The following is a 56246-nucleotide window of genomic DNA, read 5'->3' on the forward strand; positions in this document are numbered from 1 at the left end:
ACGGCGGCCAGTTGCTCCTCCGGGTCCGGATGGGCGCCGTCCACCACGTGCAGGATCAGGTCGGCGTCGCCGACCTCCTCCATCGTGGAGCGGAACGCCTCGACCAGGTGGTGCGGCAGGTGCCGGACGAAGCCGACGGTGTCCGCCAGGGTGTACAGCCGCCCGCTCGGCGTCTCGGCCCGGCGCACGGTCGGGTCCAGGGTGGCGAACAGCGCGTTCTCCACCAGGACGCCCGCGCCCGTGAGCCGGTTGAGCAGGGAGGACTTCCCGGCGTTGGTGTAGCCCGCGATCGCCACCGACGGCACCTTGTTGCGGCGGCGCTCCCGGCGCTTGATGTCGCGGCCGGTCTTCATCTCCGCGATCTCCCGGCGCATCTTGGCCATCTTCTCGCGGATGCGCCGCCGGTCCGTCTCGATCTTGGTCTCACCGGGGCCGCGGGTGGCGAGCCCGCCGCCCTTGCCGCCGCCCATCTGCCGGGAGAGCGACTGGCCCCAGCCGCGCAGCCGCGGCAGCATGTACTGCATCTGCGCGAGCGAGACCTGCGCCTTGCCCTCACGGGACTTGGCGTGCTGGGCGAAGATGTCGAGGATCAGGGCCGTCCGGTCGATGACCTTGACCTTGACCACGTCCTCCAGGTGGATGAGCTGGCCGGGGCTCAGCTCACCGTCGCAGACGACGGTGTCGGCGCCCGTCTCATGGACGACGTCACGCAGCTCGTTGGCCTTGCCGGAGCCGATGTAGGTGGCCGCGTCGGGCTTGTCGCGGCGCTGGATCACGCCGTCGAGCACCAGGGCTCCTGCGGTCTCGGCGAGGGCGGCCAGCTCCGCGAGGGAGTTCTCGGCCTCGCGCGCGGTGCCCGTGGTCCAGACGCCGACGAGGACGACCCGCTCCAGCCGGAGCTGGCGGTACTCGACCTCGGTGACGTCCTCCAGCTCCGTGGAGAGGCCCGCCACCCGGCGCAGCGCCGCGCGCTCGGAGCGGTCGAACTGCTCGCCGTCCCACCGCGGGTCGATCTCGTGGCTCCCGGCGACGTCCTCTTCCATCAGGGCATCGGCCCGCAGGCCGTCGGGGTGGTCACGCGCGAGACGCTTGGTGTCCTGGGAAGGGGAAGAAGAGGAGGTCATTTGATCCTTACGTAGCTGGGAACGGGTCGTGTCCGGCTCGCGCGGACGCGCGGGGCCGTACCGGTACAACGCGCGGGGCGCCGGGGAGATTCCCGCGGGCCCGTGCCGCGCCGTCGCGACGATGGTCGCACGGTACGGGCCGTCTCGTCACCGTCTTATTTCCCCCCGTCGTCGGCGGCGCCCGCGGGCCTCCAGTCGGGGTGGCCGGGCATGGGCGGGGTCCTGTCGCCGTGGAGCCAGTCGTGGAGGAAGCCCTCCAGGTCGCGTCCGGCGGTGGCGGAGGCGAGGCGGACGAAGTCGGCGGTGGTGGCCGTGGAGTCCCGGTGCCGTGCCGTCCAGGCCCGTTCGAGCCGCTCGAAGGCCGGGGCGCCGATCTCCTGGCGCAGCGCGTAGAGGACCAGGGCGGCGCCGTCGTAGACGTTGCCGCGGAAGATGCCGATCTTGCTGCCGGACCGGGGCGGCTTGGGCGCGGCCGGGGGCCCGCCGGTGGCGCGCCAGCCGTCGGAGGCGCCGTAGGCGGCCCTCATCCGGGTCTCCAGGGGACGGCCGGCCGTCTCCTCCGCGTACAGGGCCTCGTACCAGGTGGCGTGGCCCTCGCTGAGCCAGAGGTCGGACCAGGAGCGGGGGCTGACGCTGTCGCCGAACCACTGGTGGGAGAGTTCGTGCACCATCAGCGACTCGACGTACCACTGGGGGTAGGCGGGCTCGGTGAACAGCTCCCGCTCGAAGAGGGAGAGCGTCTGCGTCTCCAGCTCGAAGCCGGTGGTGGCGTCGGCCATCAGGAGGCCGTAGGTCTCGAAGGGGAAGCGGCCCGCCTTCTGCTCCATCCAGGCGATCTGCCCGGGGGTCCTGGCCAGCCACGGCTCCAGTGCCTCGCGGTGCTCGGTGGGGACGACGTCGCGGAGGGGCAGTCCGTGCGGTCCGGTGCGGCGCACCACCGTGGAGCGGCCGATGGACACCTGGGCGAGTTCGGTGGCCATGGGGTGCCGGGTCCGGTAGGTCCAGGTGGTCGTGGCGCCGTGGCGGCGCACCCCGGCGGGCAGTCCGTTGGCGACGGCGGTGAGGCCGTCGGGAGCGGTGATCCGGATGGTGAAGCGGGCCTTGTCGGAGGGGTGGTCGTTGCAGGGGAAGACCAGGTGGGCCACGTCGGCCTGGTTGGCCATGGCGAGGCCGTCGGCGGTGCGCACCCAGCCGCCGGGGCGGTCCTCGGAGGAGACGGGGTCGCTGGTGTGCCGCACGGTGATCCGGGTCCGGCGGCCCGCGTCGAGCGGTTCCCGGGGGGTGACGACGAGGTCCTCGCCCGCGGTGGCGAAGGCGGCGGGGACGCCGTCGACCTCGACGGAGTCGACGGTCCCGTGGGCGAAGTCCAGGTTGAGGCGGTCCAGGCGCTCGGTGACGCGGGCGTCGATGACGGTGACGGCGCCGAGCGGCCGGCCGTTGTCCCCGGAGTAGGTGAAGGACAGGTCGTAGTCGGTCACGTCGTAGCCGGGGTTGCCCAGGTGCGGGTAGAGGCGGTCGCCGATGCCGAGCGGGACCGGCGGGGCGCTCGCGGCGGCCAGGGCCGCGCAGACGGCGGGGACGAGCAGGGCGGCGGCCCGCGGGCGGCGGCGCCGGCGGGTGCGCGTGGCCGGGGGCTGGGGGGTGTGCGGCATCCCCTACGGCTATCAACGCCCGCCCGCGGCGCGGCGCCGACGCGCACCGGGCACACCCGAACGGGTGGCCTCCGGCACGGTTCGCTCCGGCGCGCGAGCGGGGGCGCGGACTCCCGGGCTCTCCGGGCTCTCCGGGCTCCCCGGCTCCCGGCTCCCGGCTCCCGGCTCCCGGCTCCCGGCTCCCGGCTCCCGGCGGGAGCACACCGCGGGCCGGACGCGTTCCTGGGTGCGCGGGGCGACCGCCCGCGCCGGATCAGGTCCCCCCAGGGAGGCCGGTCCCCGATCCCCGGTCCCGGTACGCCCCGGGGTCCGGACGCCGGACCGGGAGGGGGCCGGACGCCGTGAGGGTCAGGCGCCGGAGGTCTGGGCCCGGGCCACGTCGAAGACGCCCGCGACCTTGCGCATGGCGCGCATGAGGGCGGGCAGATGGGCCGCGTCGGGGAGCTGGACGGTGTAGGTGTGGCGGACGCGCTGGCGGTCCGGCGGCTCGACGGTCGCCGAGACGATCTCGGCGCCTTCCAGGGCCATGGCCTCGGTGAGATCGGCCAGGAGATGGGGGCGGACGAACGATTCGGCGAGCAGGGTGACCCGGCACCCGGTGGTCTCCCCCCAGCGCACGCCGATCTCCGCGCGCCCGGCGCCGGTCATCCGCGCCACCCCCGGACAGCCCACGCGGTGCACGGTGACGACGCCGCCGCGCACGGCGAACCCGGTGACCTCGTCGGGCGGTACGGGAGTACAGCATCCCGCCAGCCGTACGGTGGCGCCGGGCAGGTCGACCAGGACCTCGGGCGCGGAGCGCGGGTCGGCCGGGACGGGCGTCCGCTCCCGGACCGGCGCGGTGCCGCCGGGCGCGGCGGACGCCGGGGCGCCCGGCGGTCCGGCGGCCGCGGACGGGGCGGCGGCGCCCGTCGCCCCGGCGGCCTCGGAGCGGGCGGCGAGGCGGCGCTGGATGGCGATGCGGGCGGTGGGGGTGTGGGCGTGCTCCAGCCAGTCCGGGCCGGGCTCGGAGGCGGGGTCCTGGCCCATCAGCAGGTGCACGGTGTCCCCGTCGCGCAGCACCGTGCTCATGGTCGCGAGGCGGCCGTTGACCCGGGCGCCCATGCAGGCGCGGGCGTCCTCCCCGTACTGGGCGTAGGCCGCGTCCACGCAGGTGGCGCCCTCGGGCAGGCCGAGGGTGCCGCCGTCGGGGCGGAAGACGGTGATCTCGCGGTCCTGGGCGAGGTCCTCGCGCAGGGTGGACCAGAAGGTGTCGGGGTCGGGGGCGTCGCGCTGCCAGTCGATGAGGCGGGAGAGCCAGCCGGGCCGGGTGGGGTCGGCGCGCTCCCCCTCGCCGCCGGAGGGGTCGTCGGCGGAGGGGGCGTAGGGGTTGCCGAGGGCGACCACCCCGGCCTCCGCGACCTTGTGCATCTGGTGGGTCCGGATGAGGACCTCGACGACCTGGCCGTCCTGCGGCCGGGCCACGGCGGTGTGCAGCGACTGGTAGAGGTTGAACTTGGGGACGGCGATGAAGTCCTTGAACTCCGAGACGACGGGCGTCATGCAGGTGTGCAGTTCGCCGAGGACTCCGTAGCAGTCGGCGTCCTCCTGGACGAGGACGAGGAGGCGGCCGAAGTCGGCGCCGCCGAGCGGGCCGCGTTTGCGGGAGACGCGGTGCACGGAGACGAAGTGCCGCGGCCGGATGAGGACTTCGGCGGTGATCCCGGACTCGCGCAGCACCCTGCGCATCTCGTCGGCGGCCTCGGTGAGCGGGTCGTGCGGGCGCGCCGCGTTGCGGGCGACCAACTCGTGGGTGTGCTCGTACTCCTCGGGGTGCATCACCGCGAAGACGAGGTCCTCCAGCTCGGACTTGAGGGCCTGGACGCCGAGGCGCTCGGCCAGCGGGATGAGCACGTCCCGGGTGACCCTGGCGATCCGTTCCTGCTTCTCGCGGCGCATCACGCCGAGGGTGCGCATGTTGTGCAGCCGGTCGGCCAGTTTGATCGACATCACCCGGACGTCGTTGCCGGTGGCCAGGAGCATCTTGCGGAAGGTCTCGGGCTCGGCGGCGGCGCCGTAGTCGACCTTCTCCAGCTTGGTGACGCCGTCGACGAGGAAGCGGACCTCGGCGCCGAACTGCTCGCCGACCTGGTCGAGGGTCACCTCGGTGTCCTCGACGGTGTCGTGGAGCAGGGAGGCGGTCAACGTGGTGGTCTCTGCGCCGAGTTCGGCGAGGATCAGGGTCACGGCGAGCGGATGGGTGATGTAGGGCTCGCCGCTCTTGCGCATCTGGCCGCGGTGCGAGGACTCGGCGAGCAGATAGGCGCGGCGCAGCGGATCGAGGTCGGCGTCGGGGTGGTGGGCGCGGTGGGCGTCGGCGACGTGGCCGATGGCGTCGGGCAGCCGGCCGCGCGCGGGATTGCCGAGGAGGGCGGCGCGGCCGAGGCGGCGCAGGTCGAGTCGGGGGCGTGTGCGGCGGCGGGGCGGTGAGGGAGCGACGGCTCCGACGGGCGTCACGGGACCTGGGCTCGCGGGATTCACGGCCTCCGCGTTCATGGGCACCTCCGGCTGCACGGACCGGCGGACGGGGCATCCCGGGGCGGACACGGCTCAGGGGATGGTGTCGATCCCCCGTCCGGGCCGGTGCTTGATGCTATCGAGCCCATCACCTACCGCCGACCGCCTCTCGCCGAGCGTGAAACGGATCACCCATTCGAGCGAAGGACGGAAGGTTTACGTTTTGGTACGGAGTGCCCCGGTCCGTTCCGCGGTTCACCCGCGGGGGCCCCGGACCGCCGCGAGCCACTCGGCGTCCAGCTCGCCCTCGGCGACGATCACGGCGGCGCCGGTCATCTCGATCTCGCCGTCGGGCCGCTCGGTGATCACCAGGGTGCCGCCGGGCAGGTCCACGGTGTAGGTCGCGGGGACACCGGTGACGGCGGGGTCGGTGCCGTCCCGGCGGGCGGCGGCGACGGCCACGGCGCACGCGCCGGTGCCGCAGGAGCGGGTCTCGCCGGAGCCCCGCTCGTGCACCCGCACGGCGACGTGGCGCGGGCCCCGGTCGACCACGAACTCGACGTTGACCCCGTCGGGGTAGACGGCGGCGGGCTCGTACGGCGGCGGGGAGAGCAGGTCGCCCGCGTGGCCCAGGTCCGCGACGAAGGCCACGGCGTGCGGGTTGCCCATGTTCACGTTGCGCGCGGGCCAGCTCCGCCCGCCGACGCTCACGGTGACCCCGTCCGCCGGGATCACGGCGCGGCCCATGCCGACGGTGATGTCGCCGTCGTCCTTGGCGATGTGCACGCGCTTGACACCGCCACGCGTGGCGAGCGCGAGGTCGCCCTCGGTGACGTGGCCGGCGCGCTGGAGGTAGCGGGCGAAGACGCGGACGCCGTTGCCGCACATCTCGGCGACCGAGCCGTCGCTGTTGCGGTAGTCCATGAACCACTCGGCCTCGGCGGCCATGGCCCGCGCCTCGGGGTGCGCGGCGGACCGCACCACGTGCAGCACGCCGTCGCCGCCGATGCCCGCGCGGCGGTCGCACAGGGCCGCGACGACGGACGGGGGCAGGTCGACGGCGTTCTCGGGGTCGGGGAGGATCACGAAGTCGTTCTCGGTCCCGTGGCCCTTGAGGAAGGCGATCCGCGTGCTCATTCCTCGATCGTACGGGGTGGCGGCGGCATCGCGACACGATCTCCGGCCGCCGCCTCCCGGGGCCCGCCGGGAGGGCGCCGGGCGGTCAGCCGCGCAGGCGGGCCACCCGCCACACGGCGAGGGCGACGACGACGGCGACCGCGACGGCGTAGGCGAGCATGATCCGCCAGTCGGCCCGGCGGCCGCTGCCGCGCGGGGGCACCCCGGGCCACGTGTAACCGACCCGGCGGGCGGCCATCATGCCCCACCCGGCCGCGCACGAGCAGATCAGCAGCCCGAGCATCGCGATCACCGCGCCGCTGTCGCCGAAGTCGAAGGCGAGCGGGAAGGCGAACATCAGGGACCCGACCGCCCCGAGGGAGACGATGGGCGCGAGCTGCCAGATCCGCAGCCGCCGCTGGGGGCGCAGCTCGACCTCGACCTCGTCGCCGTACATGGCGCCGGGTTCGGGACCGTCGGCGGCCACACCGCCCGGCAGCCCGTGCAGTTCGTCGGGACCGTCGGGGCTCAGACGGTCCCCCTCCGGCTCCGCTCCGCCGTGGTCGGCGGCCTCGTGCCCGGTACTCCGTGCGGTGTCGCGAGGGCCGGCCTCCATCGCCACGCGCCCTCCCCACTAGGACTCACATTGATCGATCGAGCACGATGATGGCACGGCGCCGGAGGCCGCGATGACGGCCTGAGCGTCCCGATGCCATCACGTGATCAGGCTGTAACCGGTCGTTCGACCAACGACAGGGCGAGGCGCGGAAGTTCCGTGCGGTCCGCCACGGCGCCGCTCAGCCAGTGCACCCGCGGATCGCGGCGGAACCACGAATCCTGGCGGCGCGCGAAGCGCTTGGTGGCCCGGACGGTCTCGGCCCGCGCCTCCTCCTCGCCGCACACCCCGGCGAGGACGGCGAGCACCTGCTGGTAGCCGAGGGCGCGGGAGGCGGTCCGGCCCTCGCCGAGCCCCCGCTCCCGCAGCGCGCGCACCTCGTCGACCAGTCCGGCCTCCCACATCCGGTCGACCCGGCGGGCGATGCGCTCGTCCAGCTCGGGGCGGGCCACGTCGACGCCGATCTGGACGGTGTCGTAGACGGAGTCGTGGCCGGGGAGGTTGGCGGTGAAGGGCCTGCCGGTGATCTCGATGACCTCCAGGGCCCGCACGATCCGGCGGCCGTTGCCGGGCAGGATGGCCCGCGCTGCGCCGGGGTCGGCGGCGGCCAGGCGGGCGTGCAGCTCACCCGAGCCGCGCTGCGCCAGCTCCTCCTCCAGGCGCGCCCTGACCTCGGGGTCGGTGCCGGGGAACTCCAGGTTGTCGATGGCGCCGCGGACGTAGAGGCCGGAGCCGCCCACCAGGACGGGCCAGCGCCCGGCGGCGAGGAGCGCGTCGATCCGCTCCCGGGCCAGCCGCTGGTACTCGGCGACCGAGGCGGTGACGGTCACGTCCCAGACGTCCAGCAGGTGGTGCGGGACGCCGCCGCGCTCCTCGGGCGTCAGCTTGGCGGTGCCGATGTCCATCCCTCGGTAGAGCTGCATGGAGTCGGCGTTGACGACTTCACCGCCGAGCTCCTGGGCGAGGAAAACGCCCAGATCGGACTTTCCGGCCGCCGTGGGACCGACGACGGCGATGACACGGGGGGTGGGGGGTGCGCTGCTCACTCCCCCAGTCTCCCAAACCTCCCGGCCTGCCCCCGATCGAGTTACGTGACAGGGCGCCACCGGCCTCGTTGCCCGTTGCGAGGTTTCCGCTCCCGGATCGCCGGGCGGCGGCCCGGTCACGCGTACGGAGGCACCGGACGCCCCGGGAGACCGCCCGCACGAGTAACGTATGGAGTTGACATGGGCGTTTTTGCACGACTCTTTCGGAGGTCGAGCGCCACGGAGGAGGCGTCGGCCGCCGAGGCCGGGTCCGGCACCCCGGTCCCCGGACGCGCGGCGGAGGAGGGCGCGGCGGAGGCCGCCGGGACGACCGGCGCGGACACCGTCGGGATTCCCCGGCAGCAGTCCGCCGGGGAGGCCGTCGACCATGAGGCGGACAAGGGCGCTCGTACGTAACCGCGTGGCGAGGGAAGGTCAACCATGGGTCTGATGGACAACTTCAAGGCCAAACTGGGTCCGGCGAAGGAGAAGGTCTCGGATCTCGCGCAGCAGCACGGGGACAAGATCGACGCCGGCCTCGACAAGGTGGCGAAGACGGTCGACGAGAAGACCAAGGGCAAGTACAGCGACCGCATCCAGACGGGTACGGGCAAGGCCAAGGAGGCCGTGGACCGCCTCGCGCACAAGGAGGCCGACGGCAAGGAGGCCCAGGGCGGCACGGGGGCGAAGCCGGACTCCGGCACCCCCGGTGACAAGCCCGGGTCCACCCCGTCGTCCTGAACGGCACGGATCACCCGGTGACCGCCGCTCCGGCGGCGGCCCCGGCGGACGGCCCGGAACCCCTCGGTTCCGGGCCGTCCGGCGTTCCGCCCACGGGGCGGGAGGGCGGGCGCGGTGACGGCCCGGTGGGCGGGGCGGGTCCGGTGGGCGGGGTCCGCCCGGGGGCGCGCGGTGTCGCCGGGTGCCCGGTGACGGCGGCCGGCCGTCGGGCCGGTGACGGCCGGGTCCCGGGCCCGGTCGCCGCGTCGTCCCCGTCCGGCCGGGAGAGCGCGGCCGGAGCCGGGCCCGGGGCGCCGGGCGCGCGCCCCGGGTCGCCGGAGCCCGGCCCGCGCACCGGCCGTGCCCGGGTCCGGGTCCGGTGCGGCGGGAGCGCGCGGTGCGCCGCCGGGCGGACGGGAGAGTGGCCGGGTGGGTGACGGCGGGGGCTACGACCAGGTGGCCACGAAGTAGCCCACCCCGTACGGGGCGTCCTCGTACAGGACGGTGCCCGCGAGGTCACCGTCCTCGGCGGCCCCCGCGAGGACCTGCCAGGGCGCCCGCCCGGAGACCTTCAGCTCCCGGGCCGTCCCCGGGTCCAGCGCGGCGAGCGCGGGTCCGTCCGCCGCCCCCAGCGCCCGGCCCGCCGCCGCGTCGAAGGGCTCCGCCCGTTCGTCGAGGTACCCGGGGGCCTTGAGGGTGCGGCACGCGCTGCCGTCGCCCAGCACGAGCAGGGCGACGCGGTCCGCGCGTGCGGCGAGGTCGCGGCCCAGCCCGGCGCACCGCGCGGCCGTCAGCTCCTCCCCCACCGCGAGCCCCTCCACCGGGGCGTCGGTCCGGCCGGCGCGGCCCAGCAGCCAGGCGCCCACGGCGAGCCCGTACGGCAGCGGACCGCCCCGCGGGGTGCCCCGGTCGCGGCCGAGCCGTACGTCCAGGCCGACGCCGAAGCCGCGGAACGAGCCCCGGGCGCCCTCGGGATGGGTCACGGGCTCCGCGCCGTCCCCGGGGCCCACGACCACGAGCAGGCCGGGCCGGGCGGCGGCGAGCACGCCCAGGGCGTCCGCGCACGCGGTGCGCGCGTCCTCCAGCTCCGGTGCGGCACCCGCGGCGACCTCCGGGACGAGGAGCGGCGGACAGGGGCAGACTGCGGCGGCGACAAGCATGACCGGCAGCGTAGCCCCGTGCCCGGGGGGCGGGCGGCGCGCCCTCCGGCCGGCGGCCCGAACGCCGCCGGGGCCCGCCGCCCGCCACCGGAGCCCGCGGCCCACAGCGCTCCCCCGACGGACCCGGAGGACCCACGGCGCACGGAGCGCCCCGCGCGGCGAACGCCCGGCAGCGGCCGGGCGGGCGGGCGGCAGCGGGCCGGGCGAGCGGGCGGCAGCGGGCCGGGCGGGCGGCAGCGGGCCGGGCGAGCCGGCGGAGGGAGCCGAGCCAGGACCATCCAGGGGGGTGGCCGGCCGCCGGACGACGCCGGATCCGCCCGTGACACTTCTGCCGCCGTGCCGCACCATCCCGGAGAGGCGCTCGGGACGGTCCCCCGCGGGCTGCCGGAAGGCCGTCCCGCGGTCTACCGGCCGTCACCCGGGCCCAGCACAATCTCCCGTATGACGACCACCACGGGCGCGCCTCCGCCCACGCACGGCATTCCGGTCGCGCTCGCCCGGGGTGTCCTGACCGGTGGCGTGGCCGGGGCGTCGCTCGCCGCGCTCGTCGTGGGCGGGATCACGGAGAACGCGCCCCTGTTCGTCACGGGACTGGTACTGCCCGCGGCCCACGGGCTGCTGTCGTTCCTCGCCGGTGCGCCGAGGCGCGCCCGGGAGGCGGCGGTCGTGCCCCGCACGGCGCTCGCGGTGATCGAGAGCCGGGAGGCTGTCGGGGGCGGAACGAGCGAGGTTCCGGTGCGGTTCGGGCTCGCCGTCGTACCGGACGACGGGCCCGCGTACCGGGTGCAGATCACGCAGGACATCAACCTCATGGACCTGCCCGACCACCGGCCGCGCGGCGTCGTGGTGGTCCGGTACCCGCCGGACCGGCCGTGGCGGGCGCGGATCGTCGAGCGGCCGACGCCGGAGTGGCAGGACCGGGCGGCCTCGGCCCGCCTCGGCCCGGTGCCCGGAACGGCCGGAGTCGCCGCGCCCCCGGAGGGCCGTGCCCCCGGCTTCGTCGTACCCCTCGGCCTGCTGCTCGGTGCGGCCGCCGTGGTCCTGCTCTTCCGCGCGGACCTCTCCGGCCGGGACGGCGGGCCGAAGCCGCCCTCGGCCGCGCGGCCGTCCGTCTCCTCCACGTCGTCGACCACGGTGGTCTCGTCGGCGTCCGCGACCGTCGCCCTGGGGCCGGGGCGCTCGTTTCTCGACCGGGGCGAGCTGGGCCGGGCTCTGGATTCGCTCACCGAGGAGGGGGACACCCGCCGGGCGCTCACCGTCGTCGTGCAGGAGCGCCTGCTGTCGGTCGTCTTCTCGCCGACCGGCACGCGCACCCCGGGGTTCGACCCCCGCGCCTTGCCCCACGATCGCCTGTCCGCCCTGGTGAAGGAGGCCACCACCGCGCTCGGGGGCGGCTCCCCGCACACCTGGCGGATGACCGCCGACCGGCTCACCGGCTCCCTCGTCATCAGGGTCGTCGTGACCGGGGACGGGGGCACGGCGTCGCTGGAGGCGGACGGACGGGGCAGGGTGGCTCGGCACGCGTCCGCACACTGAGGCGCCCGGGGACGGGGACCACGTCTTCCGCGGGCGAGGGGGATGCTCGGCGCCGCCGAGGCGGTGGGCTGCCGAAGGGGCAGGAGGAGGGACGGATGGACCTGCACGGGTATCTGGTGCTGTGGTGCGGCGTGTTCGGCGCGGTGGCGCTGATCGGATACGGGAGGTCACTGGCCGGGGTGACCCGGGCCCAGCGGACGGTCCGGGTGACGGGGCGGATCGAGCGGGTCGGGGAGCCCCGGCACGGCAGCTCCCCGAAGGACGGGATAGCCGTGGTCGTCTCCTTCCGGGACCCTGCGACCGGGCAGGAGTTCACGGTCACCAACGACGGCGGGTGCGGCGAGAGGATCGGCGTGGCCTGGACGGGCCGGGAGGTCGGGATCCACTACCCGCGCGGCAGGCCCCACGCCTTCCGGTTCGCCGACCACCCCTCCGGGGGCGGGCGCGGACTCGGCCCGCCGACCTTCGCGCTCCTCCTCGTCTACGCCGGTGCGGTCACCGTCGCCGCGATCGACCGGGGCTGGCCGTGGGCGCTGCTCGGCCTCTGCGGGCCGTGGGCCCTCTCCGGCGTGTACCACCTGCCCGGGAACGTCCGCGACCGGAACCGCCGTATCGCCGCGCTGGACGGCATGGCCGCCGTACCGGGCCGTGTCGTCGCCGTGCTCAGGAGCGTCACCGTCGACGACGACGGTCACACCTCCACGCATCTGGTACCGGTCGTCGCCTTCACCACCCTCGACGGCAGGGACGTCACGGCCCACTGCGCGTCCGGACTGCCGGACCCCGCCGGATCGCGGGGCAGGGACGTCACGATCCACTACGCCCCCGACGACCCGGCGGTCCTCGTCCTGGACGTCGAGGCCGAACGCCGGTCCTGGAAGTGGGACATGGCCGTCAACGTCGTGGGGGTCCTGGTCGTGGCGGCGGCGGCCGCGGTGGGCATGGTCCTGCTGTGACGCGGGGGCCGGGCCGTCCTCCCGCCGTGGGGCCGAGGCCGTCCTGTCCGCGAGGGGCGCGCCTTCGGCGGTTTCCGTGACACCCGGACTCACGGCACCGGCCCTGCCCGGTCCCGCCCGAGGACTGCCCGGGCCGGGCTCGGCGACCGCCCGGCCCGGCCGCCGGCTCCCCCGCTGGAGTCGGCAGGTGAACCACCGGACGCTCGCGGCCCGCCCGCTTCACGGCGCACCCCGGGGGCGGGCCGGGCCGGGGCCGGGTGACGGGCGGACCGGGCGGACCGGTGGTACTCGTCCTCGAAGGAGGCGGTGGCGCGGACGGTGCCCTTCCGGCCGTCCGGCCGGGGGCACGCCGTGGTCCCCACCCCGCCCGGCGGCGGGTGGCGGCCGTTCCCGGCCCGTCGGACCGCGCGGCGGAGGCGGCCGGGGGCCGGGAGCCGGGAGCCGGAGGCAGCGTGGGGCGGCCCGGGTGGCGGGGGCAGCCCGGGGGCGGGTGACGGCCCGGGGGCGGCGGGTGGCCGCCCGTCGGTCAGTCGCAGCCGCAGCCGCCCGCCGCGGCCGGCTGGGGCGCGGGGGCCCCGATGCCCGGCAGCCCGAGCATCACGCCCTTGGGCCCGGCCTGCTCGGCGGCGTTGCGCTTGGCCCAGGCGTCGCCCGCGCGGGTGCGGCGCACCTCCAGGACGTCGCCCTCGGCCAGCAGGTGGTGCGGGGCGGCGTAGGTGATCGCGACGGTGACCACGTCACCGGGGCGGACCTCCTGGCCGGGCTTGGTGAAGTGCACCAGGCGGTTGTCGGGGGCGCGGCCGGACAGCCGGTGGGTGGCTCCGTCCTTTCGGCCCTCGCCCTCCGCGACCATCAGCTCGACGGTGCGGCCGACCTGCTTCCTGTTCTCCTCCCAGGAGATCTCCTCCTGGAGGGCGACCAGGCGCTCGTAGCGGTCCTGGACGACCGCCTTGGTGATCTGGCCGTCCATCCCGGCGGCCGGGGTCCCGGGCCGCTTGGAGTACTGGAAGGTGAAGGCCTGGGCGAAGCGGGCCTCGCGGACGACGTGCAGGGTCTGCTCGAAGTCCTCCTCGGTCTCGCCGGGGAAGCCCACGATGATGTCGGTGGTGATCGCCGCGTGCGGGATGGCGGCCCGCACCTTCTCGATGATCCCCAGGTAGCGGTCCTGCCGGTAAGAGCGGCGCATCGCCTTCAGCACCGGGTCCGAGCCGGACTGGAGCGGCATGTGGAGCTGCGGCATCACGTTGGGCGTCTCGGCCATCGCGGCGATCACGTCGTCGGTGAAGTCGCGGGGGTGCGGCGAGGTGAAGCGGACGCGCTCCAGGCCCTCGACGGCCCCGCAGGCGCGCAGCAGCTTGCCGAACGCCTCGCGGTCGCCCATGTCGGAGCCGTACGCGTTGACGTTCTGGCCGAGCAGGGTGATCTCCGAGACGCCCTCGGCGACCAGGGCCTCGACCTCGGCGAGGATGTCGCCGGGACGGCGGTCCTTCTCCTTGCCGCGCAGCGCCGGGACGATGCAGAAGGTACAGGTGTTGTTGCAGCCGACGGAGATGGAGACCCAGGCCGCGTAGGCGCTCTCGCGCCGGGTGGGCAGCGTGGACGGGAACGCCTCCAGGGACTCGGCGATCTCGACCTGCGCCTCCTCCCGCACGCGGGCGCGCTCCAGCAGCACCGGCAGCTTGCCGATGTTGTGCGTGCCGAAGACCACGTCCACCCAGGGCGCCCGCTTCACAATGGTGTCGCGGTCCTTCTGCGCCAGGCAGCCGCCTACCGCGATCTGCATGCCGGGGCGGCTCGCCTTCCGGGGGGCGAGGTGGCCGAGGTTGCCGTACAGCTTGTTGTCGGCGTTCTCGCGGACGGCACAGGTGTTGAAGACCACGACGTCGGCGTCGCCGTCCGAGCCCTCGGGGGCGCGGACGTAACCGGCGTCCTCCAGCAGTCCGGACAATCGCTCGGAGTCGTGGACGTTCATCTGGCACCCGTAGGTGCGTACTTCGTAGGTCCGGGGGGACGGGACGTCCACGGCAGGGCTCCGGTCGGTGCTGACGGTCATGCGGACAAGGGTAGGCCGTCGCGGTGACCCCGGCCGCCGCCAGGAGGGGCGGCGGCGCCCCGGGCCCCTCCGGTCCGGCCGCGCAGCCCCCGACCGCCCCCGGACCGCCGCCGGACCGCCGCCGTCGGGGCGCCCGTCCTCCGGCCGGGGCCGTCAGGGCTCGATCAGACCGGCCCGGATCGCGTACCGGGTGAGTTCCAGGCGGTCGCGGACGCCCAGCTTCTGCAGGAGGTTGGCGCGGTGCCGTTCCACCGTCTTGGCGCTGATGAAGAGCAGTTCGCCGATCTCCTTGCTGGTGTGGCCCTCTGCCACGAGCTTGAGGATCTCCTCCTCGCGCTCGGTGATCGGCCGCTCGGGCAGCGGGCCGCCGTCGCCCCGGTGCAGCCGCTCCAGATAGGAGCGGACGAGGGCGCGCTCGGCCCCGGGGTAGATGAACGGTTCGTCGCGGACGGCCGCCCGGCACGCCTCGACCAGATCCCGGTCCGCGACCGACTTGAGGACGTACCCGCAGGCCCCGGCCTTGAGCGCCTCGAAGAAGTACTGCTCGTTGTCGTACATGGTGAGGATCAGGATGCGCAGCTCGGGGAGGCGGCGGGAGAGTTCACGGGCCGCCTGGAGCCCGGTCATGCGGGGCATGGCGACGTCGAGCACGGCGAGGTCCACGGGGGTGGCCCGCGCCGCCGCGACGGCCTCGGCGCCGTCACCGGCCTCGGCCACGACCCTCAGATCGGGTTCGCCGTCCAGGATCAGCCGCACCCCCCGGCGTACGAGGGTGTGGTCGTCGGCGAGCAGGACGCGGATGGGGGGTGGTGCGGTCATCGGGGTCGTTCTCCGGTCGGTTCTCCGCCCGGGGGTACGCCCGGGGGCCCGAGCCCGGCACCGGCGGCGGCACCGGCGCCCGTGCGCGCTTCGCCGCCGACGGCCCCGGCTCCGGTACCGGCCGTCGCGGCGGCCGGGTCCGCCGGGACGGCCGCGGGGGCGGACTCCCCCGGGGTCCGGTCCGGCGCGGCAACCGGGGGCGCGGGCAGGCGCAGCAGGACGTCGGTGCCCCGGCCCGGGGCGGGCCGGAGGTGCAGCTCGGCGCCGATCAGCAGGGCCCGCTCCCGCATGCCCCGGATGCCGGTGCCCTCGGGGGCCCGGCCCGTACCGACGCCGTTGTCGCGGACGAGCAGCTCGACGCCGCCGCCGGGCAGCGCGCTCAGGCGCAGCTCCGCCCGGTCGGCCCCGGCGTGCCGGACGGTGTTGGTGAGGCCCTCCTGGGCGACCCGGTAGACCACCAGCTCCGCCTCGGAGCTGAGCGGGGGCAGATCGCCGTGGACGTGGTGGCCCACGGTGAGGCCGTGGTGGGTGAACTCGGCGGCCAGCGAGCGCAGGGCGCTGGCCAGCCCCAGTTCCTCCAGCACGCCGGGCCGCAGCCGCCGGGCGATGCGGCGGATCTCGTCCAGACCGGCCCGGGTGGCCTCCTGGGCGAGCGAGACCTCCTCGCGCAGGTCGTCCGGGACCCGGTCGGCCACCCGCTTGAGCTGGAGCAGGACGGCGGTCAGGGTCTGGCCGACCTCGTCGTGCAGCTCCCGGGCGATGCGGTGCCGCTCGCGCTCCTGGGCCTGGAGCGCCCGGCCCGGCCCGGCGGCGCGCTCGGCCTGGAGGCGGTCGAGCATCGTGTTGTAGGTGGCGATCAGCTCGGCGGCCTCCGCGGGCCCGGACACCTCGGGGCGGGCGCCGGGAACCAGCAGGTCGGCGGTGCTCATGGCGCCGCCGAGCCGGCGCAGCGGGACGAGCCCGAGGCGCAGGACGACGGCGTTGCCCACGAGCAGGGCGGTGAGGCCGACGAGCAGCGCCAGCGCCTCGTGCGCCATGGTCGGGGTGGACACGGTGACGGGGCCCATCAGCAGGGCGGTGGCGACGACGAGGCCGACGGCGTTGAGCGAGAAGATCCGCCAGAACAACGACACGGTCCTCTTCCCGCTCCTCCCGGATTCCGCCCACGACTCGGCCTCCGTCAGCCTTGTCGACCGCGGCCCGCTGCGTATATCCGTCACGACACCCATATCGCCACCGTACGTGCGGATGACAGCATGGCGACGCCGCGAACGCGCGCGTGCGCGCACCGGACGCGGTGGAAACCTGCTGAACGAACGAGGGGAAGACTCGTGTCCGCTCCACGCCTGAGGGCGACGCCACTACCGGGCATCGGGGTCCAGTACGACCTGGTGACCCGTGAGCATCGTCACGTGTCGGTGGTGGCGCACCGCGACGGCGCCCGCACGGTGAACGTGTACCAGGCCGACGATCCCGACTCCTGCGCCCACTCGCTGCGGCTGGCCGCGCCGGAGGCGGGCGCGCTGATCGACGCGCTGAAGCCGTCGCACCACAGCGCCAGCCTGCTCTACACCACGGACCTGGGGCTGGTGGCCGAGCGCATCGAGGTCGCGGCGCTCTCCCGGTGGAACGGGCGGCTGCTCGGCGACACCCGGATGCGCACCGAGACCGGCGCGTCGGTCGTGGCGGTGCTGCGCCGCGCGGAGGCCATCCCGTCACCGGCTCCCGACTTCCGTGTCATGGGTGGTGACACCTTGATCGTCATCGGCACCCGTGAGGGCGTCGACGCCGCCGCCGCGATACTCGAGCAGGAGTGAGCCGGTGCATTCCGCGGTTCTGCTGATCGAGTTCGGTTCCATCATCCTGGGGCTGGGGCTGCTCGGCCGGTTCGCCGGCCGCTACCAGCTCTCCCCCATCCCGCTGTACCTGCTGGCGGGCCTGGCCTTCGGCGAGGGCGGGCTGCTGCCGCTGGGCGCGAGCGAGGAGTTCGTCGCCACCGGCGCCGAGATCGGCGTCATCCTCCTGCTGCTGATGCTCGGCCTGGAGTACACGGCCGGTGACCTGGTCACCAACCTCAAGTCGCACTATCCCGCCGGTCTCGTCGACTGCGCCCTGAACGCCGTGCCGGGCGCGGTGGCGGCGCTGCTGCTGGGCTGGGGCCCGGTGGCCGCCGTGGTGCTGGCGGGCGTGACCTGGATCTCGTCGTCCGGGGTGATCGCGAAGGTGCTCGGCGATCTCGGCCGGGTCGGCAACCGCGAGACGCCGGTGATCCTCAGCGTGCTGGTCCTGGAGGACCTGGCGATGGCGGTGTACCTGCCGATCGTCACGGCGCTGGTGGCGGGCGCCGGTCTGATGACCGGCAGCATCACCCTGGCCGTGGCGCTGGGCGCCGCCGGTCTGGTGCTGTTCGTGGCCGTCCGCTACGGGCGGCTGATCTCGCGGTTCGTCTCCAGCGAGGACCCGGAGAAGCTGCTCCTGGTGGTGCTCGGGCTGACGATCCTCGTGGCGGGCGTCGCCCAGCAGCTCCAGGTGTCGGCGGCGGTCGGCGCGTTCCTGGTCGGCATCGCGCTGTCCGGGGAGGTCGCGGAGGGCGCGCACACGCTGCTGAGCCCGCTGCGGGACCTGTTCGCCGCCGTCTTCTTCGTCTTCTTCGGCCTGCACACCGACCCGGCCAGCATCCCGCCGGTGCTGCTGCCCGCGCTGGCGCTGGCACTGCTGACCGCGCTGACGAAGATCGCCACCGGTTACTGGGCGGCGCGGCGCGCGGGGATCTCCGTGAAGGGCCGCTGGCGGGCCGGCGGCGCGCTGGTGGCGCGCGGCGAGTTCTCCATCGTCATCGCGGGGCTCGCGGTGTCGGCCGGCATCGAGCCGTCGCTGGGCCCGCTGGCCACGGCGTACGTGCTGATCCTGGTGGTCCTGGGCCCGCTCACGGCCCGGTTCACCGAGCCGCTGGCGACCCGGTTCTGGCCGCGGCGCGGCAACCCGGACGGCCCCGGCGGGCCGGTCGGGGCGGCGGCGCGGCCGACGGGCGCGGAGGCGTCGGTGGGCGACTGAGCCCATGGCGCGGAGGACGCCGGGCGCGTGCGGCGGGGCCCTGCGCGTGCGTCCGGCGGAGTCCCCGCGGCCGGCTGCGCCCCATGGGCCTGCCGGAGCGGGGACCGTGCTCGCGCCGGGGTACTGGGGCTGCGGGGCCCGGGAGCGCTGAGGCTCCGGGCTTCCCGGGGGGGCCGTCCCGGCCACCGGCAGGTGCCCCCGGGGCCGGTCAGGCGTCCGGCGCGGGCGGGTTCCAGCCCTGGCCGCGCAGTACGGCGGCCACGTCGGGCGCGGTGTAGTGGTCGCCCTTGAGCACCTTGCCGTCGGCCCGGCGGGCCACGCGTCCGTCGGGCCCCAGCTTGGTCATGTTGGAGCGGTGCACCTCGGCGATCACTGCGTCGAGGTCGATGCCGTGGACGAGGGCGGTGCCGTAGGCGACGTAGACCACGTCGGCCAGTTCGTGCGCCAGCCGGTCCAGGGGGCCGCCGACGGCGACCTCCGCGACCTCGGCCGCCTCCTCGGCGAGCAGCCGTCCCCGCTGCGCGGCCAGGTCCGGGGGGACCTCGGCCGGGGTGGCGCGGGCGTCCAGGCCGAGGGCGAGGTGGAAGGCGCGGACGAGGTCGGCGGGTGAGGGGTTGCTCATGCCGACGACTGTAGCGAGCGGCGGTGACGGCCGGTTCCCGTACGGGATCCGGCCGTCCGGCCGTCAGGCTGCGAGGACGCGCGCGGCCGTGACCGCCGACGCGGTGCACGGGCGCGCGTGCGGGAGGCGGGCCCTGGTCCGGACGCGGGCCGGGGACGCGGGGTCGGGTCGGGTCGGGGTACGGGCCCGGAACACGGGCCCCGGCAGCCCACCCCGCCCCGACGGACCCGGAACACAGCCCCCGACGGCCCGCCCCCCCTTGGACAGACCCGGAACACGCCCCCGGCGACCCGCCCCGCCCGGACGGACCCGGGACGCGGCCGCCTGCGGCCCGGCCCTGTTCAGCCCGGGGCCGGGCTGGCAGGATCGCCCGCATGTCCCTCTCGTTCCCCCGGCCGCGCCTGCGCGCCGCGCTCCTGGGCACGGCCGTCGTCGTCGCCCTGGGGCTGCTGCTGGCGTGGCTGCTGCCGCTGGGCGAGAAGCCGCCGGGCGGGACGGTCACCTTCAGCACCGGCACCAGGGCGGGCGTCTACCAGAAGTACGGCGAGCTGCTCCGCGCCGAGCTGCGCAAGGACATGCCGGGCCTCGACGTGCGGCTGCTGACGAGCGCCGGATCGCAGGAGAACGTGGAGCGGGTGGCCTCCGGGAAGGCCGACTTCACCATCGCCGCCGCCGACGCGGTGGAGACGTACCGGCTCGACGGCGGGCCCGGGGCCGACCGGCTGCGCGGGGTCACCCGGCTCTACGACGACTACGTGCAGCTCGTGGTGCCGTCCGGCTCGGACATCCGCACCGTGGCCGACCTGCGGGGCAAGCGGGTGGCCATAGGGCTGCCGCACTCGGGGGTGCGGCTGATCGCGACCCGGGTGCTGCGGGCGTCGGGCATCGACCCGGACCGGGACATCACGGCCCGCGAGGACGGCATCGACACCGGTCCGGGCCGGCTGGGCACGGAGCTGGACGCGTTCTTCTGGTCGGGCGGGCTGCCGACGGACGGACTGAAGCGGATCGCCGAGACCGGCGCCTTCCGCTTCGTGCCGATCGGCGAGGACCTCGTCGCCAAGCTGCACGCGTACGGCGGCGCCACCCGCTACTACCGGGCGACCAACATGCCGGAGTCGGCCTACCCGGCCGTGCAGAACGGGGCCGTGGTGCCCACGATGGCCGTCTCCAACCTGCTGGTGACCCGCGAGGACGTCGACCCCCGGCTGACCGAGTGGCTGACCCGCACGGTGCTGGACAGCCGCGACGGCATCGGCGCCCACGTCCACTCGGCGCAACTGGTGGACCTGCGCACCGCGATCTACACCGACCCCCTGGACCTGCACGAGGGCGCCCGGCGCTACTACCGCTCGGTCAAGCCGTAGGGCCGCGGCCCGGCGCCGGGGGGGCCGTGCGCGGCACGGTGACCGTCACCTCCAGCCCGTGCGGGTCGCGGTGGCCGAAGCCGACGGTGCCGTCGCCCGCCGCGAGCAGGGCCCGGCAGATGGACAGGCCGAGGCCGGAGCCCTTGACGTTCTGGTGGTGGCCGCTGCGCCAGAAGCGGTCCCCGACCCGGGCCAGCTCCGCGTCGGTGAGCCCGGGACCGTCGTCGGTGACCCGGACGGTGGCGGCCCCGCCGGTGGAGGCGACCGCGACCCGCACCTCCCCGTCCGGCGGGGTGAACTTCACCGCGTTGTCGATCACGGCGTCCAGGGCGCTGGAGAGGGCGACCGGGTCGGCCCAGCCGGTGGTGGGCGGGCAGTCGCCGGTCAGCCGGACGCCCTGGGCCGCGGCGGTGGGGGCCCACGCGGCGACGCGTTCGGCGGCGAGGGCGCCGATGTCGGTGGTGCTCAGATCGGCCTCGGTGTGCTCGGCCAGCGCCAGGTCGAGCAGGTCCTCCAGGACGCGGGCCAGGCGTTTGCCCTCGGCCCGGACGGAGGCGATCTCCTCGTTGTCCTCGGGCAGTTCCAGGGCGAGCAGGTCGATCCGGAGCAGCAGTGCGGAGAGGGGGTTGCGCAGTTGGTGGGAGGCGTCCGCGACGAAGGCCCGCTGCTGTTCCAGGACGTCCTGGACGTGGTCGGCCATCTCGTTGAACGACCGGGCCAGGCGCCGGAGTTCGGGCGGCCCCCCGGAGGGCGCGACACGGGACCTGAGCCGCCCGGTGGCGATGTCGTGGGTGGTGGCGTCGAGCACCCGCACCGGCCGCAGCACCCAGCCGGTCAGCCGGAGCGCGGCGCCGACCGCGAGCAGCACGGCCGCGAACTCCCCGGCGCCGATGACCAGCCAGCCGTGCAGGGTGCGCGAGCGCATCGCGTCGGTGGGCGACTCGGTGACGACGACGGCGACGACGTCACCGTCGCGTATGACCGGTGAGGCGACCACGAGCCGCCCGTCCTGCCAGGGCCAGACCTGCTCCGGGTCGTGGCTGCGGCGGCTGAGCAGGGCCTCGTCGAAGGCGTCCCGGACCTCGCCGTCGGGCGGCAGGAACCAGGTGGTGGGGGCGTTGGCCATGGGGACCTGGTTGCGGTAGTAGACCCCGGCCCGGATGCCGTAGACCTCGTGGTAGCTGGTGAGTTCGGCGCGCAGGGTCTCCCGGCGCTCGTCCGTGGTGGTGCGGCGGGAGCCGCCCGAGGCGTCCTCGGTGACGAACTGGGCGAGGGCCGCGAAGCGCGCCGTGTCGTCGATCCGGTCGACGACGACCCGCTGCTGCCCGGCGCGGGCGACGCTGATGCCGAGCGGCACCCCGAGGGCGAGCAGCACGGCCGCCATCAGGACGATCAGCAGCGGGAGCAGACGGGTGCGCACCGGACCCCGCTAGGTGCCGGGTGCGACGAGGCGGTAGCCGACGCCGCGGACGGTCTCGATGAGCGACGGCATCCGCAGCTTGGAGCGCAGCGAGGCCACGTGCACCTCCAGGGTCCGCCCGGTCCCCTCCCAACTGGTGCGCCACACCTCGCTGATGATCTGCTCCCGGCGGAAGACGACCCCGGGGCGCTGCGCGAGCAGGGCGAGCAGGTCGAACTCCTTGCGGGTGAGCTGGACGACCGCCCCCTCCACGGTGACCTGCCGGGTCGGCAGCTCGACCCGGACGGCGCCGAGGCGCAGCACGGTCCCGACGGGGCCGGTGCTCTCCTCGTGGGCGGTGCGGCGGCTGACGGCGTGGATGCGGGCGAGCAGTTCCCCGGTGTCGTACGGCTTGACCACGTAGTCGTCGGCGCCGAGGTTCAGGCCGTGGATGCGGGAGCGCACGTCGGAGCGGGCGGTGACCATGATCACCGGGGTGGCGGTGCGCTTGCGGATGCCGCCGCAGACCTCGTAGCCGTCCTGGTCGGGCAGGCCGAGGTCGAGCAGGACGACGTCGAAGCGGTCGGCGTCCGGGACGAGGGCCCGCAGGGCCTCCTCGCCGTTGCGCGCGTGGGTGACGTCGAGGCCGTGCCGGGCCAGGACGGCGGACAGCGCGGCGGCGACGTGGTTGTCGTCCTCGACGAGCAGCACTCTCATCCGGGCCTCCTTCGGTTCACGGCCATGGGATCCGGTCGGTTCGGACGACGGGACGGGCGGGGCCGCGGGGCGGGCCGGCGCGCGGGTGCCCCGTGCAGTGATGCCGGAGCGGGGGGACGTCGTCAAGTGCTTCCTCCGCCGGGCCGCCCGACGTTACCCGGCCGATACGCTCCCGGTCACCCGCGCTACGACACGTGTCCGATTGCTATCGGATCGTGATGCTCAGATTCCCCTCAGATGTGAAGACGCGGCTCGTTGCCGGTCACTACTGTCCACCGGACACCGAGGAGGACGGAGCCCGAGAGCGATGACCGAAGTAGCGGCGGCCGAGGAGGACGCGGTCCCGACCGACCATCTGGTCGTCCTGAAGAGCGTCAACAAGCACTTCGGCGCGTTGCACGTGCTCCAGGACATCGATCTGACCATCACCCGCGGCGAGGTCGTCGTGGTCATCGGGCCCTCCGGGTCCGGGAAGTCCACGCTGTGCCGCACGATCAACCGGCTGGAGACCATCGACTCCGGGTCCATCGTGATCGACGGCCGGCCGCTGCCCCAGGAGGGCAGGGAGCTGGCCCGGCTGCGGGCCGACGTCGGCATGGTCTTCCAGTCCTTCAACCTCTTCGCGCACAAGACCGTGCTGGAGAACGTCACCCTGGGCCAGACCAAGGTCCGCCGGGTGGAGAGGGCCAGGGCCGAGGAGAGGGCCCGCGAGCTGCTGGACCGGGTCGGCGTGGGCGCGCAGGCCGACAAGTACCCCGCCCAGCTCTCCGGCGGGCAGCAGCAGCGCGTGGCCATCGCCCGGGCACTGGCCATGGGCCCGAAGGTGATGCTCTTCGACGAGCCGACCTCGGCACTCGACCCGGAGATGATCAACGAGGTGCTGGAGGTCATGCGGCAGCTCGCCCAGGACGGCATGACCATGGTCGTGGTCACGCACGAGATGGGGTTCGCCCGCTCTGCCGCCAACCGCGTGGTGTTCATGGCGGACGGCCGGATCGTCGAGGAGGCCGCGCCGGACCAGTTCTTCAGCGCGCCCCGCAGCGACCGCGCGAAGGACTTCCTGTCGAAGATCCTCCACCACTGACCGCCCGGCGCCCCTCCCGGCGCCGCCCTCCCCCCGGGGCCGCCCTCCCCCCGGGCACCGCCCCCCGTCGGCCCTCCCCGTCGCCGGTTCTCCGGCCGCCGGCCCGTACCGGCGCCGGCCGTCGTCCCCCGACCGTCCGACCGCCCGATCCCTCCCGATCGCCGTCAAAGGATGTTCCCCATGAAGCTCCTCAAGGTCACCGCCGCGTCGGCCACCGTCCTCGCCCTCGCCCTGTCCGTCACCGCCTGCGGCAGCGACGACAAGGACAGCGGCTCCTCCGGCGGCGGCAAGAAGATCACCATCGGCATCAAGTTCGACCAGCCGGGCCTCGGCCAGAAGACCCCCAACGGCTACGCGGGCTTCGACGTGGACGTCGCCACGTACGTCGCCGAGAAGCTCGGCTACTCCGCGGGCCAGATCGAGTGGCGCGAGTCCAAGAGCGCCGACCGCGAGACCATGCTCCAGCGCGGCGACGTCGACTTCATCACCGCCACCTACTCGATCACCCCCCAGCGCCAGGAGAAGGTCGACTTCGCGGGCCCCTACCTGCTGGCCCACCAGGACGTGCTGGTCCGCGCCGACGAGGACGGCATCAAGTCGCCGGAGGACCTCAACAGCGCCAAGCTCTGTTCCGTCACCGGCTCGACGTCCGCCCAGAACGTCAAGGACAAGCTGGCGCCCAAGGCCCAGCTCCAGCCCTACCCGACGTACTCGGCCTGCCTGCCCGGCCTCCAGAACGGCGCCGTCGACGCGCTGACCACCGACGACTCCATCCTCGCCGGGTACGCCTCGCAGGCCCAGTTCAAGGGCAAGTTCAAGCTCGGCGGCTTCAAGCTGACCAACGAGAACTACGGCATCGGCGTCAAGAAGGGCAGCGACCTCAAGGACCGGATCAACAAGGCCCTGGAGGAGATGGTCTCAGACGGCTCCTGGCAGAAGGCCGTGGACGCCAACCTCGGCCCGGCCGGCTACAAGAACGAGCCCGCGCCGAAGATCGGCGACATCAAGAGCTGAGACCGCGCCTGACAGGGTGTGCCGCCCCGCGGACGGGGCGGCGCACCGGGGCGGGCACCCCTACACCCGGAAGCGCGGGAGATCGTGTTCGACTTTCTTGAGGGTTACGACCTGTTGGGAGCCTTCTGGACGACAGTGCAGCTCGCTGTGCTCTCGGCCGTCGGCTCCCTGATCTGGGGCACCGTCCTGGCCGCCATGCGCGTCGGCCCGGTGCCGCTGATGCGCGGCTTCGGTACCGCGTACGTGAACGTCGTGCGGAACATTCCGCTGACCGTCATCATCCTGTTCACGTCCCTGGGCCTGAACCAGTCCCTGGGCATCAGCCTGGGCGCGACGGAGTTCGAGACGATCAACTTCCGGCTCGCCGTCCTGGGGCTGATCCTCTACACCTCGTCCTTCGTCTGCGAGGCGCTGCGCTCCGGCATCAACACGGTGCCGGTCGGCCAGGCGGAGGCGGCACGGGCCATCGGGCTCGGCTTCACCCAGGTGCTCCGCCTGGTGGTGCTGCCCCAGGCGTTCCGCTCGTCCGTCGTCCCCCTGGCGAACGTGCTGATCGCGCTGATCAAGAACACCACGGTGGCCGCCGCCATCGGGGTCGCCGAGGCCGCGCTGCTGATGAAGGAAATGATCGAGAACGAGGCCCAGTTGCTGCTGATCGCGGCGGTCATCGCCTTCGGCTTCGTGGTGCTGACCCTGCCGACCGGCCTGTTCCTCGGCTGGCTGGGCAAGAAGGTGGCGGTGAAGCGATGAGTTCCGTCCTCTACGACGCCCAGGGCCCCCGCGCCAAGCGGCGCAACGTGGTCCTCACGGTCGTCTTCCTGCTCGCCGCCGCCGCCGTCCTGTGGTGGGTCGTCACCACCCTGGACGAGAAGGGGCAGTTGGAGTGGGACCAGTGGAAGATGTTCCTCACCAGCACCGAGCCCTGGTCGACGTACCTCTGGCCCGGTCTGCGGAACACCCTGAAGGCCGCGGCGCTCGCCATGGTCATCGCCCTGCCGCTCGGCGCCGTGCTCGGCATGGCCCGGCTCTCGGACCACGCCTGGATCCGCGTCCCGGCCGCGGTCGTCGTCGAGTTCTTCCGGGCCATCCCGGTGCTCGTCCTGATGATCTTCGGCTTGGCGCTCTTCTCCGAGTACACCGGCGTCAGCACCGACGAGCGCCCGCTCTACGCGGTCGTCACGGGCCTGGTCCTCTACAACGCCGCCGTCCTCGCCGAGATCGTCCGGGCCGGAATCCTGTCCCTGCCCAAGGGCCAGGGCGAGGGCGCGATGGCGATCGGCATGCGCAAGAACCAGGTCATGCGGCTGATCCTGCTGCCGCAGGCGGTCACCGCGATGCTGCCCGCCATCGTCAGCCAGCTCGTCGTCATCGTGAAGGACACCGCGCTCGGCGGCGCCGTCCTCACCTTCCCCGAACTGCTCTCCTCGGCCAACACGATGAGCGCCTACTACGGCGCCAACATCATCGCCAGCTACACCGTCGTGGCGGTCCTCTTCATCGCGTTCAACTTCGCGCTCACCAGCTTCGCGGGCTGGCTGGAGCGGCGGCTGCGGCGGGGCAAGCGCTCCTCCGGGGCCGTGCTCCCGGCGGCCGACCCGGTCGGCGGGGCGAACGCCTGACCACCGGTCACCTCGTAGGACCATCGACGGAGGCGGCGGCCCGGTCACCGCCGCCTCCGTCACTTGACGCAAGCAGCGGCAATGGGTTGCATACGTTCTGTGATCGCGCACCCCGCTCCCCCACCCTGTTCACCTGCTCCGTCACGGACAGGGGGCGCAGCACCGTGGACCCGGTGATCATCGTCGGGGCGGGGCCCGTCGGGCTCACGCTCGCCCTGGCCCTGGCACGCCAGGAGGTGCCCTGCGTCGTCCTCGACGAGGGCCCCGGCAAGGACGAACCGCGGCCCGCGCGCACCGTCGTGCTGCGCGAGGAGACCACCGTTCTCCTCGAACGGCTCACCGGCACCTCCCTGTCGCGGCGGGGGCTGCACTGGGCCGGATGGCGGTCCTCCCGGCGCGGACAGGTGATCCGCGAGACCGTCTTCGACGACGACGCCCCCGGCCCCCTGCACCTCGCCCAGCACGAGCTGACCGGCGCGCTGCGCACCGCCCTGGCCGGCCATCCCCTCGTGCGGACCGCCGCCAACAGCCGCGTGGACGCCGTCGAGCAGGAGCCGGGGGGCGTCACGGTCCACACCCGCGGCCCGGAGGGCACCTGGTGGCGTGGCAGCCATCTGGTCGGCTGCGACGGGCCCCGCTCCACCGTGCGCAAGCTGCTGGACGTCCGCTTCCCCGGCCGCACCGCGGTGGAGCGCTACGCCGTGGCCGCCCTGCGCACCGAACTCCCCTGGCCCGGACAGGCGTTGCTGCACCGGCAGCCCCCCTGGCGCAGCTCGGGCCCCTCGGCCGGGGAGATCGTCGGCCGGCCGCTGCCGGACGGCGTCTGGCGGCTCGACTGGCTGCTGCCGCCCGGCAAGGACCTCGTCACCCCCGAACTGCTGGTCAACCGGATCCGCGAGACCCTCACCGGCTGGTCCGGCGGCTCCACCCCGGCCTACGACCTCCTCGACACCGGTGTCCACACCGTCCACCACCGGCTGGCCCGGCGCTGGCGGGCGGGCCGCGTCCTGCTCGCCGGGGACGCCGCGCACCTGCTCGGCGCACTGGGCACCCAGGGGCTGGAGGAGGGGCTGCGGGACGCCGACAACCTCGCCTGGAAACTGGCCCTCGCCTGGCACCACGGCCACCACGAGGCGCTCCTCGACAGCTACCAGCACGAACGCCGGGGCGCCGTCGCCGCCCGGCTGCGCAGCGCCGACCAGCACCTGCCGCAGGTGCGCGGCGGCGGGGGCCTGCGCTCCTACGTCCCCGGCGCCGGCCGGGGCCACGACGCGCTGCTCGCCGACGGCCACCTGGGCCGGGGCGGCCTCGGTGCCCTCGGCACCTACGGCGACTCCCCGCTCGCGCCGGGGGACCTCGACGGCACCACCGACGTCGACACCGCGCCGGGGTCCCCGGTCACCGACGTCCGGGTCACGGCGGAGGACGGCACCTTCGTGCGGCTGCGGGACCGGTTCGGGCGGGGTGCCCTGCTGGTCGTGCTGGTCGCGCCGGGCACGGGCGTGTGGGAGCGCAGGCACTGGATGACCGCCGGGGTCATGCCCCGGCTGGCGGCGGCGGTCACCGCGCTGCCCTGCCGCGCCGAACTGCTGGTCACCGAGAGCTATCCGGGCGCCGCCGCCCACACCGTCCTGCTCGTCCGTCCCGACGGCCATCTGGTGACGGCGCTCAACGGCGTGCGCCCGGCCGACCTGTACACGGCGGCCGAGACCGCGCTGGGCGGCACCCCGGCCACGGCCCCGGAGCCCGACGGTGGGACACGGCCGGAGCCCGTCCCGGAGACGCCCCCGGCCACGGACGGGCCGGCGGCGGACGGGGCCGCGGACGGCGGCACGGGGACGGAGTCGGAGACCGCCACGGGGACGCGGTGAGGCGGGCGCGGTGAGCGGTGCCCCGCCGGGAGTGGATGAGCGGAGGGCGACTCCCCCTCCGGAGACGGACGGGCGGGGTCCGGACTTCCTCCCGGGGGCGGTACGACTCGGGGGCGGGGCCGGGCCGTAGTCGCGGGCGAGTGCCGTAGGTACGGGCGAGCGCGCGACGCGGCAGGGGCAGGGGCAGGCCGGAGGCGCCGACAACGGGACGGTCCAGGGGCCGCCGTGATCTGCGATGCGGACGGCGCAGGCCGAGGGTTCTGTGCGGCACGGGGACGGGACGGGCCCGATGACGCGTGCTCAGGAGCAGACCGGAGGCGCTGACGGCGCGACGGTGCAAGGGTGCGCCGAGGCCGGCGATACGGACGGGGCAGGCCGAGAGCCAGTGCAGTCCCCGGGCGGAACGGGCCCTGACGCATGCTCAGGGGCAGACCGGAGGCGCTGACGGCGCGACGGTGCAGGGGTGCGCCGAGGGCGACGATACGGACGGGGCAGGCCGAGGGTTCTGTGCGGCACGGGGACGGAACGGGCCCGATGACGCGTGCCCAGGAGCAGACCGGAGGCACCGGCGGCGCGACGGTGCAAAGGTGCGCCGAGGCCGGAGGCGCCGACGGGCAGGCCGAGAGCCTGTGCAGCCCTGGGCGTGGCGGAACCCCGAGGGCGCATGCTCAGGAGCAGGCGGCGGGGCAGGGCGGGGGGACGGACGGGGCAGGGCGTCCGGACGCGCCGGGGCCAGGATCTGTGCGGTCCCGGGGCGGGGCCGGCCGGGTGGCGCTGCTCCGTGGGAGGCGGCGGGTGCGGCCCGGACGGCGCGAGCGAGGGGCCCGGGGTGATGCGGCCCAAGAGTGGTGCGGGCGGGCAGCGTGGGTCGGCGGGAACGGGCGACGAGGGCACGGCCCGGGAACGAGGGGCCCGGAGTACGCGCAGGCCGGGCGGGCCACGGCGTCGGGCCGGTGGACCCGTGCCGAGCGGCCCGGCGCACGGCGCGCGCACCGCCGGTCGACACCCCCGTCCGCATGACGACGGTGAATTGACCGGCCCGCACCGGCGTGGTGTACTCCGGACCGTGACCGACACCGATGTGCGCCTGTGGCGGAGGGTCCATATGGACCTCGTCCGCTACGCGGGCTGCGTGTGTCGCCCTTCCTGCTGACTTCGCCTCGTCTCCCTTCCGCGCGCCGCGTCATCACGCCCGCGCGCGTTCGCGAACTCCCAGGACGGTCACCGTGTCTGTCTCCACCACCGCGCCCTCCCCTGCCCACACGCCCCCACCCGGGGCCGGAGAGGCCCCCGCCCCCACCCCCGCCGACCTCCTCGGCTTCGCCGAGTCCGTCGCCGCCGACCCCGAGCTGATCGCCTCCCTGACCCTCGATCCCGAGGAGCGCACCTGGGTCCGGCTGCCCGGCCCCGACGGCAGTGAGGCCTGGCTGATCGGCTGGCCCCCCGGCACGGGCACCGGCTGGCACGACCACGCCGACTCCGTGGGCGCGTTCGTCACCGCGGCGGGCGAACTCACGGAGCACGCCCTCGCCGCCCGGCTGCCCACCGGCGGCTGGAAGACCCTGGAACTCGCCGACGGGGTCGACCGGATCCGCAGACTGCCGACCGGCCAGGGGCGTGCCTTCGGCCGCGACCACCTCCACGAGGTCCTGAACGTCTCGGCCGACCGCCACGCCGTCTCCGTGCACGTGTACCACCCGCCCCTGCCCCTGATCCGCCGCTACAGCCGCAGCGGCGACACACTGCGCCTGGAGCAGGTCGAACGCCCGGAGGACTGGCAGTGAGCGCTCCCGTCGGAATCGACGCCCTGCTGGAACGCGTCCGGAGCGGCTACGACCGCATCGGCCCGCGTGCCGCCCACGACGCCGCCGAGGCGGGCGACGCCCTGCTGGTCGACACCCGGTACGCCGCCCTGCGGGACCGGGACGGCCTGGTCCCGGGCGCCCTGGTGATCGAGCGCAACGAACTGGAGTGGCGGCTCGACCCGCGGGGCAGCCACCGCGTCCCCGAGGCCACGGGCCACGACCTGCGGATCGTCGTGCTGTGCGACGAGGGCTACGCCTCCACCCTCGCCGTCGACTCCCTCCACCGTCTGGGCCTGTACCGGGCCACCGATGTCATCGGCGGCTTCCAGGCCTGGCGGAACGAGGGCCTACCGGTACTGGCCCCGTAGGCGGGGTTGTCCCGGCGGTGTCGCGGTCCCGGGCGCGCCATCGCCGGTGCGCCCGGATGCCTCCCCGCGCCGGTGCGCCGCACGGCTCCCGGGGCACTGCAACCGCACCCGAACCCGGTTCCGATCCTTCGGCGGGCGGGCGGTGCTGCCGAGGCCCAGGCCGTCCCACCGGCCACCCGACCGTGAGATGAACGGACGACGGGCACCGCGCTCCGGCGGATCCCTGCGGTCGCCCCGGCCGTCCGGTCAGTACTCCCCGCTGTCGAGGAACTCCGTCTCCTCGCCCTCTTCCTCCAGCGCCTGGCGCACCACTCTCAGCGCCATCCCCTCGGGGTAGCCCTTGCGGGCCAGCATCCCGGCGAGGCGGCGCAGCCGCTTGTCTCGGTCGAGGCCGCGGGTGGCGCGCAGCTTCCGGTCGACGAGTTCGCGCGCCGTCTCCTCCTCCCGCTCGGCGTCCAGCCGGGAGACGGCCGCCTCGATGAGGGGCGCGTCGACGCCCTTGGTCCGCAGCTCGCGGGCGAGTGCGCGCCGCGCCAGCCCCCGGCCGTGGTGCCGGGACTCCACCCAGGCGTCCGCGAAGGCGCCGTCGTCGATCAGGCCGACCTCCTCGAACCGCGAGAGCACCTCCTCCGCCGCCTCGTCGGGGATCTCCCGTTTGCGCAGGGCGTCGGCGAGCTGCTTCCTGGTGCGCGGGGTCCCGGTCAGCAGGCGCAGGCAGATCGCCCGTGCCTGCTCGACCGGGTCCCGCGGAGGCTCCCCCTCCCCGGCCCTCGACGAGTCGGCGGTGCCTCCGTCCTCGGCGGCTCCCGCGGTGCGCCCGCGCCGCCGCCCGCGCGGGCCCCCCGCACCCCGCGTCCGGCCGCCCCGGCGGGTCCCGCCGTCGCCGTCCGGGGCCGCCCCGCCGCCATCGGGCGGACCGGCGCCGTACGGTGCGTCGGGGCCGGCGTCGGCGTACGCCCCGCCCACCGTCCCGCCGGCCTCCGGGTGGGCGTGATCGGCCCAGTCGGTTCGTCGCGTCACCGTCAGCTCTTGGCAGCCGCGGCCTTGGACTTGGTGGCCTTGGCCGTCGCGGGAGCGGGCACCGCGGGGGCGGCGTCGGCCGGGGCGGCGGCGTCGGTGCCCGGCTCGGCGGCGGCGTCCTTCTCCTCGGGACGTACGCCGACGCCCAGCTTGACCTTGATCTTCTTCTCGATCTCGTTGGCCAGGTCGGGGTTGTCCTTGAGGAAGTTGCGCGCGTTCTCCTTGCCCTGGCCGAGCTGGTCGCCCTCGTACGTGTACCAGGCGCCGGCCTTGCGGACGAAGCCGTGCTCCACGCCCATGTCGATCAGACCGCCCTCGCGGCTGATGCCATGGCCGTAGAGGATGTCGAACTCGGCCTGCTTGAAGGGCGGCGCGACCTTGTTCTTGACGACCTTGCAGCGGGTCCGGTTGCCGACCGCGTCGGTGCCGTCCTTCAGCGTCTCGATGCGGCGGATGTCGATGCGCACGGAGGCGTAGAACTTGAGCGCCCGGCCACCGGTCGTGGTCTCCGGGGAGCCGAACATCACACCGATCTTCTCGCGGAGCTGGTTGATGAAGATCGCGGTGGTCTTGGACTGGTTGAGGGCGCTGGTGATCTTCCGCAGGGCCTGGCTCATCAGCCGGGCCTGCAGACCGACGTGGCTGTCGCCCATCTCGCCCTCGATCTCCGCGCGCGGCACGAGCGCGGCGACGGAGTCGATGACGATGAGGTCGAGGGCGCCGGAGCGGACCAGCATGTCCACGATCTCGAGGGCCTGCTCGCCGTTGTCCGGCTGGGAGAGGATCAGGTTGTCGATGTCGACGCCGAGCTTCTTCGCGTACTCGGGGTCGAGGGCGTGCTCCGCGTCCACGAACGCGACCTGGCCGCCGGCCTTCTGGGCGTTCGCCACGGCGTGCAGCGTCAGGGTCGTCTTGCCCGAGGACTCGGGGCCGTAGATCTCCACCACACGGCCGCGCGGGAGGCCGCCGACGCCGAGGGCCACGTCGAGCGCCGTCGATCCGGTCGGGATGACCTCGATGGGCTCCATGGACCGCTCGCCCATGCGCATGACCGCGCCCTTGCCGAATTGCCGTTCAATCTGTGCGAGAGCGGCATCCAGCGCCTTCTCGCGGTCGGTTCCTGCCATGGGTTCCACCCGGTTTGCTTGATTCGATCGCTTCACGTCACAGACGCTAACGCCTGCCACTGACAACGCGTCCCGACGCGGGCCCGGCCTGTGGATAACTCGGCCGCCCCGCTGCCCGTACACGGACGAAAACGCCCGTCCCGGACCCTGCCGGAGCCTCCATGAGAATGGATGTTCGATTTTCATGTCAAGCGCGGCACGCGGCACCCCCGAGCCTACGCCGCGGCCGACCCGTGCCACCGGGCGCGGGCGTGCGCGTCGGCAACGGCCGGGCGCCCCGGGGCGCGACCCGGCCGCGGTTCCGCCCGCCGGGCTCCCGTACGCCCTCCGCCCGGGCCTCCGCCCCCGCCCCGCCCGGCCGGCGGCACCCGCCGTACGCCACCGCCCGCGTGCATTCCGCCTCCCGCCTTCCGTTGTCCGTCACGGTGCGTTCAGGCCGGCCGCCTAGGGTGCGCGTCTGGACGAGGGCCGCCGCCCGCGCCCGCCGCCCCAGCCCCAGCCCGCCCCCGAGATCCCGGACCGGCTCCGGCGACGGCTGGGGCTGCCGGACGCGGTGATGATCGGGCTGGGCTCGATGATCGGCGCCGGGATCTTCGTCTCCCTGGCACCGGCCGCGCGGGCGGCCGGCTCCGGGCTCCTGGCCGGGCTGGCGGTGGCCGCGGTCGTCGCGTACTGCAACGCCACCTCCTCGGCCCGTCCGGCCGCCCGCCACCCGGCCTCGGGCGGGACCTACGTCCACGGGCGGGAACGCCTCGGCGACTTCTGGGGCCACCTGGCCGGATGGTCGTTCGTCGTGGGCAAGACCGCCTCCTGCGCGGCGATGGCCCTGACCGTCGGCACCTACCTCTGGCCCGGGCGGTCGCACGCGGTCGCGGTGGCCGCCGTGATGGTCCTGACCGGGGTCGACTGCGCGGGCGTCCGGCGGTCCGCCCTGCTCAACCGCGCCATCGTGACCGCCGTCCTCGCGGTGCTCGCCGCCGTCGTGGCCGTCTGCCCGACCTCCGGCGCCGCGGACGCGGGCCGCGCGGGGACCGGACCGGACCCGACGGCGCGCGGCGTGCTCCAGGCGGCCGGACTGCTGTTCTTCGCGTTCGCCGGCTACGCCCGCGTCGCCACCCTGGGCGAGGAGGTGCGCGACCCGGCCCGCACCATCCCCCGGGCCGTCCCGATCGCCCTCGGCGCCACCCTCGCCGTCTACGCCCTCGTCGCCGTCTCCGCCCTGCTCGTCCTCGGACCGGCCGGACTCGCCTCCGCCGGGGCGCCGCTGACGGACGCTGTGCGGGCCGCCGGTGCCGACGCGCTCGTCCCCGTCGTCCGCGCCGGTGCCGCCGTCGCCGCCCTCGGCTCCCTGCTCGCCCTCGTCCTCGGCGTCTCCCGCACCGTGCTGGCCATGGCCCGCGACCACCATCTGCCCCACGCCCTGGCCGCCGTGCATCCGCGCTCCGAGGCCCCCCACCGGGCGGAGATCCTCGTCGGCGCGGTCGTCGCCGTCGTGGCCGCGGGCGCGGACGTGCGCGGGGCGATCGGCTTCTCCTCCTTCGGCGTCCTGGTCTACTACGCCGTCGCCAACGCCGCAGCCTGGACCCTGACCCCGGCCGAGGGCCGCCCGCCCCGGATCGTCCCCGCCACCGGCCTGGCCGGATGCCTCGTCCTGGCCTTCGCCCTCCCGCCGCGCTCCGTGATCACCGGGGCCGCCGTACTGGCCGTCGGCGCCGCCGCGTACGGGGCGCGCCGCCTGCTCCCCCGCCCCGGCCGGGGCCGGCGCCCCCGCTGAACGCCGCCGGCAGCGCGTACGGCGGTTCCGTGCGGGGCGCCGGGTCGGCCCCGCGACGGGCCCGCCGGGAGGGTCGGTCTGCTCCCGGCGGGGTACGGCGGGTGTCTCCAGCGGGACGACGACTCCCGGGGCCGCCGCGGACAGGCTCGTCACATGCAGACCCCGACCACCACGGTCCCGTCCGGCCGGTCCCCCGGGCCGCGCCGGCCCCCCGTTTCCCGCCGGTCCGCCGTCCCGCGCCTGTGCCTGGCGACCGGGCTCCTCCTGATCCTCTCCGGGCTCGCGCACCTGGTCGTGTTCGCCGTGGACGGCGGCTCCTGGTACGGACCGCTCTCCTGGCGGAAGCCGGTGACGTTCGGGCTGTCCTTCGGGGTGACCCTGATCGCCGTCACCCGGATCACGTCGTACCTGCGCCCGGCGGGCCGGGCGCGTGCCGTACCGCTGGCCGTGTTCGCGGTGGACTGCGTCGTCGAGACCGCCGGCATCACCCTCCAGACCTGGCGGGGGGTGCCCTCGCACCTGAACATGGAGACGCCCTTCGACACGGCGGTGTCGATGACGCTCGCGGTGGGCGGCGGAGTCCTGGTGGTGCTGCTCACCCTGTTCGCCCTGGAGGCGTTCCGCCGCCGGCCCGGCGGCCCGGCGGGCATGGACCTGGCGGTGCGCTCCGGGTTCGCCCTGCTGCTCGTCGGGCTGGCCTCCGGCGCCGCGATGATCGCCCGCGGCGTCGTGCTCACCCGTACCGGCCACCAGGAGGCCGCCTACCACTCCACCGCGCCGCTCAAGCCGCTGCACGGGGTGAGCCTGCACGCCGTCCTGGTACTGCCGCTGCTGGCTCGGGCACTGGCCCTCACCCCGTGGCCGGGGGCGGTGCGGCGGCGGATCGTGGCCGCGGCGGTGTGCTGCTACGGGGCGGCCGTGGCCGCCGCCGGGGCGTGGGCCGCCCTCGCCCGCTGAACGCCCCCGTGCCGGACGGCCCTCCTCAGGAGGAGCCGCCGTCCCGCGGCCCGCCGGTGTCCCCCGGCTCCCCGGCGCCCGGCGGACCGCCTCCCGGCCGCCCGCCCCACCGGCTCCACGCCCGCGCGAGCGCGCCCTGCGGCCCCCTGTCCCGGTGGCCCCGCTCCCCGTCCCGGTGGCCCTGGACACGCGGGTCGTCGGTGACGTCGTACCGCTTCACATAGGCCCCGAGGAACGCCTGGAGCGTGGCGACCGCCGGGATGGCGATCAGGGCGCCGACGGCGCCGAGGAGCGCGGTGCCCGCGATGACCGAGCCGAAGGCGACCGCCGGGTGGATGTCCACGGTCCTGGCGGTCAGCTTGGGCTGGAGCATGTAGTTCTCGAACTGCTGGTAGACCACCACGAAGACCAGCACCCAGAGCGCGTACCAGGGATCCACGGTGAACGCGATGAGCATGGGCAGGGCGCCCGCGAGATAGGTGCCGATGGTGGGGATGAACTGCGACACCAGGCCCACCCACACCGCCAGCGCGGGCGCGTAGGGCACCTCCAGGAACTGGAGCAGGACGTAGTGGGCCAGTCCGGAGATCAGCGCCATGAGCCCGCGCGAGTAGAGGTAACCGCCGGTCTTGTTGACGGCGATCTCCCAGGCGCGCAGCACCTCGGCCTGGCGGGCGGGCGGCAGGACGGAGCAGAGGGCGCGGCGCAGCCGGGGGCCGTCGGCGGCGAAGTAGAAGCCGAACAGCACGATCGTCAGCAGGTGGAACAGCCCGCCGAGGACCTGTGTGGAGACGTCCAGCACCCCGGTGGCGCTGTTCTGCACGTAGTCGCGCAGCCAGTCGGAGCGGAGCAGTCCCTCCTGGATGTCCACCCGCCGCAGCTCGGTGTGGAAGTGGCTGTTGATCCAGTTGATGACGGAGTCGAGGTACTCGGGGAAGTCCTCGACCATCTTGACGATCTGCCCGGCGAGCATGGAGCCGAGCAGCGTGACGAACCCGGCGGTGGCGACCAGCACGGCGAGGAAGACGGCGAAGGTCGCCACGCCCCGGCGCACGCCCCGCCCGGCCATCCAGCTCACCGCGGGCTCGATGGCCAGGGCGAGGAAGAACGCGATGAGGATGTTGATCAGCAGCCCGGTGAGCTGGTGGAAGGCCCAGCTGCCCAGTTGGAAGACGGCGATCAGCGTGAGGGCCAGCACCATGGCGCGGGGCAGCCAGCGCGGCATGCGGGCGCCCGGTCCGGCGCCGGCGCCCCCGGGCGGCGGGGCGGGCGGCGTCGTGCCGGGCGGAGCGGGTGGCCGGGGTCTCTGCCCGGTCTCGTCAGTGGATGCCACGCGCCCAAGTCTGACCCACGCCGCCGACGGCCCGGAGCCCGCCCCGGGAACCGCCCGGGGTCAGTGGTGTTCCGGCGGTACGTTCATGACGTCGCAGACCACCCGCCACACCTCCTTGGCGTCCCATCCGGCGTCGAGCGCCTCGCACACCGTGCGTCCGCCCAGCTCCGTCATCACATGGTCGCGCGCGAAGGTGTCGGCGTGGCCCGGACCGAAGTGATCCGCCATCCGCTCCCAGAAGACCGTCAACCGCATGCTCCCAGTATCCCGCCCCTGGGGGTGGGCCCGGCCCGGGACCGGGGTGCCGGGTCCGCCGCGGCCCTACGATCTGGCGCATGGCCGACACCGGAGCGTTCCCCCTCCCGCAGACTCCCCCGGCAGCCGGGGAGCCCCCGGCGCCCTCCCCGCTCGCGCGCGCGGAGCGCTTCGTCTGGCTCACCGCGCGCGTGCTGGAGCAGCGCCTGTTCGCGTACGTCTTCCGCGGCGGCGGCGCCGGTCCGGTGGAGAGCGCGCTCGACGCCTACCGCAACGAGGACGGCGGGTACGGACACGCCCTGGAGCCCGATCTGCGCGGCCCGGTCAGCCAGCCGCTGCACACGGCGCACGCCCTGCAGGTGCTGGACGCGGTCGGGCGGTGCGGCGGGCAGCGCGTGGAGCACATCTGCCGCCATCTGACCTCCGTCTCCACGGCGGACGGCGCCCTTCCGTCGGTCACGGCCGCGCTGCGCGGCTACCCGGCCGCCCCTTTCGTGCCGGTGCCGGACGACCCGCCCGGCGACCTCCTCGCCACCGGCCCGGTGGTCGGCCTGCTGTACCGCAACGAGGTGTGGCACGCCTGGCTGTTCCGGGCCGCCGACTTCTGCTGGCGGGTGATCGAGTCCCTGGAGACCTCCCACCCGTACGAGGTCGAGGCCGCCGTGGCCTTCCTGGACTCGGTGCCCGACCGCCCGCGCGCGCGGGAGGCCGCCGCCCGGCTGGGCCGCCTGGTGCGCGAGCAGCGGCTCGCCGTGCTGGACCCGGACGCCCTCGACGCCTTCCCCGTCTCCCCGGGCTACGCGCCGGGCGAGCACCACTTCCCGCACGACTTCGCCAGAACGCCGCACTCGCTCGCGCGCGCGTGGTTCACCGACGACGAGATGGCCCGCTCCCTGGACTTCCTCGCGGCGGAGCAGACGGACGACGGCGGCTGGCCGGTCCGCTGGCGGCACTGGGCCCCCGCGCCGCTCCTGGAGTCGCGCCCCCGGGTGACGCTGGACGCCCTGCGCACGCTGCGGGCGCACGGCCGCCCGGTCGGCTGAGCCGGGGCCCGGCCGGCGCCGCGCGGCCCCGCCGTCTCCGCCCCGGGCCGACTCAGCCGCCGAGGGCCCGTACGCCCGCCGTGACGGCGACCGCCGCCGCGACGACGACCAGGAACGGGGCCCGCAGCAGCAGCGCCACGGCGGCCGCGGCGACCCCGGCGGCCCGCGCGTCCAGGACGAGGGCCCGGCCGTCCGCGAAGGTCTGCTGGGCGGTGAGCGCGGCGAGGAGGGCGACGGGCAGCAGCGCGGCCAGGCGCCGCACCAGGGGCCGCTCCAGGGCCCCTGCGGGCACGAGCAGACCGACGAGCTTGACGAGGTAGCAGCCGACCGCGGTCACCGCGATGGCGATCCATATGCTCATCGTTCCTCCTCCCTGGACCCGCCCCGGGTGTCCCGGGTGGGGTGGGTGTCGTGGGTGTCGTGGTTGCCCTGGGCCTGATGGGTGTCGTGGGTGTCCCCCGCGTCCCCGGCACCCCGGTCCCCGGTGTCGTGCACGTCCGGTACCTCCGGCGCGCCGGGGGCGTGTCCCACGCCCCCGATGTCCCCCGCGTCCGGCGCGGCGTCCGCCACGGGCGCCGCGGGAGTGCCGTACGCGGCACCGGTCCCGGAGCCCCCGGCCGGGGGTTCCCCGGTGACCGTCCCGGTTCCGGCACCGCCCCTGCGGCGGCCCTCCGCCCACAGGACCGCCGGTGCCGCCAGGGCCGCCACCAGGACGGGCACACCGGCGGGCAGGACGGGGAGCAGACCGAGCCCCAGGAGGACGGCCAGGGCCGCGACCGCCCGCTCCGTGGCGGTGCGCAGCATCGGCGCGAGCAGGGCCAGGAACACGGCGGGGCCGGCCGCGTCCAGGCCCCAGGCGTCGGTGTCCCCGATGGCCTCCGCCCCCAGGGCGCCGAGCAGGGTGGTCAGGTTCCACAGCACGTACAGGGTGGCCCCGGTGACGGCGAACCCGATCCTCACGCTGCGCCGGGTGGGCTGCGCCAGGGCCACGGCCGCCGTCTCGTCGATGACCCACTGGGCGGCCGGTGCCCGCAGCGCGCGCGGGAGAGCCAGCATCTGGGACAGGCGCAGCCCGTAGAAGGCGTTGCGCACGCCGAGGAAGAACGCCCCGGCCGCGGCCGTGAGCGGGTTGCCGCCGGCGGCGAGCGCGCCGACGAGGGCGAACTGCGAGGCCCCGGTGAACACCAGGAGGCTCAGCGCGCAGGTCTGGAGCAGCGAGAGGCCGCTGCCCACCGAGGTCACCCCGAAGGCGAAGCCGGAGAGCCCCACGGCGACCCCGACGCCCAGGGCGTCCCGTACGACGGCTGCGTCCGGTTTGTCTTGTGTACCCGTGTCGTGCGGGACGGCTTTCTGATCTGGCACATGTCGGACGATAGGAGAAACTCTCCCCGCGTGTCTTGTACGTTCTTGCGCTCGCGCCGGTAGGCACCGGGCGGTACGCCCACCATGCGCGTGAAGTGCCGGTGCAGGTGCGGCTGGTCGGTGAAGCCGACGGCGACGGCGGCCTCGGCGGGCGTCGTCCCGGCGTCCAGCAGCCGCCGGGCCCGGCGCACCCGGGCGTCGGTGAGCCAGGTGTGGGGCGGCATGCCGTAGGCGTCCCGGAAGGCCCGCAGCACCGCGAACGGGCCGGTGCCCAGCTCCCGGGCCAGCGCCTCCAGGCTCGGCGGGTCGGCCATCCGCTCCTCCAGCAGGGCACGCGCGCGGGCGGCCGTGCGGGCCCCGGCCGTGCGCACCCGCCGCGCGGGCGGCGAACCGCCGTTCAGCCGCAGCAGCCGGGTCACGGCCACCCTCAGCAGGGTGTCGGCGGCGAGCGCGTCCCCCTCGTCGGCGGCCCGCAGCACCCGGTGCACGAGGGCCACGGCGTACGGGTCGTCGAGGACGGGGCGGACGAAGCCCGGGGTGCCGCGCAGGGTGGTGGTCTCCGCCGCGATGGCGGCCACCACGCCGGGCGCCGGGTAGACCGCGCCGTACCGCCAGCCCTCCGGGACGCCGGCCCGGCCGGTGTGCGGGGTGTCGGGGTTGATCAGGGCGAGCGAGCCCGCGCCCGCGTACTGCTCGGCCCCGCCGTGGTGGAAGCGCTCGGCCCCGTCGGCGACGGCCGCGATGACGAAGTGCTCGTGCGTGTGCCGGACGAAGGTCTTGCGCACGTACCGGGCGCGCAGCAGGTCGACGCCGGGCAGCTCGGCGTACCGCCAGTGCCGCGCCCGCTCGTCCGATCCCGCCATGCGTCCATTCTCCGTCACCGGACCGGGCGTCCGGCGGACCGCAGGCCGGGCGCCGCGCGCCGGGCCCGGGTGCTCCGAGGGGCCGCCGCCACCGCCGCCCGGACGACGCGGGGGACCGCTCCCGGCGCCTCCCCGGCTGGGCCCGCCACGCCATGGACCTGTCGGGCCACCGCCCGGGGCCGCCGCCGGCCGTCCTCGGCACCCGGGGCCACCACGAGGCGGTCCTCCGTGAGGGCGGTCCTCCGTGAGCCGGGCCCCTCTGCGACCGCGCGCACCCCCTCCTCCTCGCTCCCCCTCGCTCCCTTCACTCCCCTCGCTCCGCCGCGCCCCCGGACCGCCCGGACACGCCGGGCGGCGGCCCGCACGGCCCCCGCCCCGCCGCCCCTCACCCGCATTCGCCCTGTTCAGGCCGATTGTCAGTGGGCGGGTGCAGGATGGATCCATGGTCAGCTCCGCACACCGGGCCCTCGACGGCTTCTCCCCCGCGACCCGCGGCTGGTTCACGGGGGCCTTCTCCGCGCCCACCGCGGCCCAGGCCGGTGCGTGGCGGGCCATCGGGGAGGGGTCCGACGTGCTGGTGGTCGCCCCCACCGGGTCCGGGAAGACCCTGGCCGCCTTCCTCGCCGCCCTGGACAGGCTGGCGGCGGAGCCCCCGCCGGCCGACCCCGGGAAGCGCTGCCGCGTGCTGTACGTGTCCCCGCTCAAGGCCCTGGCCGTCGACGTCGAGCGCAATCTGCGCAGTCCGCTGACCGGCATCCGCCAGGAGTCCGTGCGGCTCGGCCTGCCCGAGCCGGAGGTCAGGGTCGGCATCCGGTCCGGCGACACCCCGGCCGCCGAGCGCCGCTCCCTGGCCACCCGCCCCCCGGACATCCTGATCACCACGCCGGAGTCCCTGTTCCTGATGCTCACCTCGGCCACCCGCGAGGCGCTGACCGGTGTGGAGACGGTGATCCTGGACGAGGTGCACGCGGTGGCGGGCACCAAGCGCGGCGCCCATCTCGCGCTCACCCTGGAGCGCCTGGACGCCCTGCTGCCGAAACCCGCCCGCCGCATCGGGCTCTCCGCGACGGTCCGCCCGGTGGACGAGGTCGCCCGGTTCCTCGCCCCGCGCGGCAGGGTGGAGATCGTCCAGCCGCCCTCGGGCAAGGAGTTCGACCTGTCCGTCGTCGTCCCCGTGGAGGACCTGGGCGAGCTGGGCGGCTCCCCGGTCGCGGAGAGCGACGACGGGGCCGAACGCCCCTCCATCTGGCCCCATGTCGAGGAGCGGATCGCCGACCTCGTCCAGGCGCACCGCTCCACGATCGTCTTCGCCAACTCGCGGCGCCTGGCGGAGCGCCTGTGCAACCGGCTCAACGAAATCGCCCACGAGCGGGCGACGGGTGAGCCGCTGGACGAGCACCACTCCCCCGCCGAGCTGATGGGCGGCTCGGGCGCGGCCCGGGGCGCCCCGGCGGTGATCGCCCGCGCGCACCACGGCTCGGTCTCCAAGGAGCAGCGGGCCCTGGTCGAGGAGGACCTCAAGGCGGGCCGGCTGCCCGCCGTGGTGGCCACCTCCAGCCTGGAGCTGGGCATCGACATGGGCGCCGTCGACCTCGTCGTCCAGGTCGAGTCGCCGCCCTCCGTCGCCTCCGGGCTGCAGCGCGTCGGCCGCGCGGGGCACCAGGTCGGCGCCGTCTCCACGGGCGTGGTGTTCCCGAAGTACCGGGGCGATCTGGTGCAGGCGGCCGTGGTCACCGAGCGCATGCGCGGGGGCGCCATCGAGGCCCTCCGGATCCCCGCCAACCCCCTCGACGTGCTGGCCCAGCAGATCGTCGCGATGACCGCGCTGGACACCTGGCAGGCCGACGACCTGCTCGCCACGGTCCGCCGCGCCGCCCCCTTCGCCTCGCTGCCCGAGTCGGCGTTCACCGCCGTGCTGGACATGCTGGCCGGCCGCTACCCCTCCGACGCCTTCGCCGAGCTGCGCCCGCGCGTGGTGTGGGACCGGATCGCGGGGACGGTCACCGGGCGGCCCGGCGCGCAGCGGCTCGCCGTCACCTCCGGCGGCACCATCCCCGACCGGGGCCTGTTCGGCGTCTTCCTCGCCGGGGCCGACCCGAAGAAGGGCGGCGGCCGGGTCGGGGAGCTGGACGAGGAGATGGTGTACGAGTCCCGGGTGGGGGACGTCTTCACGCTCGGCACCAGTTCGTGGCGGATCGAGGACATCACCCGGGACCGCGTCCTGGTCTCCCCCGCCCCCGGCGTGCCCGGCCGGCTGCCCTTCTGGAAGGGCGACCAGCTCGGCCGCCCGCTCGAACTGGGCCGGGCGCTGGGCGCGTTCCTGCGCGAGGTCTCGGCCCTGCCCCGCGAGGACGCCCTGCGGCGGCTGGCCGCGGCCGGGCTGGACACCTGGGCGGCGGGCAACGTCCTGGCGTACCTGGACGAGCAGCGCGAGGCCTGCGGCCACGTCCCCGACGACCGCACCATCGTGGTGGAGCGCTTCCGCGACGAGCTGGGCGACTGGCGGGTCGTCGTCCACTCGCCCTTCGGCGCCCAGGTGCACGCCCCCTGGGCCCTCGCGCTCGGCGCCCGCCTGGGCGAGCGGTACGGCATGGACGCGCAGGTCATGCACGCCGACGACGGGATCGTGCTGCGGCTGCCCGACGCCGATCCGATGGGCCTGGACCTGCTCGACCGGGAGCCCTCCCGGGCGGGCGCGGAGTACGACGACGGGCAGGCGCCGGTGGGCGCCGCGGACGTCGTCCTGGACAAGGGGGAGGTCGACCGGATCGTCACCGACCAGGTGGGCGGCTCGGCGCTGTTCGCCTCCCGCTTCCGCGAGTGCGCCGCCCGTGCCCTGCTGCTGCCGCGCCGCAGCCCCGGCCGGCGCACCCCCCTCTGGCAGCAGCGCCAGCGGGCGGCCCAGCTCCTGGAGGTGGCGAGCGAGTACGGCTCGTTCCCGATCGTCCTGGAGGCCGTCCGCGAATGCCTCCAGGACGTCTTCGACGTGCCCGGACTCGTCGAGCTGATGGGCGACCTGGAGTCCCGCCGGGTCCGCCTGGTCGAGGTCACCACGCCGGAGCCGTCCCCCTTCGCCCGCTCCCTGCTGTTCGGCTACGTCGCCCAGTTCCTGTACGAGGGGGACTCGCCGCTCGCGGAGCGCCGGGCCGCCGCGCTGTCGCTGGACTCGCGGCTGCTGTCCGAGCTGCTCGGCCGGGCGGAGCTGCGCGAGCTGCTCGACGCGGAGGTGCTGGCGGAGCTGGAGCGCGAACTGGCCCGGCTCACCGAGGACCGCCGGGTCAGGGACGCCGAGGGCGTCGCCGACCTGCTGCGGATGCTCGGCCCGCTCACGGACGCGGAACTCGCCGAGCGGGGCGCCGATCCGTCATGGGTCCGGGAGCTGGCGTCCGCCCGGCGCGCGATCCCGGTGCGGATCGCCGGGGCCGAGCACTGGGCGGCGGTCGAGGACGCGGGCCGGCTGCGCGACGCGCTGGGCACCGCGCTGCCGGTGGGCGTCCCGGAAGCCTTCACCGAGCCCGTCAAGGACCCCCTCGGGGACCTCCTCGCCCGCTACGCCCGCACCCACGGCCCCTTCACCTCCGCCGCCGCCGCGGCCCGCTTCGGCCTGGGCACGGCGGTCACCGACGGGGCGCTCCAGCGCCTCGCGGCGTCCGGCCGGATCGTGCAGGGCGAGTTCCACCCGGCGGGCATCGGCCAGGAGTGGTGCGACGCGACCGTGCTGCGACGGCTGCGCCGCCGCTCCCTCGCCGCCCTGCGGCAGGAGCTGGAGCCGGTGCCGCCGGCCGCGCTCGGTCAGTTCCTCCCCCAGTGGCAGCACATCGGCGCGGGCCACGCGCTGCGCGGCGTCGACGGACTGGTGCGCGCCGTCGAGCAGTTGCAGGGCGCCCCGGTACCGGCGTCCGCCCTGGAGAAGCTGGTCCTGCCGTCCCGGGTGGCCGACTACACCCCGGCCATGCTGGACGAACTCACCGCCGCCGGTGAGGTGGTGTGGGCGGGGGCGGGCTCGCTGCCCGGCAAGGACGGCTGGGTCACCCTCCACCTCGCGGACACAGCGCCCCTGCTGCTCGCGCCCCCGCACCCGCTGGAGCCGACGCCCCTGCACCACTCGGTCCTGGACACGCTGTCGGGCGGCTACGGCCTGTTCTTCCGTCAGATCGCGGACCAGATCCGGGCCACCACCCATCCCGACGCCAGCGACGCCCAGCTCTCCGACGCCCTGTGGGACCTGGCCTGGTCGGGGCGGCTGACCAACGACACGCTCGCGCCGCTGCGTTCCCTGCTGGGCTCGGGCCGCACCGCGGGCTCCACCGCCCACCGCGCCAAGCGGTCGGTGCCGCGGGGGCGTTACGGCTCGCTGACGGCCGCCGCCCGCACCGCCTCGCGCTCGGGCCCGCCGACGGTGGCGGGCCGCTGGTCCCTGCTGCCGGAGCGGGAGGCGGACCCCACGGTGCGCGCGCACGCCCTGGCCCGGACCCTGCTGGACCGGCACGGTGTGGTGACCCGGGGCGCCGTGGCGGCGGAGGGCGTCGCGGGCGGCTTCTCCGCGGTGTACCGGGTCCTGGCGGCGTTCGAGGAGAGCGGGCAGGCCCGCCGCGGGTACGTGGTGGAGGGGCTGGGGGCGGCGCAGTTCGCCGTGGAAGGCGCGGTGGACCGGCTGCGCGCGGTCGCCAACGCCCGCGAGCGCGGCGCGGCCCTCGCGGCCCCGGACACGGCAGCCGGCACCCCGGCGTCCGCGTACGCCCCCGTGTCCGACGGCTCCGGTCCCGCCCCGGACGGGGGCGGTGATCCGCTCGGCCCCGGGGCCACCGGCGGTCCCGTCGCCTGGGACCTCCCCGGCGGCGACCCCTTCGCCGCTCCCGGCGCCGGAGGCCCCCGGGGCGGCGGGCACGACCGGGCGCCCGGCCCCCACGCCACCGCGCGCGGCTTCGCCCGCCAGTACCGCCCCGCGCCCGTCAACCGCGCCGTCGTGCTGGCCGCCGCCGACCCGGCGAACGCGTACGGTGCCGCCCTCCCCTGGCCCGAGCCCCCGTCCGGCGCCACCCACAAGCCGGGCCGCAAGGCGGGGTCCCTGGTGGTCCTGGTCGAGGGTGAACCGGCGGTGTACATGGAGCGCGGCGGCAAGACCCTGCTGCTGTGGCCCTCCGCCGAGGACACCCCGCCCCCGGCGGACCCCCGGCTGCGGGAGGCCGCCGAGGCGCTCGCGTCAGCCGCCCGGGCCGGCCGGCTCGGCACGGTCACGGTGGAGCGGATCAACGGCGCCGCCGCCCTCACCTCCCCCTTCGGCGCCGTGCTGGAGGAGGCAGGGTTCATCGCCACCCCGCGCGGACTGCGCCTGCGGGCGTGAGCCTGTCACCCTGGACGCATGCCCGAAGGTGACACGGTCTGGCAGGCGGCGCGGCGGCTGCACGACGCCCTCGCCGGTGCGGTGCTGACCCGCAGCGACTTCCGCGTGCCCCGGTACGCGACCGTCGACCTCACCGGCCGTACGGTGCTGGAGACCGTCCCCCGGGGCAAACACCTGCTCACCCGTGTGGAGGGCGGCCTGACCCTGCACACACACCTGCGGATGGACGGCTCCTGGAAGGTGTTCGCCCCCGGCCGGCGCTGGAGCGGCGGCCCGGCGCACCAGATCCGCGTGGTCCTGGGCACCGCCGACCGTACGGCCGTCGGGTACCGCCTCCCGGTCCTGGAGCTGATCCGCACGGCCGACGAGGGACGGGCCGTGGGCCACCTCGGCCCCGACCTGCTGGGCCCGGACTGGGACGCCGGACGGGCCCTGGCCAACCTCCTCGCGGACCCGGCCCGCCCCCTCGGCGAGGCCCTGCTCGACCAGCGCAACCTGGCCGGGATCGGCAATGTCTACAAGAGCGAGCTGTGCTTCCTGCTCGGCGTCACCCCCTGGCTCCCGGTGGGCGAGCTGCCCGCCGACCGGGCCGCGAAGCTGCCGGCGCTGGCACGGCGCCTGCTGGAGGCCAACCGCGACCGCCCGGTGCGCCGCACCACGGGGCTGCGCGGCCAGGACCTGTTCGTCTACGGCCGCGCGCGCCGCCCCTGTCCGCGCTGCGGCACGTCCGTCCGGCTGGCCGACCAGGGCGACGGTTCGCGCGAGCGCCCCACGTACTGGTGCCCGGCCTGCCAGGCGGGCCCCGCCCCGGCCCCGGGCACGACACGGGCCCCGGCTCCGGCTCCGGCTCCGGCTCCGGCTCCGGGCAGCGAGCCCCGCTCCGGCGCCGGGCGCCGCCGCACGGGGTGAGCCGGGGCGTTCCCGCGCCACGGCACTCCCCGGCGGACGCACCGCGCGGGACGTACGGAAGGAACCGGACCGCACCCGGATGGCCGAACGGCCGAGAGGAACCGGTCGCGCGAGGGAGCCCGGGCCGCCGGGAACACGGGCCCGACGGGAGCACGGGCCGGACGGGACGCACCGCACACCGAGCCCGCCGAGCCCCCGAAGACCCCGGACGGTCCGACCGCCCGGCGCGCTCCAGCCCCGTGGCGCACCGAGCCCGGGCCCCCGGAACGGCCTCCGGTCGCTCAGAGGCGGCCACCCCGCCAGAAAGCGGCGAACCCCAGGCACCACCATGAGGCACCGAACATCCGAGGCACCACCGGGAAGCACCGACCGCCCGAGACCGTCCACGGACACCACTCCCCGCCGTGGACCAGCCCGCGCACCCCAGGCGGAGGTGGCACCTCCCGCCGCCTCGCCGCCACCGTCGCAGCCCGCTGCCGCTGCCCCGCGCCACCGGCGCCCCTCGCCCCTCGCCCCTCGCCCCTCGCCCCTCGCCCCTCGCCCCTCGCCCCTCGCCCCTCGCCCCTCGCCCCTCGCCCACAGCATCTGAAGTCCCCGCCCGCCCCGAAGCCCCCGCAGCCGTCCGCACGCCTCCTGAGTCCACTCAGGGCCCCCTCAGCCCCCGCCTTCGGCCCCCGCCCCCTCAGCCTTCTCCGTCCTCTCGGCCCCGACGCCCTCGCCGACGCCCCCGCCCTCGCCCTCGCCCTCGCCCTCGCCCCCGGCACCCTCCGCCCCCTGAACCGCCTCGGCCCCCGCAACCCCACGCCCATCCCCCGCAGCGCCCCGGGCGCCCCCGTCCCGCCCCAGTGCCCGTCGCCATCGCCCGGTGGCCAGCGCTCCCACCGCCCGGTCCTTCGGCACACAGTGCACCGGCAGCACGCTGAGCCCCCAGCCGCCGAACACCACCGCCCCCTCGACGACACCCGCTCCGGGAGCCAGGGCCAGCCGGAGCACAGCCCACCACCACAGCGCGCCGAACCCCAGGGCGGCGGTCCGGCGCGCGGTGCGTACTGCGGTCATCCGTTCTCGGCCTGGAACATCCAGTGCTCCTTCTCGAGATCGGCGGTGACCTGGATGAAGATGTCCTGGCTCACGGGGTCCGCGTCGGCCGTCGCCTCGACGCGCTCCCGCATCCGGGCGATCAGCGCGCCCAGTGCCTCCACAAGGGTGCGCACCGCGGCCGTGTCGTCCACCCAGCCCTCCGGCGTCACCCCGATGCCGCTGCCGACGGCCACCGTGGCGGCCCGTCCGTCCGGTGGTACCCCGAGCGCCGAGGCGCGCTCGGCGACGGTGTCGGAGTGGGTCCGCGCGATGGCGACGACCTCGTCGAGCTGGAGGTGGACGGAGCGGAAGCGCGGCCCGACCACGTTCCAGTGGATCTGTTTCGCCACCAGCGCCAGGTCCACGAGATCGACGAGGGCACCCTGCAGCGCCTCGGAGACGACCTTCAGGTTCGCGTCGGACAACGGGCTCTTGACGACGTACATCCGCACCCTCCGTCGGTAGGCCCCCCGGCCGTCGGCCCTCTCCCTCCACCATGAGGGCACCCGGGGCGAGCGGCAAACGGGCGCGGAGGCACGAAAACCCCGACCGCACCTCTCCGGATCCTCCGGAGAGCCCCGGCCGGGGCCTCATGAGCACACGTGCTCAGGCGGCTACGACGTCCACTGCCTCCGCGGGCGCCTTGATGGTCACCCGCTCCGGTGGCACACCGGCCACCGATACGGAACCCAGCATCGAACGCACCGGGGCCGGCACGGATTCGCTGGGAGTGGCGGCGGCGGACTGGGCCAGCTCGGCGAGCGCGAGTTCGTCGCTCACTTCCCGCATCAGCTCGGACATCCGTACGTCCAGCGCGTCGCAGATGGCGGACAGCAGCTCGGAGGAAGCCTCCTTCTGCCCCCGCTCCACCTCGGAGAGATAGCCGAGTGAGACTCGGGCGGACGAGGAGACTTCGCGCAGAGTACGGCCCTGGCGCTGGCGCTGCCGACGCAGCACGTCACCCAGCAGGCGACGGAGCAGAATCATCGGTGGCTCCCTCCTCGGACCGCGTTACCGCATCCTTCACGCCCCACCGTACCGCCTCGCGCCGCGGCCGTGCGGGGAGCGATGTCGTGTTCACTCAGGGCTGCAAACATCAAAACCCCCCGTTCTGTTCCGTATCCTGTGCCCGCTGATTCCCGGTCCGTTCGCCCGCCAGCTCCCTCAGCAGGAGCGCCAGCACGCTGCGTACACTCTCCATACGGATTTCCGCCCGACTGCCGTTCAACCGCAGCGCCGCGACTTTTCCGCCATGGGCAGAACCGGAATCCTGTTCGAGAGGCCCGTGGACGGCGACGAACACCGTTCCGACGGGCTGCCCGTCCTGCGGGTCGGGACCGGCCACCCCGGTCGTGGCGATGCCCCAGTCGGCGCCGAGCCGGTGCCGCACCCCGGCCGCCATCTGGGCCGCGACCTGCGCGTCCACCGCGCCCTTCGACGCCAGCAGCGAGGCGTCGACGGCGAGCAGGTCCCGCTTCAGATCGGTCGCGTAGGCGGTGACGGAGCCGCGGAACACCCGGGACGCCCCGGGCACCCCGGTGATCGCGGCCGCCACCAGTCCACCGGTCAGCGACTCCGCGACGGCGAGGGTCCGGCCCCTCGCCGTGAGTAGTCGCACCACGTCGGCGGCGGTGGAACTCAAACGTCCGTCTCCCTCGTCGCCGCTCCGCGCTCGGCGATGCCGTGCCGGCGCAGCACAATGGCCTGCTTCACGTAGTCGAGCCCGGTCGCCACGGTCAGGACGACCGCCGCGGCCATCACCCAGAACCTCAGGGTCGCCAGGGGCCCCGTCAGCGCCAGGACGTACATGCCGACGGCCACCCCCTGGATGAGCGTCTTCAATTTGCCGCCGCGGCTCGCCGGGATCACCCCGTACCGGATGACCACGAAGCGCAGCACGGTGACGCCGAGCTCCCGGCCGAGGATCACCGCCGTCACCCACCACGGCAGATCGCCCAGGGCGGACAGGCAGATCAGCGCCGCCCCCATGATCGCCTTGTCGGCGATGGGGTCGGCGATCTTCCCGAAGTCGGTGACCAGGTCGTAGGCGCGGGCCAGATGACCGTCGAACAGGTCGGTGATCATGGCGACGGCGAAGGCGGCCCAGGCGAACGAGCGCCAGGCCGGGTCGTATCCGCCGTTGCCGAGCATCAGGGCGACGAAGGCCGGCACGAGGACCAGCCGGAGCATCGTCAGGAAGTTGGCGATGTTCCACACGCTGGCCTGGTTGACGGCGGCCGCCGTGATCTTGCCGCCCCGCCCCGCCGGACTGGAGCCGGCCGCGCCGTCCGTCCCGGCACCCCGCCCGGCCGTCCCGGCGGCCGCGGTGGCCCCGGAACGCCCGGCCGTCCCGGTGGTGCCGCCCTCGCCGCTCCCGCGCCGGGCGGGGCCGCTGCCGTGGGCCGTCTCCGGCGCGGTGCCCGGGGCACCGCGTGCGCCGGCCCTCCGGGCGCCGGAGGAGCCGCCCGCAGCGGACGCCGGGACACCGGTCATCTGTCCGTCTCCTCGCTCGACGCGGATGTGCCCGGCAGCGGTTCGGCCACCAGGTCGACACCCTCCGTACCGATCACCTTCGCGTCGACCATACGGCCGACCACCTGTTCCCCGCCGCCGGTGAGGATCACCTGGCCGTCGGTCTCCGGGGCCTGGTGCGCGGCGCGGCCCCGGACTCCGTCCTCCTCGTCCACGGATTCCACCAGCACCCGGACGGTCGAGCCGAGGCGCTCCTCGGCCCGCTGCGAGACCAGTTCCTCGGCCAGCCGGGAGACCCGGGCCAGCCGCTCCGCGACGACGTCGCCGTCGTGCTTGTCGCCGTAGGTGGCCGCCTCGGTGCCCTCCTCGTCGGAGTAGCCGAAGACGCCGATGGCGTCCAGCCGCGCGTGGTTCAGGAACCGCTCCAGCTCCGCGAGGTCGGCCTCGCTCTCGCCGGGGAAGCCCACGATGAAGTTGGAGCGCACGCCCGCCTCGGGCGCCCCGGCCCGGATGGCGGAGAGCAGCTCCAGGAAGCGGTCGGTGTCGCCGAAGCGGCGCATGGCGCGCAGCACGTTCGGCGCGGAGTGCTGGAAGGACAGGTCGAAGTACGGCATGACCTTCGGGGTGGAGGTCAGCACCTCGATCAGGCCGGGCCGCATCTCGGCCGGCTGGAGGTAGCTGACCCGGACCCGCTCGATGCCGTCGACCTCGGCCAGCTCGGGCAGCAGGGACTCCAGCAGGCGGATGTCGCCCAGGTCCTTGCCGTAGGAGGTGTTGTTCTCGGAGACCAGCATGATCTCCTTGACGCCCTGCTCCGCGAGCCACCGCGTCTCGTTCAGCACGTCGCTCGGGCGGCGGGAGATGAAGGAGCCGCGGAAGGAGGGGATGGCGCAGAAGGAGCAGCGCCGGTCGCAGCCGGAGGCCAGCTTCACCGAGGCGACCGGGGAGCCGTCCAGGCGGCGGCGCAGCGGGGCGCGCGGCCCGGAGGCGGGGGCGAGGCCCTCGGGCAGGTCGACGGGGCCGTGTCCGGGCAGGGCGACGGCGGTGCCGGCCTGCTGCCGCTCGACGGGGCTGACCGGCAGCAGCTTGCGCCGGTCGCGGGGGGTGTGGGCGGCGTGGATGCCGCCGCCGAGGATGGTGCGCAGCCGGTCGGAGATGTCCGCGTAGTCGTCGAAGCCCAGGACGCCGTCGGCCTCCGGCAGGGCCTCCGCCAGCTCCTTGCCGTACCGCTCGGCCATGCAGCCCACGGCCACCACGGCCTGGGTCCGGCCGTGGCCCTTGAGGTCGTTGGCCTCCAGGAGGGCGTCGACGGAGTCCTTCTTGGCGGCCTCGACGAAGCCGCACGTGTTCACGACGGCGACGTCCGCTTCCCCGGCGTCCTCGACGAGCGTCCAGCCGTCCGCCTCCAGACGGCCTGCGAGCTCCTCCGAGTCCACCTCGTTGCGGGCGCAGCCAAGGGTGACGAGTGCGACGGTACGGCTTTCAGGCATGGGCTCAAGACTACTTCGTCCCACGGACGGCCCATGTCGAAGGGGTTGGCCGGGGGCGGCGGGCGGGGGGCCGCACGGCCGAGGGGCCGTCCGGCCGTGGACGGCCCCTCGCCCGGCACCGCCCCGCGGGCGGGCTCACCCGGTCTGCGGGTCGCCCTTGGTGTACGTCAGCCGCTCCACGGCGCCCGGCCGGAAATCGTCCTCGATCTTCTTTCCGTTGACGTAGAGCTGGATGGCTCCGGCGTCGCCGAGGACCAGGTTGATCCGGTCGTTGTCCTGGAAGGTCTTGGAGTCGCCCTGCTTGAGGAGCCCGTCGAAGAGGAGCCGGCCGCTGTGGTCCTTGGCCGAGATCCAGCTCCGGCCGTCGGTGGCGCTGACCTTGACCGTGACCTTGTCCTGGGGCGCGGCGGCGATGGCGCTGTCGGTCGGGTCGGGCTTGGGCGCGGCCGGCTTCTCGGGCTTGGCGGAGGCCGGGGCGGACGCGCTCGGCTCGGCTCCCTCGGCGAGGTTGGCCTTGTCCGCGCCGTCGTCGCCGCCCTTGACGACCGTGAAGCCGACGAAGCCGACCACGGCGACGATGGCGGCGACCATGGCGGCGGTCCAGTTGGGCCCGCGCCGCTCGGGGCGGATGCGCTCGGCCTCGAACAGGGGCGCGGCCGGGGTCGGGGCAGGGCGCCCGCCGTGCTCGCTCTCGAACCGGGCGAGCAGCCGGTCCGGGTCGAGCCGCACGGCCCTGGCCAGGGTGCGGATGTGCCCGCGCGCGTAGACGGCGCCGCCGCAGGGCGTGAAGTCGTCCGCCTCGATGGCGCGCACGATCGCGATCCGGACCCGGGTGGCGGAGCTGACGTCGTCGATGGTCAGCCCGGCGTCGATCCGGGCGCGGCGCAGCGCGGTGCCGATGGAGGGGCGGTCCTCCTCGGACGGGCCGTCGGGCACGGTGTCGAAGGGACGCTCGTCTTCAGGGGAGTTGCCGATGGACACGGGGGCGCCTTTCGAGCGTTTAGCCGCCTGTGCTGGAGGTTCAGTCTAGGTGGGGTGCGAACGGGTGGGGCAACCGGGCGGTATGACTTTGTACGCCAGAGGAATGGCCCGGCCCGCCCGGTGGAGAACCAGTGTTCGCCACTTCCCTCCACTTGACGTACGTGCCGAGGAAACGGTTGCTCAATGGTCCCTAACGGGTGAGTCACGATCGGCCGGACGGCCCCGGCCCGTCCCCCGGATGCCTACCCCGCGGGTTCCCCCCGGATCACGGCGAGCACCCCGTCGAGGTCGTCGGGTTTCACCAGGACGTCGCGTGCCTTGGACCCCTCGCTCGGCCCGACGATGCCCCGCGACTCCATCAGGTCCATCAGCCGGCCCGCCTTGGCGAAGCCGACCCGCAGCTTGCGCTGGAGCATGGAGGTCGACCCGAACTGGGTGGAGACGACCAGTTCCGCCGCCTGGCACAGCAGGTCGAGATCGTCGCCGATGTCCTCGTCGATCTCCTTCTTCTGCTTGGTGCCGACGACCACGTCCTCCCGGAAGGCGGGGGCCATCTGCTCCTTGCAGTGCCGGACGACGGCCGCGACCTCCTCCTCGGTCACGAAGGCGCCCTGCATGCGGGTCGGCTTGTTGGCGCCCATCGGGAGGAAGAGGCCGTCGCCCTTGCCGATCAGCTTCTCGGCGCCGGGCTGGTCGAGGATGACCCGGGAGTCGGCGAGCGAGGAGGTGGCGAAGGCCAGCCGGGAGGGCACGTTGGCCTTGATCAGACCGGTGACGACGTCGACGGACGGCCGCTGGGTGGCGAGCACCAGATGGATGCCGGCGGCGCGCGCGAGCTGGGTGATCCGCACGATCGAGTCCTCGACGTCCCGGGGGGCGACCATCATCAGGTCGGCCAGCTCGTCGACGATCACCAGCAGGTACGGGTAGGGCTGGAGCTCCCGCTCGCTGCCCGGGGGCGCCTCGGCCCGGCCCTCGCGCACGGCGCGGTTGAAGTCGTCGATGTGCCGGTAGCCGTAGGCGGCGAGGTCGTCGTAGCGGAGGTCCATCTCCCGGACGACCCACTGGAGCGCCTCGGCGGCCCGCTTGGGGTTGGTGATGATCGGCGTGATCAGGTGCGGGATGCCCTCGTAGGCGGTCAGCTCGACGCGCTTGGGGTCGACCAGGATCATCCGGACGTCCTCCGGCGTCGCCCGCATCATGATCGAGGTGATCAGGCAGTTGATGCAGGACGACTTGCCGGAGCCGGTGGCCCCGGCGACCAGCATGTGCGGCATCTTCGCCAGCGAGTGCATGACGTAGCCGCCCTCGACGTCCTTGCCGAAGGCGACCAGCATCGGGTCGTCGTCCTCGGCGGACTCGGCGAGCCGCAGCACGTCGCCGAGGTTGACCATCTCCCGGTCGGTGTTGGGGATCTCGACGCCGACGGCGGACTTGCCGGGGATCGGGCTGATGATCCGCACGTCCGGACTGGCGACGGCGTAGGCGATGTTCTTGGTGAGGGCGGTGATCCGCTCGACCTTGACGGCCGGGCCGAGTTCGACCTCGTAGCGGGTGACCGTCGGGCCGCGGGTGAAGCCGGTGACCCGGGCGTCGACCTTGAACTCGGTGAAGACGGTGGTGAGGGAGTCGACGACGGCGTCGTTGGCCGCGCTGCGGACCTTGCCGGGGCCGCCGCGGGTGAGCAGGTCGAGGGCCGGCAGGGAGTAGGTGATGTCCCCGGAGAGCTGGAGCTGCTCGGCGCGCGGCGGCAGGTCGCGTTCCTGCGGGGGCGGGGCCTTGGTGAGGTCGGGGACACCGGAGCCGCCCGCGTCGCGCGGCGGGGCGGCGGCGTCCCCGGTCCCGCCCGGCCGGGGCCGGGCCGCCGGGACGGGCGTCGGGGTCGAGGCCGGGGGCGGGGTCGGAGTGGTGGGCTCCCGCTCCCCGGTGGCCACGCCCTGGGTGAGGTCGGCGACCAGCGGCGAGGGCGGCATGCCGTGCAGGACGGCGCCGTCAAGGGCCGCCGCCGCGGCGGCGGCGATGTCGACCGCGTCCATCGGCCGGTCCGGGTCGGGCTGGGGCACCGCGGAACGGCGGGGGCGGCTCCTGCGGCGGCCGAGGGCCTCCTCCTCCGCCGCCTCCGGGTCGTGGGGCCCGGACGGGGCGCCGCGCCGCCGCCCCTCGGGCAGGGCGTCGCGCCACTGCTCCTCGTAGTGCTCGTCGTCGTCGCCGTCCACGGCGCCGTCGGCCTCCGGATCGCTGACGAGGCCGAGCCGGACCCCGAGCTGCCGCAGCCGCTGCGGGATCGCGTTGACGGGGGTGGCGGTGACGACGAGCAGCCCGAAGACGGTCAGCAGCGCCAGCAGCGGAACGGCCAGGACATCGGTCATCGTGGCCGACAGCGGGGTGGCCGCGCCCCAGCCGATGAGCCCCCCGGCGTCCCTTATCGCCTGCATGCCGTCGCTGCGGGCCGGTGAGCCGCAGGCGATGTGCACCTGTCCGAGCACACCGACGACCAGCGCGGACAGGCCGATCACGATCCGGCCGTTGGCCTCCGGCTTCTCCGGGTGCCGGATCAGGCGCACGGCGACGGCCCCGACCAGCAGCGGCACCAGCAGGTCCAGCCGGCCGAAGGAGCCGGTCACCAGGATCTCGACGAGGTCGCCGACGGGGCCCCTGAGGTCGGCCCAGGTGCCCGCGGCGACGATCAGGCAGACGCCGAGCAGCAGCAGGGCGACGCCGTCCTTGCGGTGGGCCGGGTCGAGGTTCCTGGCGCCCTGTCCTATGCCCCGGAACACCGCGCCGACGGCATGGGCGAGGCCCAGCCAGAGGGCGCGCACGAACCGGAGCAGGCCCCCGGCCGGGCGGGCCGCCGGGGGCGGGGCCGCCCTCTTCGCCGGGGCCTTCCGGGCGGGTGCCTTCCTCGCCGGGGCCTTCTTCGCGGGCGCCCTGTTCGCGGCGGCCTTCTTCGCCGGAGCCTTCGCGGGAGCCGCCGCCTTCCTGGCGGGCTGCTTCTTGGCTGCGGAGGGACGTGAGGCCATGGAAGCGAGGTTACCGGGGGAGACGGCGGTCGACACGTGTGGCCACGGCTTCACCCGTTCGTGTCGTTCTTCGGAGGGCCCGGAACTGACCCCTCCGACAGGGCCGCTGACACGCGCTCACCGGCCGGAGCGCACCACCGGGACCGGGGTTCCGCGGCTCAGCGGCGGCGCCGAACCCGCGCCGCCGGGCCCGCCCCCGGCGCCCCGCACCCGCGCCGCCGTCCTCCCCGGACGGGCGCGCCGGGCGCTCACCGGGCAGCGGCGGACGTCAGTTGACGGCGGCGCGGCCTCCCGGGGAACCCGGCTCCATCGCGTCCAGGGCCCGGCGCAGTCCGGTGAGCTTGCGCTCCAGATGCGCGGCCGTGGCCACCGCCGCCGCGTCCGACGACTCGTCGCTCAACTGCTTGGACAGGGCCTCGGCCTGCTCCTCTACGGCGGCGAGCCGCGCCGACAGCTCCGCGAGGAGTCCCGTCGGCTCCCCGGCCCCGCCGTTGGCCGACGCCCGGTCACCGCCCTCCAACTGGAGGCGCAGCAGCGCCGCCTGCTCCCGCAGCTTGCAGTTCTTCATGTACAGGTCGACGAAGACGGAGACCTTGGCGCGCAGCACCCACGGGTCGAACGGCTTGGAGATGTAGTCCACCGCGCCCGCCGCGTAGCCGCGGAAGGTGTGGTGCGGCCCGTGGTTGATCGCGGTGAGGAAGATGATCGGGATGTCCCTGGTCCGCTCCCGCCGCTTGATGTGCGCGGCCGTCTCGAAACCGTCCATGCCCGGCATCTGGACGTCCAGCAGGATGACCGCGAAGTCGTCCGTCAGCAGCGCCTTGAGCGCTTCCTCCCCGGACGATGCCCGCACCAGCGTCTGATCGAGCGCCGAGAGGATCGCCTCCAGCGCCAGCAGATTCTCCGGCCGGTCATCGACCAGGAGGATCTTGGCCTTCTGCACCATGGCCCGCCCTCCTCGCCCCGGCGTGGGGCCTCCCCTGTCCGCAGGACGTGGCACGGCGCCTCGGCGGGCCGCGCCGG

General features: G+C 75.1%; 48 protein-coding genes and 1 pseudogene (1 of these 49 cut by a window edge). 20 read left to right on the forward strand and 29 right to left on the reverse strand.

Annotation, left to right across the window (positions count from 1 at the left end; genetic code table 11):
- The 6 genes from hflX to miaA form a co-directional block, all read right to left on the reverse strand.
- Positions 1–1124 carry the 5' portion of a GTPase HflX gene (hflX, locus tag ACZ7LB_RS15275; protein WP_471468400.1) on the reverse strand. It extends 370 nt beyond the left edge of the window, so 1124 of the gene's 1494 nt are visible here — the first part of the coding sequence; it begins with the start codon at positions 1122–1124; its stop codon lies beyond the left edge, outside the window.
- Between the two features lie 155 nt (positions 1125–1279).
- Entirely contained in the window at positions 1280–2776 is a 1497-nt protein-coding gene (locus ACZ7LB_RS15280; protein WP_471468402.1) for a M1 family metallopeptidase, read from the reverse strand.
- 348 nt (positions 2777–3124) lie between these two features.
- The gene (locus ACZ7LB_RS15285; protein ID WP_471468404.1) at positions 3125–5311 is read right to left on the reverse strand and encodes a RelA/SpoT family protein; all 2187 of its coding nucleotides are present in this window, start codon (positions 5309–5311) and stop codon (positions 3125–3127) included.
- A 216-nt stretch (positions 5312–5527) separates the two neighbouring features.
- Positions 5528–6409 (reverse strand): diaminopimelate epimerase, encoded by an 882-nt coding sequence (dapF, locus tag ACZ7LB_RS15290; protein WP_471468405.1) that lies wholly within the window; start codon positions 6407–6409, stop codon positions 5528–5530.
- Positions 6410–6494: 85 nt separating this feature from the next.
- Positions 6495–7004: a hypothetical protein gene (locus tag ACZ7LB_RS15295; protein ID WP_471468485.1), complete on the reverse strand. Its 510-nt coding sequence runs from the start codon at positions 7002–7004 to the stop codon at positions 6495–6497.
- Between the two features lie 107 nt (positions 7005–7111).
- Complete coding sequence (gene miaA, locus ACZ7LB_RS15300; RefSeq protein WP_471468407.1) at positions 7112–8050, reverse strand: tRNA (adenosine(37)-N6)-dimethylallyltransferase MiaA; 939 nt, start codon at positions 8048–8050, stop codon at positions 7112–7114.
- 180 nt (positions 8051–8230) lie between these two features.
- Here miaA and ACZ7LB_RS15305 point away from each other — a divergent pair, with 180 nt between their 5' ends.
- On the forward strand, positions 8231–8446 hold the full coding sequence (locus ACZ7LB_RS15305; RefSeq protein WP_161228614.1) for a hypothetical protein: 216 nt from the start codon (positions 8231–8233) through the stop codon (positions 8444–8446).
- 24 nt (positions 8447–8470) lie between these two features.
- Positions 8471–8770, forward strand: a complete 300-nt coding sequence (locus ACZ7LB_RS15310) for an antitoxin (RefSeq protein ID WP_471468409.1) — start codon at positions 8471–8473, stop codon at positions 8768–8770.
- A gap of 425 nt (positions 8771–9195) precedes the next feature.
- Here the strand turns inward: ACZ7LB_RS15310 and ACZ7LB_RS15315 are convergent, their stop codons facing one another.
- Complete coding sequence (locus ACZ7LB_RS15315) at positions 9196–9909, reverse strand: class III extradiol dioxygenase subunit B-like domain-containing protein (RefSeq protein WP_471468411.1); 714 nt, start codon at positions 9907–9909, stop codon at positions 9196–9198.
- A 441-nt stretch (positions 9910–10350) separates the two neighbouring features.
- On the opposite strand from ACZ7LB_RS15315, the gene ACZ7LB_RS15320 reads away from it, so the two are divergent.
- Positions 10351–11445 (forward strand): hypothetical protein, encoded by a 1095-nt coding sequence (locus ACZ7LB_RS15320; protein ID WP_471468413.1) that lies wholly within the window; start codon positions 10351–10353, stop codon positions 11443–11445.
- Between the two features lie 95 nt (positions 11446–11540).
- A complete protein-coding gene (locus ACZ7LB_RS15325) occupies positions 11541–12401 on the forward strand; it encodes a DUF3592 domain-containing protein (RefSeq protein ID WP_471468415.1) in 861 nt (286 codons plus the stop codon).
- A gap of 526 nt (positions 12402–12927) precedes the next feature.
- Here the strand turns inward: ACZ7LB_RS15325 and miaB are convergent.
- The 3 genes from miaB to ACZ7LB_RS15340 form a co-directional block, all read right to left on the reverse strand.
- The gene (gene miaB, locus ACZ7LB_RS15330) at positions 12928–14454 is read right to left on the reverse strand and encodes a tRNA (N6-isopentenyl adenosine(37)-C2)-methylthiotransferase MiaB (RefSeq protein WP_471468417.1); all 1527 of its coding nucleotides are present in this window, start codon (positions 14452–14454) and stop codon (positions 12928–12930) included.
- A 153-nt stretch (positions 14455–14607) separates the two neighbouring features.
- A complete protein-coding gene (locus ACZ7LB_RS15335; protein ID WP_161228608.1) occupies positions 14608–15273 on the reverse strand; it encodes a response regulator in 666 nt (221 codons plus the stop codon).
- On the reverse strand, positions 15270–16502 hold the full coding sequence (locus ACZ7LB_RS15340) for a HAMP domain-containing sensor histidine kinase (protein ID WP_471468419.1): 1233 nt from the start codon (positions 16500–16502) through the stop codon (positions 15270–15272). The genes ACZ7LB_RS15335 and ACZ7LB_RS15340 overlap by 4 nt, the downstream gene beginning before the upstream one ends.
- 102 nt (positions 16503–16604) lie before the next feature.
- Between ACZ7LB_RS15340 and ACZ7LB_RS15345 the strand changes: the two genes are divergently transcribed.
- Both ACZ7LB_RS15345 and ACZ7LB_RS15350 read left to right on the forward strand, forming a co-directional pair.
- Complete coding sequence (locus ACZ7LB_RS15345) at positions 16605–17090, forward strand: cation:proton antiporter regulatory subunit (RefSeq protein ID WP_161228607.1); 486 nt, start codon at positions 16605–16607, stop codon at positions 17088–17090.
- Between the two features lie 4 nt (positions 17091–17094).
- Positions 17095–18327 (forward strand): cation:proton antiporter, encoded by a 1233-nt coding sequence (locus ACZ7LB_RS15350; RefSeq protein ID WP_471468421.1) that lies wholly within the window; start codon positions 17095–17097, stop codon positions 18325–18327.
- 208 nt (positions 18328–18535) lie between these two features.
- On the opposite strand, the gene ACZ7LB_RS15355 is transcribed toward ACZ7LB_RS15350, so the two are convergent.
- Positions 18536–18949, reverse strand: a complete 414-nt coding sequence (locus tag ACZ7LB_RS15355; protein WP_471468423.1) for a pyrophosphohydrolase domain-containing protein — start codon at positions 18947–18949, stop codon at positions 18536–18538.
- A gap of 374 nt (positions 18950–19323) precedes the next feature.
- On the opposite strand from ACZ7LB_RS15355, the gene ACZ7LB_RS15360 reads away from it, so the two are divergent.
- Complete coding sequence (locus ACZ7LB_RS15360) at positions 19324–20316, forward strand: TAXI family TRAP transporter solute-binding subunit (protein WP_471468424.1); 993 nt, start codon at positions 19324–19326, stop codon at positions 20314–20316.
- On the opposite strand, the gene ACZ7LB_RS15365 is transcribed toward ACZ7LB_RS15360, so the two are convergent.
- Both ACZ7LB_RS15365 and ACZ7LB_RS15370 read right to left on the reverse strand, forming a co-directional pair.
- On the reverse strand, positions 20306–21736 hold the full coding sequence (locus ACZ7LB_RS15365) for a sensor histidine kinase (protein WP_471468426.1): 1431 nt from the start codon (positions 21734–21736) through the stop codon (positions 20306–20308). The genes ACZ7LB_RS15360 and ACZ7LB_RS15365 overlap by 11 nt on opposite strands.
- 9 nt (positions 21737–21745) lie before the next feature.
- Complete coding sequence (locus tag ACZ7LB_RS15370; RefSeq protein ID WP_471468428.1) at positions 21746–22432, reverse strand: response regulator transcription factor; 687 nt, start codon at positions 22430–22432, stop codon at positions 21746–21748.
- Between the two features lie 307 nt (positions 22433–22739).
- On the opposite strand from ACZ7LB_RS15370, the gene ACZ7LB_RS15375 reads away from it, so the two are divergent.
- The 8 genes from ACZ7LB_RS15375 to ACZ7LB_RS15410 all read left to right on the forward strand — a co-directional run bounded on the left by ACZ7LB_RS15375 (position 22740) and on the right by ACZ7LB_RS15410 (position 30193).
- Positions 22740–23516: an amino acid ABC transporter ATP-binding protein gene (locus tag ACZ7LB_RS15375; protein WP_161228601.1), complete on the forward strand. Its 777-nt coding sequence runs from the start codon at positions 22740–22742 to the stop codon at positions 23514–23516.
- Positions 23517–23696: 180 nt separating this feature from the next.
- On the forward strand, positions 23697–24530 hold the full coding sequence (locus tag ACZ7LB_RS15380) for a glutamate ABC transporter substrate-binding protein (protein ID WP_471468430.1): 834 nt from the start codon (positions 23697–23699) through the stop codon (positions 24528–24530).
- Between the two features lie 84 nt (positions 24531–24614).
- The gene (locus ACZ7LB_RS15385; RefSeq protein ID WP_161228599.1) at positions 24615–25280 is read left to right on the forward strand and encodes an amino acid ABC transporter permease; all 666 of its coding nucleotides are present in this window, start codon (positions 24615–24617) and stop codon (positions 25278–25280) included.
- Positions 25277–26149, forward strand: coding sequence for an amino acid ABC transporter permease (locus ACZ7LB_RS15390; RefSeq protein WP_471468432.1), 873 nt, complete (start codon positions 25277–25279; stop codon positions 26147–26149). Before ACZ7LB_RS15385 ends, ACZ7LB_RS15390 begins: the two co-directional genes overlap by 4 nt.
- Before the next feature lie 164 nt (positions 26150–26313).
- Positions 26314–28020, forward strand: coding sequence for an FAD-dependent monooxygenase (locus ACZ7LB_RS15395; RefSeq protein WP_471468434.1), 1707 nt, complete (start codon positions 26314–26316; stop codon positions 28018–28020).
- Positions 28021–28852: 832 nt separating this feature from the next.
- Positions 28853–29173 (forward strand): putative leader peptide, encoded by a 321-nt coding sequence (locus ACZ7LB_RS15400; protein ID WP_471468487.1) that lies wholly within the window; start codon positions 28853–28855, stop codon positions 29171–29173.
- Positions 29174–29246: 73 nt separating this feature from the next.
- The gene (locus tag ACZ7LB_RS15405) at positions 29247–29804 is read left to right on the forward strand and encodes a cupin domain-containing protein (RefSeq protein WP_471468436.1); all 558 of its coding nucleotides are present in this window, start codon (positions 29247–29249) and stop codon (positions 29802–29804) included.
- Positions 29801–30193, forward strand: a complete 393-nt coding sequence (locus ACZ7LB_RS15410) for a rhodanese-like domain-containing protein (protein ID WP_471468438.1) — start codon at positions 29801–29803, stop codon at positions 30191–30193. Before ACZ7LB_RS15405 ends, ACZ7LB_RS15410 begins: the two co-directional genes overlap by 4 nt.
- 246 nt (positions 30194–30439) lie before the next feature.
- On the opposite strand, the gene recX is transcribed toward ACZ7LB_RS15410, so the two are convergent.
- Together recX and recA are read right to left on the reverse strand one after the other, a co-directional pair.
- On the reverse strand, positions 30440–31213 hold the full coding sequence (gene recX / locus ACZ7LB_RS15415) for a recombination regulator RecX (protein WP_471468440.1): 774 nt from the start codon (positions 31211–31213) through the stop codon (positions 30440–30442).
- A 2-nt stretch (positions 31214–31215) separates the two neighbouring features.
- Entirely contained in the window at positions 31216–32340 is a 1125-nt protein-coding gene (gene recA, locus ACZ7LB_RS15420) for a recombinase RecA (protein ID WP_471468442.1), read from the reverse strand.
- Between the two features lie 541 nt (positions 32341–32881).
- On the opposite strand from recA, the gene ACZ7LB_RS15425 reads away from it, so the two are divergent.
- Both ACZ7LB_RS15425 and ACZ7LB_RS15430 read left to right on the forward strand, forming a co-directional pair.
- Positions 32882–34114: an APC family permease gene (locus ACZ7LB_RS15425; RefSeq protein WP_471468489.1), complete on the forward strand. Its 1233-nt coding sequence runs from the start codon at positions 32882–32884 to the stop codon at positions 34112–34114.
- Between the two features lie 153 nt (positions 34115–34267).
- Positions 34268–35071 carry a hypothetical protein gene (locus ACZ7LB_RS15430; protein ID WP_471468444.1) on the forward strand — a complete coding sequence of 268 codons (804 nt, stop codon included), beginning with the start codon at positions 34268–34270 and terminating at the stop codon, positions 35069–35071.
- Between the two features lie 25 nt (positions 35072–35096).
- Here ACZ7LB_RS15430 and ACZ7LB_RS15435 read toward each other — a convergent pair whose 3' ends face one another.
- Both ACZ7LB_RS15435 and ACZ7LB_RS15440 read right to left on the reverse strand, forming a co-directional pair.
- Positions 35097–36404: an AI-2E family transporter gene (locus ACZ7LB_RS15435; protein WP_471468446.1), complete on the reverse strand. Its 1308-nt coding sequence runs from the start codon at positions 36402–36404 to the stop codon at positions 35097–35099.
- Between the two features lie 60 nt (positions 36405–36464).
- Positions 36465–36659: a DUF3046 domain-containing protein gene (locus ACZ7LB_RS15440; RefSeq protein WP_471468448.1), complete on the reverse strand. Its 195-nt coding sequence runs from the start codon at positions 36657–36659 to the stop codon at positions 36465–36467.
- A gap of 80 nt (positions 36660–36739) precedes the next feature.
- On the opposite strand from ACZ7LB_RS15440, the gene ACZ7LB_RS15445 reads away from it, so the two are divergent.
- Positions 36740–37702 (forward strand): hypothetical protein, encoded by a 963-nt coding sequence (locus ACZ7LB_RS15445; RefSeq protein WP_471468450.1) that lies wholly within the window; start codon positions 36740–36742, stop codon positions 37700–37702.
- A 52-nt stretch (positions 37703–37754) separates the two neighbouring features.
- Here ACZ7LB_RS15445 and ACZ7LB_RS15450 read toward each other — a convergent pair whose 3' ends face one another.
- The 3 genes and pseudogenes from ACZ7LB_RS15450 to ACZ7LB_RS15460 all read right to left on the reverse strand — a co-directional run bounded on the left by ACZ7LB_RS15450 (position 37755) and on the right by ACZ7LB_RS15460 (position 39927).
- Positions 37755–38063, reverse strand: a complete 309-nt coding sequence (locus ACZ7LB_RS15450) for an AzlD domain-containing protein (protein WP_471468452.1) — start codon at positions 38061–38063, stop codon at positions 37755–37757.
- A 263-nt stretch (positions 38064–38326) separates the two neighbouring features.
- Positions 38327–38989, reverse strand: a pseudogene (locus ACZ7LB_RS15455) (AzlC family ABC transporter permease); the annotation flags it as partial.
- On the reverse strand, positions 38941–39927 hold the full coding sequence (locus ACZ7LB_RS15460; protein ID WP_471468454.1) for an AraC family transcriptional regulator: 987 nt from the start codon (positions 39925–39927) through the stop codon (positions 38941–38943). The gene ACZ7LB_RS15460 and the pseudogene ACZ7LB_RS15455, both read right to left, overlap by 49 nt.
- A gap of 442 nt (positions 39928–40369) precedes the next feature.
- Here ACZ7LB_RS15460 and ACZ7LB_RS15465 point away from each other — a divergent pair, with 442 nt between their 5' ends.
- Together ACZ7LB_RS15465 and ACZ7LB_RS15470 are read left to right on the forward strand one after the other, a co-directional pair.
- Positions 40370–45271, forward strand: coding sequence for an ATP-dependent helicase (locus ACZ7LB_RS15465; protein ID WP_471468456.1), 4902 nt, complete (start codon positions 40370–40372; stop codon positions 45269–45271).
- An 18-nt stretch (positions 45272–45289) separates the two neighbouring features.
- Positions 45290–46180, forward strand: a complete 891-nt coding sequence (locus ACZ7LB_RS15470; protein WP_471468458.1) for an Fpg/Nei family DNA glycosylase — start codon at positions 45290–45292, stop codon at positions 46178–46180.
- 654 nt (positions 46181–46834) lie between these two features.
- Here ACZ7LB_RS15470 and ACZ7LB_RS15475 read toward each other — a convergent pair.
- The 9 genes from ACZ7LB_RS15475 to ACZ7LB_RS15515 all read right to left on the reverse strand — a co-directional run bounded on the left by ACZ7LB_RS15475 (position 46835) and on the right by ACZ7LB_RS15515 (position 56169).
- The gene (locus ACZ7LB_RS15475; protein WP_471468459.1) at positions 46835–47239 is read right to left on the reverse strand and encodes a hypothetical protein; all 405 of its coding nucleotides are present in this window, start codon (positions 47237–47239) and stop codon (positions 46835–46837) included.
- Positions 47236–47706, reverse strand: a complete 471-nt coding sequence (locus ACZ7LB_RS15480) for a Dps family protein (protein ID WP_161228588.1) — start codon at positions 47704–47706, stop codon at positions 47236–47238. The genes ACZ7LB_RS15475 and ACZ7LB_RS15480 overlap by 4 nt, the downstream gene beginning before the upstream one ends.
- Positions 47707–47866: 160 nt before the next feature.
- Positions 47867–48247, reverse strand: a complete 381-nt coding sequence (locus tag ACZ7LB_RS15485) for a helix-turn-helix domain-containing protein (RefSeq protein WP_161228587.1) — start codon at positions 48245–48247, stop codon at positions 47867–47869.
- Positions 48248–48356: 109 nt separating this feature from the next.
- Entirely contained in the window at positions 48357–48902 is a 546-nt protein-coding gene (locus ACZ7LB_RS15490) for a CinA family protein (protein WP_471468461.1), read from the reverse strand.
- Positions 48899–49753, reverse strand: a complete 855-nt coding sequence (gene pgsA / locus ACZ7LB_RS15495) for a CDP-diacylglycerol--glycerol-3-phosphate 3-phosphatidyltransferase (RefSeq protein WP_471468463.1) — start codon at positions 49751–49753, stop codon at positions 48899–48901. The genes ACZ7LB_RS15490 and pgsA overlap by 4 nt, the downstream gene beginning before the upstream one ends.
- Entirely contained in the window at positions 49750–51222 is a 1473-nt protein-coding gene (gene rimO, locus ACZ7LB_RS15500) for a 30S ribosomal protein S12 methylthiotransferase RimO (RefSeq protein WP_471468465.1), read from the reverse strand. The genes pgsA and rimO overlap by 4 nt, the downstream gene beginning before the upstream one ends.
- Before the next feature lie 135 nt (positions 51223–51357).
- Entirely contained in the window at positions 51358–52203 is an 846-nt protein-coding gene (locus tag ACZ7LB_RS15505; RefSeq protein ID WP_471468467.1) for a helix-turn-helix domain-containing protein, read from the reverse strand.
- 242 nt (positions 52204–52445) lie between these two features.
- Entirely contained in the window at positions 52446–55223 is a 2778-nt protein-coding gene (locus ACZ7LB_RS15510) for a DNA translocase FtsK (RefSeq protein ID WP_471468469.1), read from the reverse strand.
- Positions 55224–55491: 268 nt separating this feature from the next.
- On the reverse strand, positions 55492–56169 hold the full coding sequence (locus tag ACZ7LB_RS15515) for a response regulator (RefSeq protein WP_471468471.1): 678 nt from the start codon (positions 56167–56169) through the stop codon (positions 55492–55494).
- Positions 56170–56246 lie beyond the last annotated feature (77 nt).

The sequence above is a fragment of the Streptomyces sp. NPDC107521 genome (genome assembly GCF_055598485.1).

What these genes read in the sequence shown, in the direction of transcription:
- ACZ7LB_RS15280 (WP_471468402.1), bottom strand. Translation starts at nt 2,776, where the DNA reads ATGCCGCACACCCCCCAGCCCCCGGCCACGCGCACCCGCCGGCGCCGC.
- ACZ7LB_RS15285 (WP_471468404.1), bottom strand. Translation starts at nt 5,311, where the DNA reads ATGAACGCGGAGGCCGTGAATCCCGCGAGCCCAGGTCCCGTGACGCCC.
- dapF (WP_471468405.1), bottom strand. Translation starts at nt 6,409, where the DNA reads ATGAGCACGCGGATCGCCTTCCTCAAGGGCCACGGGACCGAGAACGAC.
- ACZ7LB_RS15295 (WP_471468485.1), bottom strand. Translation starts at nt 7,004, where the DNA reads ATGGAGGCCGGCCCTCGCGACACCGCACGGAGTACCGGGCACGAGGCC.
- ACZ7LB_RS15305 (WP_161228614.1), top strand. Translation starts at nt 8,231, where the DNA reads ATGGGCGTTTTTGCACGACTCTTTCGGAGGTCGAGCGCCACGGAGGAG.
- ACZ7LB_RS15310 (WP_471468409.1), top strand. Translation starts at nt 8,471, where the DNA reads ATGGGTCTGATGGACAACTTCAAGGCCAAACTGGGTCCGGCGAAGGAG.
- ACZ7LB_RS15315 (WP_471468411.1), bottom strand. Translation starts at nt 9,909, where the DNA reads ATGCTTGTCGCCGCCGCAGTCTGCCCCTGTCCGCCGCTCCTCGTCCCG.
- ACZ7LB_RS15320 (WP_471468413.1), top strand. Translation starts at nt 10,351, where the DNA reads ATGACGACCACCACGGGCGCGCCTCCGCCCACGCACGGCATTCCGGTC.
- ACZ7LB_RS15325 (WP_471468415.1), top strand. Translation starts at nt 11,541, where the DNA reads ATGGACCTGCACGGGTATCTGGTGCTGTGGTGCGGCGTGTTCGGCGCG.
- miaB (WP_471468417.1), bottom strand. Translation starts at nt 14,454, where the DNA reads ATGACCGTCAGCACCGACCGGAGCCCTGCCGTGGACGTCCCGTCCCCC.
- ACZ7LB_RS15335 (WP_161228608.1), bottom strand. Translation starts at nt 15,273, where the DNA reads ATGACCGCACCACCCCCCATCCGCGTCCTGCTCGCCGACGACCACACC.
- ACZ7LB_RS15340 (WP_471468419.1), bottom strand. Translation starts at nt 16,502, where the DNA reads ATGGGTGTCGTGACGGATATACGCAGCGGGCCGCGGTCGACAAGGCTG.
- ACZ7LB_RS15355 (WP_471468423.1), bottom strand. Translation starts at nt 18,949, where the DNA reads ATGAGCAACCCCTCACCCGCCGACCTCGTCCGCGCCTTCCACCTCGCC.
- ACZ7LB_RS15360 (WP_471468424.1), top strand. Translation starts at nt 19,324, where the DNA reads ATGTCCCTCTCGTTCCCCCGGCCGCGCCTGCGCGCCGCGCTCCTGGGC.
- ACZ7LB_RS15370 (WP_471468428.1), bottom strand. Translation starts at nt 22,432, where the DNA reads ATGAGAGTGCTGCTCGTCGAGGACGACAACCACGTCGCCGCCGCGCTG.
- ACZ7LB_RS15375 (WP_161228601.1), top strand. Translation starts at nt 22,740, where the DNA reads ATGACCGAAGTAGCGGCGGCCGAGGAGGACGCGGTCCCGACCGACCAT.
- ACZ7LB_RS15380 (WP_471468430.1), top strand. Translation starts at nt 23,697, where the DNA reads ATGAAGCTCCTCAAGGTCACCGCCGCGTCGGCCACCGTCCTCGCCCTC.
- ACZ7LB_RS15390 (WP_471468432.1), top strand. Translation starts at nt 25,277, where the DNA reads ATGAGTTCCGTCCTCTACGACGCCCAGGGCCCCCGCGCCAAGCGGCGC.
- ACZ7LB_RS15400 (WP_471468487.1), top strand. Translation starts at nt 28,853, where the DNA reads ATGCGGCCCAAGAGTGGTGCGGGCGGGCAGCGTGGGTCGGCGGGAACG.
- recA (WP_471468442.1), bottom strand. Translation starts at nt 32,340, where the DNA reads ATGGCAGGAACCGACCGCGAGAAGGCGCTGGATGCCGCTCTCGCACAG.
- ACZ7LB_RS15430 (WP_471468444.1), top strand. Translation starts at nt 34,268, where the DNA reads ATGCAGACCCCGACCACCACGGTCCCGTCCGGCCGGTCCCCCGGGCCG.
- ACZ7LB_RS15440 (WP_471468448.1), bottom strand. Translation starts at nt 36,659, where the DNA reads ATGCGGTTGACGGTCTTCTGGGAGCGGATGGCGGATCACTTCGGTCCG.
- ACZ7LB_RS15445 (WP_471468450.1), top strand. Translation starts at nt 36,740, where the DNA reads ATGGCCGACACCGGAGCGTTCCCCCTCCCGCAGACTCCCCCGGCAGCC.
- ACZ7LB_RS15450 (WP_471468452.1), bottom strand. Translation starts at nt 38,063, where the DNA reads ATGAGCATATGGATCGCCATCGCGGTGACCGCGGTCGGCTGCTACCTC.
- ACZ7LB_RS15460 (WP_471468454.1), bottom strand. Translation starts at nt 39,927, where the DNA reads ATGGCGGGATCGGACGAGCGGGCGCGGCACTGGCGGTACGCCGAGCTG.
- ACZ7LB_RS15465 (WP_471468456.1), top strand. Translation starts at nt 40,370, where the DNA reads ATGGTCAGCTCCGCACACCGGGCCCTCGACGGCTTCTCCCCCGCGACC.
- ACZ7LB_RS15470 (WP_471468458.1), top strand. Translation starts at nt 45,290, where the DNA reads ATGCCCGAAGGTGACACGGTCTGGCAGGCGGCGCGGCGGCTGCACGAC.
- ACZ7LB_RS15475 (WP_471468459.1), bottom strand. Translation starts at nt 47,239, where the DNA reads ATGACCGCAGTACGCACCGCGCGCCGGACCGCCGCCCTGGGGTTCGGC.
- ACZ7LB_RS15480 (WP_161228588.1), bottom strand. Translation starts at nt 47,706, where the DNA reads ATGTACGTCGTCAAGAGCCCGTTGTCCGACGCGAACCTGAAGGTCGTC.
- ACZ7LB_RS15485 (WP_161228587.1), bottom strand. Translation starts at nt 48,247, where the DNA reads ATGATTCTGCTCCGTCGCCTGCTGGGTGACGTGCTGCGTCGGCAGCGC.
- pgsA (WP_471468463.1), bottom strand. Translation starts at nt 49,753, where the DNA reads ATGACCGGTGTCCCGGCGTCCGCTGCGGGCGGCTCCTCCGGCGCCCGG.
- rimO (WP_471468465.1), bottom strand. Translation starts at nt 51,222, where the DNA reads ATGCCTGAAAGCCGTACCGTCGCACTCGTCACCCTTGGCTGCGCCCGC.
- ACZ7LB_RS15510 (WP_471468469.1), bottom strand. Translation starts at nt 55,223, where the DNA reads ATGGCCTCACGTCCCTCCGCAGCCAAGAAGCAGCCCGCCAGGAAGGCG.
- ACZ7LB_RS15515 (WP_471468471.1), bottom strand. Translation starts at nt 56,169, where the DNA reads ATGGTGCAGAAGGCCAAGATCCTCCTGGTCGATGACCGGCCGGAGAAT.